The sequence below is a fragment of the Brevibacterium sp. 239c genome (genome assembly GCF_900169365.1).
GTDB lineage: Bacteria > Actinomycetota > Actinomycetes > Actinomycetales > Brevibacteriaceae > Brevibacterium.
Genome location: NZ_FXZH01000025.1, coordinates 1 through 53,670, shown reverse-complemented (window position 1 = coordinate 53,670; position 53,670 = coordinate 1). Strand labels below are relative to the sequence as shown.

The 53,670-nt window shown below is 60.2% G+C and carries 50 protein-coding genes and 3 tRNA genes; 45 read left to right on the top strand and 8 right to left on the bottom strand.

Translation table 11 applies throughout. The annotated features are described in order from the left end of the window. Positions 1-298 precede the first annotated feature (298 nt). Positions 299-372 (bottom strand) — tRNA-Pro (locus BSP239C_RS18125). Between the two features lie 178 nt (positions 373-550). Between BSP239C_RS18125 and BSP239C_RS18120 the strand changes: the two genes are divergently transcribed. From BSP239C_RS18120 to BSP239C_RS18090, 7 genes are all read left to right on the top strand, one after another. Next, positions 551-624, top strand: a tRNA-Gly gene (locus BSP239C_RS18120). 193 nt (positions 625-817) lie between these two features. Continuing rightward, a complete protein-coding gene (locus BSP239C_RS18115; protein WP_101574748.1) occupies positions 818-2,185 on the top strand; it encodes a hypothetical protein in 1,368 nt (455 codons plus the stop codon). Positions 2,186-2,365: 180 nt separating this feature from the next. Beyond that, positions 2,366-3,715, top strand: coding sequence for a trigger factor (gene tig, locus BSP239C_RS18110; RefSeq protein ID WP_101574747.1), 1,350 nt, complete (start codon positions 2,366-2,368; stop codon positions 3,713-3,715). 318 nt (positions 3,716-4,033) lie between these two features. Continuing rightward, on the top strand, positions 4,034-4,630 hold the full coding sequence (locus BSP239C_RS18105) for an ATP-dependent Clp protease proteolytic subunit (protein ID WP_101574746.1): 597 nt from the start codon (positions 4,034-4,036) through the stop codon (positions 4,628-4,630). 26 nt (positions 4,631-4,656) lie between these two features. Next, complete coding sequence (locus BSP239C_RS18100; protein ID WP_101574745.1) at positions 4,657-5,298, top strand: ATP-dependent Clp protease proteolytic subunit; 642 nt, start codon at positions 4,657-4,659, stop codon at positions 5,296-5,298. 251 nt (positions 5,299-5,549) lie between these two features. Continuing rightward, positions 5,550-6,836, top strand: a complete 1,287-nt coding sequence (gene clpX, locus BSP239C_RS18095; protein ID WP_101574744.1) for an ATP-dependent Clp protease ATP-binding subunit ClpX — start codon at positions 5,550-5,552, stop codon at positions 6,834-6,836. A 13-nt stretch (positions 6,837-6,849) separates the two neighbouring features. Further along, complete coding sequence (locus BSP239C_RS18090) at positions 6,850-8,139, top strand: MFS transporter (RefSeq protein WP_101574743.1); 1,290 nt, start codon at positions 6,850-6,852, stop codon at positions 8,137-8,139. A 91-nt stretch (positions 8,140-8,230) separates the two neighbouring features. On the opposite strand, the gene BSP239C_RS18085 is transcribed toward BSP239C_RS18090, so the two are convergent. Both BSP239C_RS18085 and valS read right to left on the bottom strand, forming a co-directional pair. Continuing rightward, positions 8,231-8,920: an AIM24 family protein gene (locus BSP239C_RS18085; RefSeq protein WP_101574742.1), complete on the bottom strand. Its 690-nt coding sequence runs from the start codon at positions 8,918-8,920 to the stop codon at positions 8,231-8,233. 141 nt (positions 8,921-9,061) lie between these two features. After that, positions 9,062-11,707, bottom strand: a complete 2,646-nt coding sequence (valS, locus tag BSP239C_RS18080) for a valine--tRNA ligase (protein ID WP_101574741.1) — start codon at positions 11,705-11,707, stop codon at positions 9,062-9,064. 160 nt (positions 11,708-11,867) lie between these two features. Between valS and BSP239C_RS18075 the strand changes: the two genes are divergently transcribed. From BSP239C_RS18075 to ndk, 6 genes are all read left to right on the top strand, one after another. Beyond that, the gene (locus BSP239C_RS18075; protein WP_226831282.1) at positions 11,868-13,046 is read left to right on the top strand and encodes an acyltransferase; all 1,179 of its coding nucleotides are present in this window, start codon (positions 11,868-11,870) and stop codon (positions 13,044-13,046) included. 192 nt (positions 13,047-13,238) lie between these two features. Then, the gene (locus BSP239C_RS18070; RefSeq protein ID WP_101574740.1) at positions 13,239-13,994 is read left to right on the top strand and encodes an SDR family oxidoreductase; all 756 of its coding nucleotides are present in this window, start codon (positions 13,239-13,241) and stop codon (positions 13,992-13,994) included. Between the two features lie 384 nt (positions 13,995-14,378). Then, positions 14,379-17,645, top strand: coding sequence for an isoleucine--tRNA ligase (gene ileS / locus BSP239C_RS18065; RefSeq protein WP_101574739.1), 3,267 nt, complete (start codon positions 14,379-14,381; stop codon positions 17,643-17,645). After that, positions 17,642-19,030 (top strand): folylpolyglutamate synthase/dihydrofolate synthase family protein, encoded by a 1,389-nt coding sequence (locus tag BSP239C_RS18060; RefSeq protein WP_101574738.1) that lies wholly within the window; start codon positions 17,642-17,644, stop codon positions 19,028-19,030. Before ileS ends, BSP239C_RS18060 begins: the two co-directional genes overlap by 4 nt. A 4-nt stretch (positions 19,031-19,034) precedes the next feature. Further along, on the top strand, positions 19,035-19,400 hold the full coding sequence (locus tag BSP239C_RS18055; protein WP_101574737.1) for a DUF4233 domain-containing protein: 366 nt from the start codon (positions 19,035-19,037) through the stop codon (positions 19,398-19,400). 82 nt (positions 19,401-19,482) lie between these two features. Further along, the gene (gene ndk, locus BSP239C_RS18050; RefSeq protein ID WP_101574736.1) at positions 19,483-19,896 is read left to right on the top strand and encodes a nucleoside-diphosphate kinase; all 414 of its coding nucleotides are present in this window, start codon (positions 19,483-19,485) and stop codon (positions 19,894-19,896) included. Between the two features lie 94 nt (positions 19,897-19,990). On the opposite strand, the gene BSP239C_RS18045 is transcribed toward ndk, so the two are convergent. Then, positions 19,991-20,641 (bottom strand): vitamin K epoxide reductase family protein, encoded by a 651-nt coding sequence (locus BSP239C_RS18045; protein WP_101574735.1) that lies wholly within the window; start codon positions 20,639-20,641, stop codon positions 19,991-19,993. 346 nt (positions 20,642-20,987) lie between these two features. Between BSP239C_RS18045 and BSP239C_RS18040 the strand changes: the two genes are divergently transcribed. Further along, a complete protein-coding gene (locus BSP239C_RS18040) occupies positions 20,988-24,107 on the top strand; it encodes an Rne/Rng family ribonuclease (protein WP_101574753.1) in 3,120 nt (1,039 codons plus the stop codon). An 87-nt stretch (positions 24,108-24,194) separates the two neighbouring features. Here the strand turns inward: BSP239C_RS18040 and BSP239C_RS18035 are convergent, their stop codons facing one another. Further along, positions 24,195-25,280, bottom strand: coding sequence for an SPFH domain-containing protein (locus BSP239C_RS18035; RefSeq protein ID WP_257930276.1), 1,086 nt, complete (start codon positions 25,278-25,280; stop codon positions 24,195-24,197). Between the two features lie 141 nt (positions 25,281-25,421). Between BSP239C_RS18035 and BSP239C_RS18030 the strand changes: the two genes are divergently transcribed. The 12 genes from BSP239C_RS18030 (at position 25,422) to BSP239C_RS17980 (ending at position 35,622) form a co-directional block, all read left to right on the top strand. Next, a complete protein-coding gene (locus BSP239C_RS18030) occupies positions 25,422-26,954 on the top strand; it encodes a sodium:alanine symporter family protein (protein ID WP_101574734.1) in 1,533 nt (510 codons plus the stop codon). 95 nt (positions 26,955-27,049) lie between these two features. Further along, positions 27,050-27,364 (top strand): chorismate mutase, encoded by a 315-nt coding sequence (locus tag BSP239C_RS18025; RefSeq protein WP_101574733.1) that lies wholly within the window; start codon positions 27,050-27,052, stop codon positions 27,362-27,364. Between the two features lie 176 nt (positions 27,365-27,540). Next, a complete protein-coding gene (gene rplU, locus BSP239C_RS18020; RefSeq protein ID WP_101574732.1) occupies positions 27,541-27,849 on the top strand; it encodes a 50S ribosomal protein L21 in 309 nt (102 codons plus the stop codon). Positions 27,850-27,862: 13 nt separating this feature from the next. Next, positions 27,863-28,114, top strand: a complete 252-nt coding sequence (gene rpmA, locus BSP239C_RS18015) for a 50S ribosomal protein L27 (RefSeq protein WP_009884168.1) — start codon at positions 27,863-27,865, stop codon at positions 28,112-28,114. A gap of 83 nt (positions 28,115-28,197) precedes the next feature. After that, entirely contained in the window at positions 28,198-29,760 is a 1,563-nt protein-coding gene (obgE, locus tag BSP239C_RS18010) for a GTPase ObgE (RefSeq protein ID WP_101574731.1), read from the top strand. After that, positions 29,757-30,923: a glutamate 5-kinase gene (proB, locus tag BSP239C_RS18005; protein WP_101574730.1), complete on the top strand. Its 1,167-nt coding sequence runs from the start codon at positions 29,757-29,759 to the stop codon at positions 30,921-30,923. Before obgE ends, proB begins: the two co-directional genes overlap by 4 nt. Before the next feature lie 3 nt (positions 30,924-30,926). After that, positions 30,927-32,216, top strand: a complete 1,290-nt coding sequence (locus BSP239C_RS18000) for a glutamate-5-semialdehyde dehydrogenase (protein ID WP_101574729.1) — start codon at positions 30,927-30,929, stop codon at positions 32,214-32,216. 151 nt (positions 32,217-32,367) lie between these two features. Next, a complete protein-coding gene (locus BSP239C_RS20830; RefSeq protein WP_167389343.1) occupies positions 32,368-32,532 on the top strand; it encodes a hypothetical protein in 165 nt (54 codons plus the stop codon). Position 32,533: 1 nt separating this feature from the next. After that, positions 32,534-33,139: a nicotinate-nucleotide adenylyltransferase gene (gene nadD / locus BSP239C_RS17995; RefSeq protein WP_101574728.1), complete on the top strand. Its 606-nt coding sequence runs from the start codon at positions 32,534-32,536 to the stop codon at positions 33,137-33,139. Continuing rightward, the gene (locus BSP239C_RS17990; RefSeq protein ID WP_101574727.1) at positions 33,132-34,622 is read left to right on the top strand and encodes a hypothetical protein; all 1,491 of its coding nucleotides are present in this window, start codon (positions 33,132-33,134) and stop codon (positions 34,620-34,622) included. The genes nadD and BSP239C_RS17990 overlap by 8 nt, the downstream gene beginning before the upstream one ends. A 44-nt stretch (positions 34,623-34,666) precedes the next feature. Beyond that, positions 34,667-35,029 (top strand): ribosome silencing factor, encoded by a 363-nt coding sequence (rsfS, locus tag BSP239C_RS17985; RefSeq protein ID WP_101574726.1) that lies wholly within the window; start codon positions 34,667-34,669, stop codon positions 35,027-35,029. Further along, entirely contained in the window at positions 35,026-35,622 is a 597-nt protein-coding gene (locus tag BSP239C_RS17980) for a histidine phosphatase family protein (RefSeq protein WP_101574725.1), read from the top strand. Before rsfS ends, BSP239C_RS17980 begins: the two co-directional genes overlap by 4 nt. A 59-nt stretch (positions 35,623-35,681) precedes the next feature. On the opposite strand, the gene BSP239C_RS17975 is transcribed toward BSP239C_RS17980, so the two are convergent. Beyond that, entirely contained in the window at positions 35,682-36,812 is a 1,131-nt protein-coding gene (locus BSP239C_RS17975; RefSeq protein WP_180959094.1) for a glycosyltransferase family 1 protein, read from the bottom strand. Between the two features lie 124 nt (positions 36,813-36,936). On the opposite strand from BSP239C_RS17975, the gene BSP239C_RS17970 reads away from it, so the two are divergent. Genes BSP239C_RS17970 through BSP239C_RS17945 form a run of 6 tightly spaced genes read left to right on the top strand, consistent with a single transcriptional unit; the run spans position 36,937 to position 42,901 of the window. Next, a complete protein-coding gene (locus BSP239C_RS17970) occupies positions 36,937-40,017 on the top strand; it encodes a DUF4040 family protein (protein ID WP_101574750.1) in 3,081 nt (1,026 codons plus the stop codon). After that, complete coding sequence (locus tag BSP239C_RS17965; protein WP_101574724.1) at positions 40,008-40,340, top strand: sodium:proton antiporter; 333 nt, start codon at positions 40,008-40,010, stop codon at positions 40,338-40,340. Before BSP239C_RS17970 ends, BSP239C_RS17965 begins: the two co-directional genes overlap by 10 nt. Continuing rightward, entirely contained in the window at positions 40,337-41,854 is a 1,518-nt protein-coding gene (locus tag BSP239C_RS17960) for a monovalent cation/H+ antiporter subunit D family protein (RefSeq protein WP_101574723.1), read from the top strand. The genes BSP239C_RS17965 and BSP239C_RS17960 overlap by 4 nt, the downstream gene beginning before the upstream one ends. Next, complete coding sequence (locus tag BSP239C_RS17955; protein WP_308298081.1) at positions 41,851-42,249, top strand: Na+/H+ antiporter subunit E; 399 nt, start codon at positions 41,851-41,853, stop codon at positions 42,247-42,249. Before BSP239C_RS17960 ends, BSP239C_RS17955 begins: the two co-directional genes overlap by 4 nt. Further along, positions 42,246-42,506 carry a monovalent cation/H+ antiporter complex subunit F gene (locus BSP239C_RS17950; protein WP_101574722.1) on the top strand — a complete coding sequence of 87 codons (261 nt, stop codon included), beginning with the start codon at positions 42,246-42,248 and terminating at the stop codon, positions 42,504-42,506. The genes BSP239C_RS17955 and BSP239C_RS17950 overlap by 4 nt, the downstream gene beginning before the upstream one ends. Then, complete coding sequence (locus BSP239C_RS17945; protein ID WP_101574721.1) at positions 42,506-42,901, top strand: monovalent cation/H(+) antiporter subunit G; 396 nt, start codon at positions 42,506-42,508, stop codon at positions 42,899-42,901. Before BSP239C_RS17950 ends, BSP239C_RS17945 begins: the two co-directional genes overlap by 1 nt. On the opposite strand, the gene BSP239C_RS17940 is transcribed toward BSP239C_RS17945, so the two are convergent. Both BSP239C_RS17940 and BSP239C_RS17935 read right to left on the bottom strand, forming a co-directional pair. Next, a complete protein-coding gene (locus BSP239C_RS17940) occupies positions 42,898-43,620 on the bottom strand; it encodes an alpha-ketoglutarate-dependent dioxygenase AlkB (protein WP_101574720.1) in 723 nt (240 codons plus the stop codon). The two genes, BSP239C_RS17945 and BSP239C_RS17940, sit on opposite strands and share 4 nt — an antisense overlap. 18 nt (positions 43,621-43,638) lie before the next feature. Further along, positions 43,639-44,847 carry an NAD(P)/FAD-dependent oxidoreductase gene (locus BSP239C_RS17935; protein ID WP_101574719.1) on the bottom strand — a complete coding sequence of 403 codons (1,209 nt, stop codon included), beginning with the start codon at positions 44,845-44,847 and terminating at the stop codon, positions 43,639-43,641. A gap of 133 nt (positions 44,848-44,980) precedes the next feature. Here BSP239C_RS17935 and BSP239C_RS17930 point away from each other — a divergent pair. The 13 genes from BSP239C_RS17930 to BSP239C_RS21415 all read left to right on the top strand — a co-directional run bounded on the left by BSP239C_RS17930 (position 44,981) and on the right by BSP239C_RS21415 (position 53,472). After that, positions 44,981-45,053 (top strand) — tRNA-Ala (locus BSP239C_RS17930). Between the two features lie 143 nt (positions 45,054-45,196). After that, positions 45,197-46,396 (top strand): site-specific integrase, encoded by a 1,200-nt coding sequence (locus BSP239C_RS17925; RefSeq protein ID WP_101574718.1) that lies wholly within the window; start codon positions 45,197-45,199, stop codon positions 46,394-46,396. Positions 46,397-47,223: 827 nt separating this feature from the next. Continuing rightward, positions 47,224-47,430 carry a helix-turn-helix domain-containing protein gene (locus tag BSP239C_RS17920; RefSeq protein WP_101574717.1) on the top strand — a complete coding sequence of 69 codons (207 nt, stop codon included), beginning with the start codon at positions 47,224-47,226 and terminating at the stop codon, positions 47,428-47,430. Positions 47,431-47,638: 208 nt separating this feature from the next. After that, positions 47,639-47,803 (top strand): hypothetical protein, encoded by a 165-nt coding sequence (locus BSP239C_RS20825; RefSeq protein WP_180959093.1) that lies wholly within the window; start codon positions 47,639-47,641, stop codon positions 47,801-47,803. Between the two features lie 113 nt (positions 47,804-47,916). Further along, on the top strand, positions 47,917-48,699 hold the full coding sequence (locus BSP239C_RS17915) for a hypothetical protein (RefSeq protein WP_101574716.1): 783 nt from the start codon (positions 47,917-47,919) through the stop codon (positions 48,697-48,699). A gap of 81 nt (positions 48,700-48,780) precedes the next feature. After that, complete coding sequence (locus tag BSP239C_RS17910; RefSeq protein WP_101574715.1) at positions 48,781-49,119, top strand: hypothetical protein; 339 nt, start codon at positions 48,781-48,783, stop codon at positions 49,117-49,119. Next, positions 49,116-49,397 carry a hypothetical protein gene (locus tag BSP239C_RS17905; protein WP_101574714.1) on the top strand — a complete coding sequence of 94 codons (282 nt, stop codon included), beginning with the start codon at positions 49,116-49,118 and terminating at the stop codon, positions 49,395-49,397. The genes BSP239C_RS17910 and BSP239C_RS17905 overlap by 4 nt, the downstream gene beginning before the upstream one ends. An 81-nt stretch (positions 49,398-49,478) precedes the next feature. Next, complete coding sequence (locus tag BSP239C_RS21425) at positions 49,479-49,787, top strand: WhiB family transcriptional regulator (RefSeq protein ID WP_101574713.1); 309 nt, start codon at positions 49,479-49,481, stop codon at positions 49,785-49,787. Then, the gene (locus tag BSP239C_RS21420) at positions 49,784-50,308 is read left to right on the top strand and encodes an HNH endonuclease (RefSeq protein WP_180959092.1); all 525 of its coding nucleotides are present in this window, start codon (positions 49,784-49,786) and stop codon (positions 50,306-50,308) included. The genes BSP239C_RS21425 and BSP239C_RS21420 overlap by 4 nt, the downstream gene beginning before the upstream one ends. A gap of 228 nt (positions 50,309-50,536) precedes the next feature. Further along, positions 50,537-50,683: a hypothetical protein gene (locus tag BSP239C_RS20820; protein WP_180959091.1), complete on the top strand. Its 147-nt coding sequence runs from the start codon at positions 50,537-50,539 to the stop codon at positions 50,681-50,683. Between the two features lie 204 nt (positions 50,684-50,887). Continuing rightward, positions 50,888-51,073 carry a hypothetical protein gene (locus tag BSP239C_RS17890; protein WP_101574711.1) on the top strand — a complete coding sequence of 62 codons (186 nt, stop codon included), beginning with the start codon at positions 50,888-50,890 and terminating at the stop codon, positions 51,071-51,073. 268 nt (positions 51,074-51,341) lie between these two features. Then, entirely contained in the window at positions 51,342-52,094 is a 753-nt protein-coding gene (locus BSP239C_RS17885; RefSeq protein WP_101574710.1) for a hypothetical protein, read from the top strand. Positions 52,095-52,965: 871 nt separating this feature from the next. Further along, entirely contained in the window at positions 52,966-53,472 is a 507-nt protein-coding gene (locus BSP239C_RS21415) for an HNH endonuclease (protein WP_145997494.1), read from the top strand. Positions 53,473-53,670 lie beyond the last annotated feature (198 nt).

Sequence of the window (53,670 nt, the reverse complement as noted above, 5' to 3'; positions counted from 1 at the left end):
CGGCTGCGTGGACCAGGAAACCTACTCGAAAAGTCACGAGACCAGATGCCGGCCGCCCGGAGACAACGTCTTTGTACGGGACCTCGTTCAGCGTCGAAGACGGTAACGGTATCCAGAAAGGTTGGGGTGGACGATCACGGTGAAACCATCAGGATTAGCCTGCCGAACACGCCCTACCCATACACACATTTTGGCCTATACCCCACATTTTGGCCTATACCCCAGATAAGGGGGTGCGGGCGAGCTGTGAATACGAAGAGAGCCGCCCGGACATTGAGTCCGAACGGCTTCGCTATCGTCGGGATGACAGGATTTGAACCTGCGACCCTCTGTTCCCAAAACAGATGCGCTACCAAGCTGCGCCACATCCCGCGACGTAGACAATCTAACCACAGGCAGGGGGCCAGATGCACATCGATTCGGCCGTTTGGTGCGAATGGGATGCAGGTCACATGCGAAGGGTTCGGTCGTTGCGAGCAGTGTGACTCAGCTCATCTTCGAACGATTTGGCGGCAGGCGCGAATGTCGACTATAGTCGTTAACGCAACACGGGGATGTAGCTCAATGGTAGAGCCTCAGTCTTCCAAACTGATGGTGCGAGTTCGATTCTCGTCATCCCCTCCATTTACCGGTCGGACCTGATGGTCCGGCCGGTTGTTTTGATTCTCGAACCGATTTGCTCCACTCCATCGCGGGCTCGGATAGAATTCAGTACCGCCCAGCATCTTGTGCTCGGCATTTCTCACCAACCCTGTGCGACCGAGGTGGCACCCTTCGCTGCTGAAGGTGACCCACGGCAGAAAGCCAGCCCCCAGATATGACCTCCGAACCTTCGCAGCCCCGACTGCACCTGCCACGGCCGAACCGTCGTCAGGTTCTGACCGGTGCATTGACCGGTGCCGGTCTGCTCGGGGCAGGGTTCGCGACATCGTCTGGCACCGACATCCTCGCCGAGGTGGGCCGAAGTGATCCTCTGCGCTCCGTCACCGTCGTCTTCACCTCGGGGGCCTCTCGCGAAGGTCTAGACATCGACATGGCGAAGCGGTTGGAGCCCCACTCACGTGTCCTGCCCGACGTCGACGATGCCGGCCCGGCATCCCGACAGCGGGAATTCCTCGACCGGTGTGCCCCGTGGATCACTCACCTGCCAGAGCATCGACGCGATCTTGCCACCTCGGCGCTGCTCGATCTGTGGGTTCTCACCGACTCGCTGCCGGCGACGGTGGCCAGCTGGGATCGGCCGTGGCGATACATCTGGCCGCGCGATGCGGCATTCGCTGCGGTTGCCTTGGCCCGGATCGGTTCGATCGACCTGGCGTGGAAACATCTTCTTCATCTGCAGTCGCTGCAGTTTGAAGACGGATCGTTTGCGGCACGATACATCCCGGGTACCGGGAAGGCCCCAGACGAGCGCCCGTCGCAGTTCGATGCGATCGGACTCCTGCTCTGGGCCGTCAGCGAGGTCCACGCTTCGGCGGTCAGCACAGAGGGAGAGCACGTTGAGATCGTGGCGCTTGAGGCCATGACTCCGATGCTGCGACGATCATCGCGGCGCCTCCTCCGCCTCACGAAGCAGGGCAGCGCTCTGCCACCGGTGTCCTCCGACTACTGGGAAGTCAGCGAATCCCAAGTCACTCTTGGTACTGCGGGGCCCACTCTGCTGGGTCTGCAGGCACTCGTCAGGCTGGCCGGGCACAGCAGCGGTATGTGGGGACACATCGATGGGGGAGTTGACGCCCTCGGAGAGAGCTGCGCGGCGTACGAAGCCACATTCTCTCGAACATTCATTGCCAATGGACTGCAGCGCTACCCGACCTCGGGAGGCCTCGATTCGGCGGTCGCTTATCTGCCCGCAGCTGGGGCGGGCCTGGGCCTGGACGAATCGACGCTCGATCATGTCTGGGACAGGCTGAGCCAGCCCGCAGGCGGGATCAAACCCGGCCACGGTTGGATCTTCGATCAGACGAGCTGGACGCCGTCTACGTCTCTGATGGGACTCGGGTTCGCCAGAATCGGGGCCAGGAAGCAGGCTGATGAAGTCCTCAACTGGTTGGGACGCCATCGGACGCAGGCCGGCTCCTTTCCCGAGAAGGTCAGCGCAGAAGGTGCTGCACTGTCCGTGGCTCCTCTGTCATGGACGGCATCCAATGTGATCATCACACTCGACGAGCTTCACTGCCCCTGATTGCGCTCCTCGCGAACTCGTGCCCTGCAGTGTCCTGCCTGTTTCGTGTTTTGTCCCGTGTTTCGCGTAATATGGGTGACTGCGTCTTGCGGACGTGCGCGATCTCATCGTGGACTTTCGCTCCCTCCAGGTCACCAGATGACCGAATTAGCATGACTGTCGAAATTGAAAGGTCGCACTGTGAAGAGCTCCGTCGAGCAACTCGACCCCACGCGGGTCAAGATCAGCGTGGATGTCCCATACGCCGAACTCAAGCCGAGCATCGACGAGGCATACAAGACCATCGGTGGCCAGGTGACTATCCCGGGCTTCCGCCAGGGCAAGGTCCCCGCGCGCATCATCGATCAGCGCGTCGGCCGACCCGCAGTGATCCAGGAGGCCGTGAACAACGGTCTTGACGGCTTCTACCGCGAGGCTGTCGAAGAAAACGATCTCAAGCCACTGGGTCAGCCAGAGGTTGAGATCTCTGAGGTCCCCGGCCTCGACGGCACCGAAGACGGCGACCTGACCTTCACGGTTGAGGTAGACGTGCGTCCGAGCATCGAACTGCCTGCCTATGACACCATCAGTGTTGAGGTCGACCCGATCGAGGTCACCGATGAAGACGTCGATGCCGAACTCGAGCAGCTGCGCACCCGCTTCGGAACCCTGAGCTCCGTTGACCGTCCTGCAGCCAAGGACGATTTCGTGACCCTCGATCTCGTTGCCACCATCGACGGTGAAGAGATCGACACCGCTTCCGACATCTCCTACCAAGTTGGTGCCGGAACCATGCTCGACGGCATGGACGAAGCTCTCGACGGCCTGTCGGCAGGCGAGACCACGACCTTCGAAACCACCTTCGCAGGCGGAGAGCACGCTGGCGAAACCGGTACCGTCTCCATCACGCTCAGCGCCGTCAAGGTTCGCGAACTGCCAGAGGCTGACGATGACTTCGCGCAGCTGGCCAGCGAATTCGACACGATCGATGAGCTGCGCACAGACCTGCGTGAGCAGGCCGCTAAGCAGAAGGAGACCGACCAGGGTGCGCAGGCACGCGACAAGGTCCTCGAATCTCTGATCGAAACCCTCAACGTGCCGGTTCCTGAGAAGGTCGTCACCGACGAGGTTGAGCGTCATCTCGAGTCCGAGAGCCGCGTGGACGACGATGAGCACCGCAAGGAGGTCACCGAGGAGACCGAGCGCAACCTCCGCACTCAGTTCATCCTCGACTCGATCGCCGAAGCCGAAGAGGTCGAGGTGACTCAGCCTGAGCTCATCGAGTACCTGATCTCTGCTTCACAGCAGTACGGCATGAACCCGAACGAATTCGCGCAGATGCTCGACAGCTCGGGACAGGTCAACGCCTTGGTCGGAGAGGTCTCGCGCCGCAAGGCCCTGGCCGCTGCACTGGCCGGTGCTGTCGTCAAGGACACTGCAGGCAACGTCATCGACATGGAGGAGTTCACCTCTCCTGCTGAGGAAGAGGCACCTGAAGGTGCCGAGGAATCAGACGCGACTGTCGTTGCTGAAGGCGACGACGAGAACTGATTTCGCACCGCCTCGGCGGTGACAGGGCCGACAACGGTGGGCACGGGAGATATTCCGTGCCCACCGTTTCGCTATTCTGTGACCACCCTTTCGCAAATGTGGACCGGTCGGCCCCAGTCGGCTGCACTCCGGCCTGTCCCGATTCGGCTGGCCACATTTCGGGCGGCAGGCGCGAGCTCAGACTTGGGCGAATTCTGTGCCCGATCACGCTGATGGCGAACACAGGCGCTCCGACGGACTAAATCCGACCGGTGAGCAGTTAGAGTCCATATCAAGCCAACCAAAGACCAACAGGAGTGAAACGTGAGCGCACATGAAATGACAGCGCCCGTCGGCCTCGACGCCGGTGGGGCAATGGGTCTCGATGACCATATTTTCAACCGCCTGCTCAAAGAGCGCATTATCTGGCTCGGTTCGGAAGTGCGTGACTCCAACGCCAACGCGATCTGTGCACAGATGATGCTGCTGGCTGCAGAGGATCCCGACGCGGACATCTCGCTGTACATCAACTCCCCGGGTGGCTCGGTCACCGCGGGAATGGCGATCTACGACACGATGCAGTACATCAAACCGGACGTGTCGACAGTGGCGATGGGCATGGCAGCTTCTATGGGACAGTTCCTGCTGTCCTCTGGTGCTCCGGGCAAGCGCTACGCCACACCTCATGCTCGTATTCTCATGCACCAGCCTCTGGGTGGCATCGGTGGTACAGCCACGGACATCAAGATCCAGGCTGAACTGATTCTGCACATGAAGAAGCAGATGGCCGAGCTGACCGCCGAGCAGACCGGCAAGTCGCTCGAGCAGATCCTCAAGGACAACGACCGCGACCACTGGTTCACCGCCGAAGAAGCCCTGGAATATGGCTTCATCGACAAGATGGTGGCCCGTTCGTCCGACGTCACCGACAACTGAGTGGGAGCCAAGGAAGAATGAATTCAATGAACTTTATGCCAGGGTCCACCGCCGGCAACATGCCGCAGTCCCGCTATGTCATGCCCCAGTTCGAAGAGCGGACTCCCTACGGTTTCAAACGCCAGGACCCCTACACGAAGCTCTTCGACGATCGCGTGATCTTCCTGGGAGTCCAGGTCGACGACACGAGCGCCGACGACGTGATGGCCCAGCTCCTGGTCCTCGAATCACAGGACCCTGACCGTGACATCACGCTGTACATCAACTCACCGGGCGGTTCGTTCACTGCGATGACCGCGATCTACGACACGATGCAGTACATCAAGCCGGAGATCCAGACGGTCTGCCTCGGTCAGGCCGCCTCGGCGGCTGCCGTTCTGCTCGCAGCTGGTACTCCGGGCAAGCGTTTGGCTCTGCCCAACGCTCGAGTCCTCATCCACCAGCCGGCGATGGAGGGTTCGGGCCAGGGCCAGGCCTCTGATATCGAGATCCAGGCCGCAGAGGTCTTCCGGATGCGGCAGTGGCTGGAGACGACCCTGTCGAGTCACTCCAACAAGTCACCGGAGCAGGTCTCCAACGACATCGAGCGTGACCTCTTCCTCACCGCCGAACAGGCGAAGGACTATGGACTCGTCGATCAGGTGCTTACCTCCCGCAAGGCGGTCTGAGGTACACCGACAACATCGGGCCCGGACAGTCGTCGACTGTCCGGGCCCGATGTTGTCGGTGCTGTGAAGTTGCCACAGGGTGAAGCGGCGAGTAGTTTGGGCCTTCTCGACAGCGTGGGTGCGTTCAACTTCTCCGACACACCGAATGGCGGTGCTGACGGCTCATGTCAGTCCCGTATGGGAAGCTATTGAGGTACAGGAAACACGAGCGGTAGAGTTGGGGCCAGGTGCCCCGGCGGAAGGTTGTGACAGTGGCTCGCAGTGCGGACGGAGCAGACCTGCTCAAATGTAACTTCTGTGGGAAATCCCAGAAGCAGGTTCGGAAACTCATCGCCGGACCTGGAGTCTACATCTGCGATGAATGCATCGGGCTGTGCAACGAGATCATCGAAGAGGAACTCAGCGAAGGCACCGCCGAACATACCGAGATCGAGTTGCCCAAACCGCGCGAGATCTTCGACTTCCTCCAGGAATACGTCGTCGGTCAGGAACCTGCGAAGAAGGCCCTGTCCGTTGCCGTCTACAACCATTACAAGCGGATCCGCTCCCTGCAGAGTGACGAAGACACGAAGACTCTGGGCTCAGACGACACCGAAGTCGAGATCGCGAAGTCCAACATCCTCCTCGTAGGCCCCACCGGATCCGGCAAAACCTATCTCGCACAGTCACTGGCGAAGAGACTCGATGTGCCCTTTGCAGTGGCAGACGCGACAGCACTGACCGAAGCAGGATACGTCGGCGAAGATGTCGAAAACATTCTGCTCAAGCTCATCCAGGCCGCGGACTTCGACATTCAGAAGGCCGAACACGGCATCATCTACATTGATGAGATCGACAAGATCGCTCGCAAATCGGAAAACCCCTCGATTACCCGCGATGTCTCCGGCGAAGGCGTCCAGCAGGCGCTGCTGAAGATTCTCGAGGGTACACAGGCCTCCGTGCCGCCACAGGGCGGACGCAAGCATCCGCACCAGGACTTCCTCCAGATCGACACCACGAACGTGCTCTTCATCGTTGCCGGCGCATTCGCAGGCATGGAGGAGATCGTTGCCGGCCGAAAGGGCAAACACGGCATCGGATTCGGCGCACTCCTGCAGTCGAAGAACGACGAAGAAGACCTCTACGCCGATATTCTGCCCGAGGATCTGCTGAAATTCGGGCTCATCCCCGAATTCATCGGGCGCCTGCCAGTGCTGGCCACCGTCTCCACACTTGATCGTGCCGCACTGATATCTATCCTCACAGAACCGAAGAATGCTCTGATCAAGCAGTACCAGCGCATGTTCGAGTTCGACAATGTCGAACTCCGCTTCGAGACCGACGCATTGGAAGCCATCTCCGACCTCGCGCTCCTGCGCGGCACTGGGGCACGTGGTCTGCGGTCTATCTTGGAAGAGGTTCTGCAGTCGGTCATGTTCGATGTGCCCTCCCGGGAGGACATCGCCGAGGTGGTCGTGACCAGAGACGTCGTGGAAAAGAATGCCGCCCCGACGCTGGTGCCTCGCGAGCAGCCTCGAACATCCAAAAAATCAGCCTGACCCGTCTCATTAGATGAGGCTGTTCGCTGACACCCGGCCTCTGAAATACGTCAACTTCCGTCGGCTGTGGTTGGCCAATATAGTCACCGTCATCGGTGCTCAGATGACGGTGGTTGCCATTCCCGCGCAGATCTATCACATCACCGGATCCTCCGCCTACGTGGGTCTCAGCGGCGTCTTCGGTCTGATTCCCCTCGTCGTCTTCGGGCTCTGGGGTGGTTCACTGGCCGACGTCATCGACCGTCGCAAACTGCTCATCATCTCCACTGTCGGGCTGATCATCGCCAGCTCATTGTTGGCTCTCATCGCCGTGACGCAGCTGGACAACGTGTGGCTGCTGCTGTGCGTGTTCTCCTTGCAACAGGCCTTCTTCGGCCTCAACCAGCCGGCTAAGGGTGCTCTCCTTCCGACGATCATTCCGCTTGAGCTTCTTCCTTCTGGCAACTCGCTCAATATGACTGTTATGACGCTGGGCGCCGTGGCCGGACCGATCATCGGTGGGGCACTGATTCCGGTCGTCGGCTACCAGATGCTCTATGTCGTCGACGCACTGTTCCTGGCGACGACTCTCTACGCGGTGATGCGTCTGCCTGCATTGGTGCCTTTGAAACAGCCCGACACCCGCTCCGGTTTCAAGGGAGTCATCGACGGCTTCCGCTACTTGGGAACGAACTCCGTGGTCATGGTCTCTCTGCTGGTCGACGTCATCGCCATGGTGTTCGGTATGCCCAGGGCACTGTTCCCACAGATCGCAACCGAGACCTTCAATGGTCCGCCCGCCGGAGGCATTGTGTTTTCGCTGCTGTTCGCATCCTTGGCGGCAGGCAGCGCACTGGCAGGAATCTTCTCCGGTTGGGTCTCCCGCATCGAACGGCAGGGCCTGGCGGTGATCACTTCGATCATCGTTTGGGGTGTCGCGATGTCGCTGTTCGGCCTGTCCTTGGAGTTCGCCTCCGAGTATTGGACGGCAGCCCTGATCGTGGCACTTCTCGGTCTGGCCGTCGGCGGCGGCGCCGACATCATCTCCTCTGCCTTCCGCTCCACGATGCTGCAGGAGGCTGCCAGTGATGATATGCGTGGACGCATGCAAGGTGTCTTCATCGTCGTGGTCGCAGGCGGGCCCCGCATTGCTGATGTGCTGCATGGGACGGTCGCTGAGTTCACGAACACGACGGTTGCCTCCGCCGGAGGAGGCCTCATGGTCATCGTGCTGGTCCTCGCCTGTGCGCTCTTCTTCCCGACGTTCCGCCGTTACCGGGTGGAACGTGGGGGAGAGCAGCAGTCGCGCACGTCGGTGACCTGAGGGGTCTAGTCGAGAAGACGTTTAGTCGAGACAGCGAACCCGAGGTGGCCCGGAAGTTGATCCGGGCCACCTCGGTCTCGTATGAGCCTGATCAGGCTTGAGGAGTGTACACAGCGTTCTCAGCGGGCTGGACGACGACGAATCCCGGGCCGTGGAAGGCAAGCTGGATCGATTCGCCCGAGCCACGACCGAAGAAGGTCCCCACGCTGACATCCGTCTTGATCTGCGGTGCCAAAGACGAGGACCAGCACACCGCGGCCTGCGGGTCGACGAACGTTGGCTGCTGGGAACAGTCGAGGACCATCGGTTCGCCTTTGCAGCAGATGGCGGCGGTGCCTGCGCCGCTGAGTTCGAGGTTGAACAGGCCTGAGCCGCTGGCCATGGCTCCTATTCCGCCCTTGATACGTTTGATCTCCCAATTGAGGACATCATCGAAGGCCAGCAGGTTCGCGGTATTGACCGTCAGTGCATCCTGCTGGCCTTCCAACGCCATCATGAAGATGTTCGAGGCCTCACGCGCGAAGAATACTTCGCCGTGGCCCTCGACCTTCATCACATTGCCGCCCTCACCTGTGGCGGCCTTCTTCATGAACTGTCCCACCGACTTCGAACCCTGGTGAGCGAAATGGACATCGCCCTGATACGCAACCATTGCGCCTTTCGTGGCGATCATGGGTGTATTGGGCGTGATGACTGTGCGCAGCATCTTGTTCGACTGCAGAGTCCAGCGTTCCTGGTTCTGGATCTCTGCATTTCGCTTGGAAAAGAGTTCACTTCTCATAGTTCAAGGGCCTTTCGTCCATGAAGAAGCCATGCACTCCTTCAACTATCGAATCCATCGTATGTGTCCGGACCCCATAGAGACCGGAGAACTCTGTGTTGATCTTGGAACAAACGCTGGTCGCGGGAAGGTCCGGAACACTCAGTCCTGATCGACGAAGTCGATCGCGGCAACCGTGATCTCCTCACCCTCTTCCTCAGTGACGAGATTCTGGATGCGTCCAGCGGCCATCAGATCGTTCTGTGCGCTGCCGATTGCGGAGACCACAGGTGCAGGCGCATGGATGGTCAGGCTGGCCACCTGAGTCTTCTGAGACACCTTCGCCTCGGTCTTCGTCCGCCGGATCTCTGTGAGCACGGAGGCGACAGAGACCAGCAGGTCCGGATCCACAGACGATTCCGGATGGGCCAGCTGTTCGTCTCCGGGCCACGGTGACCGGTGCACAGATCCCGTCCGCCACCATGACCAGACCTCTTCGGTCACGAAGGGCATGATCGGGGCGAACAGACGCAGAAGCACGTCGAGAGCGGTGGCGAGCGTGACGTGAGCGGAGAGCTGGTCGTCCTCGCCCGCGGCACCGTAGGACCGGTCCTTGACGAGCTCGACGTAGTCATCGGTGAACTCCCAGAAGAAGCTCTCCGCGGCACGCAGAGCGTGCGCGTAGTCGTAGGCCGCCATATGAGCCGAAGCGGTTTCGACCACATCGGCGAGCTTCTTGAGCAGCGCACGATCGAGATCGTGCGTCACACATCCGAGCTGGCCGACCAGCCCGGAGTGCACGCCCTGGGCCAAAGCGAACTTCGACGCGTTGAGCAGCTTCATCGCCAGTCGGCGCCCGATCTGCATCTGCGTCACGTCATAGGCGGTGTCAGAACCCAACTTGGCGCTGGCGGCCCAGTAGCGCACCGCGTCGGGACCGAATCCCGGCTTCGACTCGCCGAGTATGTCTGAGGGGACAACGACGTTGCCCTTCGACTTCGACATCTTCTTGCGGTCCGGATCGAGAATCCATCCGGACAGACCGGCATGCTTCCACGGAGCGGCATCATTGAGCGAGTTCGCCCGGACGACAGTCGAGAACAGCCAGGTGCGGATGATGTCGTGACCCTGGGGCCGCAGGTCGAAGGGGAATACCTTGGAGAAGAAGTCCTCGTCGCGGCTCCAACCGCCCAGCAGCTGCGGGGTCAGCGACGACGTCGCCCAGGTGTCGAGGACATCCGGGTCGGCGGTGAAGCCGCCGGGCACGTCACGCTGGTCGGCCGTGAAGCCGGCCGGCACCTCGGCGATGGGGTCGGTGGGCAGAGATTCGGGAATGATCGGATCCGAGTAATCGGGTTCCCCGGCCGAATCCAAGCGGTACCACAGCGGAATCGGAACGCCGAAGTAGCGTTGGCGAGAGACCAGCCAGTCACCGTTGAGATTTTCCACCCAGTTCTCGTAGCGCGAGCGCATGAACGCGGGATGCCACTCGATCTCGCGACCACGGGCAATGAGCGCATCGCGAAGTTCAGCCGAACGTCCGCCGTTGCGGATGTACCACTGGCGAGAGGTGACGACCTCGAGGGGTTTGTCGCCCTTCTCGTAGAACGGCACAGGATGGGTGATCGCTTCGATCTCACCGATGAGGTCACCGGATTCGGCGAGCATCCCGGCGATGTCCTTGCGGGCGGTGAAGGTGGTCTTACCCGCCAGCTTCTCGTAGTTGGCGACAGCATCTGACTTCGGTGATGCTGCGATCCATTCGGGGACCTCGAGGCTGAGTCGACCGCCACGGTTGATGACCGCACGTGTGGGCAGGTCGAGTTCACGCCACCAGGTGACGTCGGTGAGGTCACCGAAGGTACACACCATGGCGATGCCGGTGCCCTTGTCCGACTTGGCAAGTTCATGGGCGCGGACTTCGACGCTGACTCCGAAGAGCGGTGAGACGACCCGGGTGCCGAAGGACGAGGCGTAACGTTCGTCCTCGGGGTGGGCCACGAGCGCGACAACGGCAGGAATGAGCTCCGGACGGGAAGTGAGGATGACGATCGCTTCCGCCGAGGTGTCGGCAAGGCCGTCGCTGCCCTCAGGGTAGAAGTTGACTTTGTGGTAGGCGCCGTCCTTCTCCCGGTCTTCGAGCTCTGCCTGTGCAACGGCGGTGCCGAAGGTGACGTCCCACATGGTGGGGGCGTCCTGAGAGTAGGCATGGCCGTTCGCGAGATCGGCGAGGAAAGCCTTCTGGCTGACCGAACGCGAGGTGTCATCGATGGTGCGGTAGGTGTAGTTCCAGTCCACGGACAAGCCGGTGGAACGGAAGAGGTGTTCGAAGATCTGCTCGTCCTCGGCCGACAGAGTCTCGCAGAGTTCGATGAAGTTCTGACGGGAGATCTTGACGAAGTCACGAGAGTTCTTCGCCGGCTTCGCAGGTGGCTCGAAGCTCGGGTCGTAGCTTTGGGTAGGATCGCAGGTCACGCCGTAGTAGTTCTGGACGCGCCGTTCCGTCGGCAGACCGTTGTCATCCCAGCCCAAGGGGTAGAACACGTTCTTGCCCTGCATACGCTGATACCGAGCGATGATGTCGGTCTGAGTGTAGGAGAAGACGTGGCCGACGTGCAGAGACCCGGAGGCGGTGGGTGGGGGAGTGTCGATCGAATAGACCTGCTCGCGATCCGTATCGACGTCGAAGGCATAGACTCCGCTGTCGCTCCACGCGGCGTCCCATTTGTCCCGAAGTCCCTCAAGAGCCGGCTTATCCGGCAGGTTCACTGACTCGTGCGTCGAGTCCGAAAAGGCAGGTGTGTTCATAATTCTTGATTTTCTCACCCGGGAGGCCTGGGGCCAAACCGGTCAACCGGCGTGAGTGAACTTCAGCCATCCGATGCAGCGACCTAGTTCGTTTGGGACCGTGACACACACTGAACGGAGCGTGAGATGCTTCGGCGGCCGAAAATGAGATTATTGGACCATGGCGCCCTTGGACAGAATCGGATCAGAGAACCTGCCCCCTACCTCGACCGCGTGGATGAACCCCGCTCGCGCGATCGCGATCGTGGCAGTCGTCGCCATCCATTCGCTGGGAACCGTCGTTGAAGAGAACTACGCAGGAATGGGACCCGACTGGTGGGTCGCCAACGGTTTCGACTCCGCCGCCAGATGGTCAGTTCCCGTGTTCATCATGATCTCCGGCGCACTGGCTTTGGACCCGGCGCGGGGCAATAAACCGCGCCGATTCCTCAGCAAACGCGTCTGGAGAATCGGGATCCCCCTCGTGTTCTGGACTGCCGTCTACGTCCTCTTCAGGCGCTTCTATCTGCTCCCGACCGATGACGGTTGGAACCCGGGAATTGCCATCCTCACCGGTTCGCCGTTCGTACAGCTCTACTTCCTCTACGTACTCGCCGGGCTGACTCTGCTGACACCGTTCTTCCGGCTGCTCAGTGTCCACGGTTCGCGGCGACTGCAGTGGGGGACGGGACTCATCTTCCTCGGGATCGGGATGCTCGACCAGTGGGCGAGCATCATCTTCGATGTGGGTGAGGCCAATATCGCCACCCGGTTCCTGCCGATGGCCGGTTTCTACATCCTCGGCTGGGTGCTCCGGGACGTGGTGCTCCCCTTCCGCGGCGTCGTGCTGTCTTGGCTGGCGCTTGCCGGTTCGATCGCGATGACCATCGTCTGGGCCGGACTCGGCCCGGGCGAAAAACCGTGGGTATTCCCCTACGAGTACCTCTCACCGGGAGTCGTCATCGCCTCTTTGTCCGCCTACCTCCTGCTCCACCATCACATGAATCACGGATTCCGCCTTCTGCACTGGTTCTACCCGTACTCCTTCGGTGTGTTCCTGCTCCACCCGCTGGTGCTCTACCCGGTGCGCAACGAGATGGGTCTGCCGACGACCGTGTCTGGTGTTCTTATCCACGCGATCGCGATGCCGCTCGTCTACACGGTCATCTGTGCTGCCGTGACGTGGCTGGCGGTCAAGATTCCCGGCGTGCGCGCCGTATTCGGCGAAGGCGGTCCTCGCAATCCACATTCGAAGCCGACTCCACGCCCTGCTGGAACAAGCAAGATCAGTCCCAGGCAAGAACCGGAAGAGATACGGAAATCGGATCAGGTGAGTGATCCGGACGCCACCAGCGCTTAGCCCGTGACGTTCGGCTCTCAGCGTGTGACCTCCAGCGCTGTGTTTGTCGATCCGTCCGGCAGACTCGGATGGCACTCCGTAGACTGAACAATGGCCCCAACGTGCAGGGTCTCAAGCAGATGGTGGAAGCCCGCGGGAAGTTGCACACCTGGAACCACGAACAACGACGAAGAAGCATGGAGAAGCACAGCGATGGAAACACTCAGAGCAGTTGTGACAGGCGCGAGTTCGGGAATCGGTGCGGCGACGGTTCGCCAGCTGCGAGAGCAGGGCTGGGACGTCGTCGCCGTAGCCCGGAGAGAAGAGAAGCTGCAGGCACTGTGCGAAGAGACCGGTGCCAGCTATGTCGTGGCCGACCTGACCGACGATGCCGCAGTGGCAGCTCTTACCGCCGAGGTGCTGGCTGGGGGACCGGTGCACTCTCTGGTCGCCAACGCGGGAGCTGCCTACGGCACCGACACCGTCGCTGAATCCTCAGTCGAGGGTTGGCGTGACATGTTCGACGTCAACGTCCTCGGAGTGCTGCGAGTCGTCAAGGCATTCCTTCCCGCATTGATCGAATCCGGGCGCGGAGACATCGTCGTCATGTCCTCGACTGCCGGACACCAGGCATACGAAGGCGGGGGAGGGTACGTTGCCGCCAAGCACGGCACACACTCGATCGCAGCGACGCTGCGACTCGAGCTTGCCGGTGAACCAGTGCGCGTCATCGAAATCGCCCCCGGCATGGTCGCCACCGAAGAGTTCACTCTGAAACGAGTCGGTGGAAGCCAGGACAAAGCCGACAAAGTCTACGCAGGGGTGGAAAATCCACTCACCGCAGAAGACGTCGCCGATGCCGTGGTCTATTCCCTGACCCGACCACACCACTTCAACGTCGATCTGATGGTGATCAGACCGATCGCGCAGGCCGCACAACACAAAGTCGCACGCAATCAGGGCCTCTGAACACGGACAACCCGGGTCTCTGAACACGGATAATCAGGGTCATTGAACACGAGGGGTCAGAGACCTACACAGACTCGATCACGGACTACCCGGATACGGCGAATGGTCGACACCCCGGGCCAAGGTATACGATTGAGGGTGCATCGATCCGGCCATCACCGGGGAGCATCCGGAAGAACAGTACGTTCGACCCTCGCCGAAGACTTCGGCAGGTCAGTGCGCACCCAGTAGAACCGGGCGGTTGGACCCGTCATCACTCCGGCTATGAGCGATCTGCTGATCGTCTGTCTCACCCGACAGTCGTTGAAAGCGGATAAGCGAGGTGGTACCGCGGCAGACATGTCGTCCTCGTGACAGTGACCGCAGTGACTCAAAAGGACGCTCATGACGCAACCGTTGTATCCCAAGGTATCGACCTCGGCCTTCGGCCTCAGTGCCTCGCCGGATTTCCCCGCCATCGAAGAGGCAGTGCTCGCCTACTGGCAGCAGGACGACACATTCCAAGCCTCCATCGACCAGCGTGATGCCGGGCAGAATGGTGAGAACGAGTTCGTCTTCTATGATGGCCCTCCCTTCGCCAACGGACTGCCCCACTACGGTCACCTGCTGACCGGATACGTCAAGGACGTTGTCCCGCGCTTCCAGACCATGCGCGGTAAGAAGGTCGATCGCCGTTTCGGTTGGGACACCCATGGCCTCCCCGCAGAGCTTGAGGCCGAGCGTCAGTTGGGCATCACCGATAAGTCTGAGATCAGCGGAATGGGCCTGGCCGCATTCAATGACACCTGCCGTTCCTCTGTGCTGAAATACACGAAGGAATGGGAAGAGTACGTCACCCGCCAGGGCCGGTGGGTCGATTTTGAGAACGACTATAAGACGCTGAACGTCGAATACATGGAAAGCGTGATCTGGGCGTTCAAGCAGCTCTGGGACAAGGGTCTCGTCTACGAGGGCTACCGCGTCCTGCCCTACTGCTGGAAAGACCAGACTCCGCTGTCGAACCACGAGCTGCGGATGGACGACGATGTCTACAAGTCGCGCCAAGACCCTGCCGTAACCATCGGCTACAAGCTCAAAGAGTCCGACGAATGGGTCCTCATCTGGACCACGACGCCATGGACTGTTCCGTCCAACCAGGCTGTCGCGATCAATCCTGAGATCCCACTGGTCGCCGTCGTCGCTGGTGAGGACGGCGCTGCGGAACTGCAGGGTAAGACCCTGATTCTTGCCGAGGCCCGCCTCGGCACCTACCAGCGTGAGCTGGGGGAGAACCCCGAGGTGCTGCGCACATTCTCCGGCAGTGAACTCCTCGGACGCGAATACGAGCCGGCCTTCCCGTACTTCGAAGGCCGACAGGAAGAATTCGGCGAACGGATGCACACCATCCTCGAAGCCGACTTCGTCACGACCGACGAAGGCACCGGAATCGTCCACCAGTCTCCAGCCTTCGGCGAAGAGGACAAGGACCTCACCGACTCATACGGCATCACTGCGGCCCGTCCTGTCGATGACGCTGGCCGCTTCGACTCCACGGTGGCCGACTACGCAGGCCAGCAGGTCTTCGACGCCAACAAAGCCATCATCAAGGACCTGCGCAATTCCACTGGTCCGCTGGAGGGTCGCTCGGCGCTGCTCGTCCGTCACGAATCCTACGAACACTCCTACCCGCACTGCTGGCGCTGCCGCAATCCGCTGATCTACCGCGCCGTGTCCTCCTGGTTCGTCCGGGTGACCGAGTTCAAGGACCGCATGGTCGAACTCAACGAACAGATCAACTGGGTGCCCGACAACGTCAAGCACGGACAGTTCGGGAAATGGCTGGAGAACGCACGAGACTGGTCGATCTCGCGCAACCGCTTCTGGGGTTCACCGATCCCGGTCTGGACCTCCGACGACCCTTCGTATCCCCGCACCGATGTGTACGGATCACTGGCCGACATCGAAGCCGACTTCGGGCGCCTGCCGCTCAATGACCAGGGCGAAGTCGACCTGCACCGGCCCTGGGTCGACGACTTGGTCCGACCCAACCCTGACGATCCGACCGGTCAGTCGATGATGCGCCGTATCCCTGAGATCTTCGACGTCTGGTTCGATTCAGGATCCATGAGCTACGCCCAGGTCCACTACCCGTTTGAGAACTCGGAATGGTTCGACAACCATTTCCCGGCCGACTTCATCGTGGAGTACGTCGGACAGACGCGTGGCTGGTTCTATCTACTGCACGTGCTTTCGACAGCGATCTTCGATCGTCCTGCATTCACCAACTGCATTTCCCACGGCATCGTCTTGGGCTCCGATGGACAGAAGATGTCGAAGTCGCTGCGCAACTACCCTGACGTCAACGAGGTCTTCGACCGTGACGGCTCCGATGCGATGCGTTGGTTCCTCATGGCTTCATCCATCCTGCGCGGCGGCAACCTCGTCGTGACAGAGCAGGGTATCCGTGACGGAGTGCGACAGGTCGTTCTCCCGCTGTGGAACACCTGGCAGTTCTTCGCCACCTATTCCAACACCGCAGACGGAGCCGATGGCGAGAAGGCCGGGTACCAGGCCGAAGCCCGCTACTATTCGAGCCAGGTGCTCGACCGGTACCTGCTGGCGAAGACCCACGACCTGATCGCAGACTTCGCAGACGCAATGGAGGGCCTCGACATCTGGGCGGCCTGCGAGCTGGTTCGCAGCTACCTCGATATGCTCACCAACTGGTACGTGCGCCGCTCCCGCCGTCGTTTCTGGGACGGCACCGAGGAGACACATGAGTCCTTCGACGTCTTTTCCACCTGCCTCGAAGCCTTCTGCCGCGTGGCGGCCCCGCTGCTGCCGTTCACTGTCGAAGAGATCTATCGCGGACTGACCGGTGAGAGGTCGGTCCACCTGGCTGATTATCCGGATGCGAGCCTGTTCCCCGCTGATGCCGATCTCGTGTCCGCAATGGACCTGACGCGTGACATCTGCTCAACTGCCTCATCGGTGCGCAAAGCCAACCAGTTGCGGGTGCGCCTGCCGCTGGCCAAGCTCACCGTTGCCGATGACACCGACCTGGGCAGCGAGTTCACCGACATCATCTCCGATGAGCTCAACGTCCGTGAGGTCGAAGTCCTCGATGTCGCCGAGGCGGAAGCTGCCGGGTTCTCCCTGTCACAGAATCTTGTGGTCAATGCCCGCGCCGCCGGCCCCAGGTTGGGCAAGCAAGTGCAGCAGGTGATCAAAGCCTCGAAGACCGGCGATTGGTCGGTCGCCGACGACGGCACGGTCACCAGCGGCGGCATCGATCTGGTCGAGGGCGAATACTCTCTGGAATCCGTGGCAGAATCCGGCACGGAAGGGATGGAACTCGCCGCGCTCGACACCGGCTTCCTGGCACTCGACACACGAGTCACCCCCGAGCTCGAGGCCGAAGGCGTCGCTCGTGACACGGTTCGTGCCATCCAGGGAATCCGCAAGCAGCTGGACCTGCACATCTCCGATCGGATCACAGTCGTCATCGAGGCGGAGACGGACCTGGCAGCCGCGCTGAGAGCCCACCAGGCACTCATCGCCGGTGAGACACTGGCCGCCTCACTCGACTTCGCTGACGTCGACGGTGCGGGGCAGGTCTTCACCCCTGAGGAACTGCCCGCCGGTACACGTCTCGCTGTGAGCCGAGCATGAGCCCGGACGAGCGCGTCGAGACTCCAGATTCCCAGATCGTCCGCGTCTATGCAGCACTGCTGGCGCGGGCTGGGGAGACTCAGATCGAAGTCCGACTCGATGCGACCCGACGTGCCTGTGAGCTCCTCGGTGACATACACCAGGCGGCACCGGTCATCACCGTCACCGGCACGAACGGCAAAACCTCGACCGTTCGGATGATCGATTCGATCGTGTCCGCTCACGATCTGCGAGTGGGCCGGTTCACCAGCCCGCACCTGCATTCTGTGACCGAGCGGATCTCCGTTGACGGCGGTCCTGTCCCGGACGAGACCTTCGTCCGCATCTATGACGAGATCTCACCGGTGCTCGACCTCGTCGATGCGGAACTCGTTGCCGAAGAGCGCGGAAAGCTGACGTTCTTCGAGGCGCTGACGATCCTGGCTTTGTCCGTGTTCGCCGATGCCCCCGTCGACGTTGTGGTGACCGAAGTGGGCATGGGCGGCGAATGGGATTCGACGAACGTCGCCGATGCTCAGGTCTGCGTCTTCACAAAGGTCGGTCTTGATCATCAGGAGTTCCTCGGCGACACGCTCACCGAGATCGCCACCACCAAGGCCGGAATCCTCAACCGCAGTCTCGACCCCTCACCAGCACCGAATCCGGTCGCTGTCATCGGTGCACAGGCCGAAGAGGCACAGACTGCCTTGGACGCCGAGGTGGAGCGCCGAGGTATTCTCGCGCTGACTGAGGAACGTAATTTCCGTCTGCTCGACCGCACCCGCGCCGTCGACGGACAGCTCATCACAGTGCAGGGAATTCGTGATGTCTACACCGACATCTTCGTGCCGCTGCACGGCATCCATCAGGCACACAACGCCGCTGTGGCCGTGGTCGCGGCCGAGGCGTTCCTCAGCGATGAGGACAAGCCGCTGGTCCTTGACACAGTGGCCGAAGGTCTGTCTCATGTGACGTCTCCTGGACGTGCCGAGCTTGTTCGCACGGGCCCGGCCGTGGTCGTCGACGGGGCGCACAACCCCGACGCCGCCCACGTGCTGGCCGAAACCATCACCGAGGCGTTCGACTTCGACTACACCGTGATGGTCCTGGCCATGTTCGCCGACAAGGACATCCTCGGCGTACTTGAGGAGCTCCACCGCAGTGCCGATGTGTTCGTCGTCAGCCAAGCGTTGAATTCCCGGTCTATGGATGCCCATGATTTGGCCGAGTCCGTCCGCGAGTGGGTGGATGAGGACTCGGTGATCGAGACACCGGATCTCAATGCGGCGCTGATGAAGGCCATCGACCTGGCGAACAATTCAGGGGCGACGAGTCCAGGAATCGTGGTCACAGGGTCACTGCATACAGTGGCCGAGGCACGTCTGCTGCTGGGCAAGGAGGAATGAGCTGATGAAGTCGAAGTTTCCCGTCCTCTGCGGGTCAATCCTGATCTGTGAGCTCTTCATCGTCTACTTCGCAGTGCTCACCGCCTATGGGTTGGAAGTGAAGGCCGCAGGGTCTCTGAGCCTGGGCCAGCTCCTCCTCGGTGCCTCCGTGATCGCGGTTCTGGCGATCGTGGCGGTGGTGCTGCTGCCACGTCGGATCGGCCAGAAACGGCCTGGCGTGGCGCTGGGCTGGGTCGTGCAGATCCTTCTGCTGGCCTCGGGATTCCTCGTCACCTCGATGTTCTTCGTCGCAGCGATCTTCATCGCCATGTGGGCGGTGTCGGTGTACTGGTCGGCACGGATCGACAGAGAAGTGGCCGAACGGGCCTGAACCGCCTGGGCGGTTGACATCAATGACCTCAACGGCGGTTAAACTATGACCGCCGATCATCGCATAAACGAAAAGGACCGGAATGGAACGCACTCTCATCCTCATCAAGCCCGATGGTGTCGCGCGTGGACTCGTGGGACAGATCCTCGCTCGGATCGAAGCCAAGGGGTACGCCATCGACGCGCTGTCGCTGCGGACCGCGACCGCGGAGGAACTCTCCGCTCACTACGCGGAGCATGAGGGCAAACCCTTCTACCAGCCCCTCGTCGACTTCATGTCCGAAGGACCGATCGTTTCGATCATCGCCTCCGGCCAGGGCGTGATCCCCGGGTTCCGCTCACTGGCAGGTGCAACCGACCCCACGGCAGCAGCGCCCGGCACGATCCGCGGCGACCTGGGCCGCGACTGGGGCGAGAAGGTTCAGAAGAACCTCGTGCACGGATCCGATTCCGTTGAATCTGCCGAACGCGAGATCGGAATCTGGTACTCCGCCTGATCCCTCTGCGCACAGACGCGGGTGCCCTGCGGCAGAGCTTTCTCGGAAGAATCTGCGGCAGGACACCCGCGTCTTTTCAGTTCAGGACTTCGGTTCAGATCAGAGTCGAGAAGAAGTTCCAGAACTGGACGACGATGCTGGCCGCGATGACGAGCATCCACAGAACGAAGATCGCCACGTTCTCCTTGGCCAAGACCCTGGCGGTCGGATTCTGGGCGAGCCGAGCACCGAAATTGCCGGCCAGAACATTGTGGGACGTGACTGCGACGAACATCGGGATCGTCATCGTCCACACCACCATGCACCAGGGGCAGCCGACGCCGATCTTGAAGATCGAGATATAGAACAAGAACATGACGAGCGCGGTGCCGAGAGCGAGGCCGATGTTGAGCCCGACCATCACCCACCGCGGGATCTTCGCTCCGGCCAAAAGCAACACGCCGAGGAGCAGAGGGAATATGAAGGCTCCGATTCCCAGAAGCTGGTTGGGAAAGCCGAAGAGCTGACTCTCAGGAGCCTCCATCACCGATCCGCAGGAGAAGAACGGGTTGAGGTCACAGGAGAGCACCGCGTTGGGATCTTCCAACTTCTCGTACTTCTCGACGGCCAAAGCGAAGGACGCCAAGAAGCCGACGACGGAGGCCACAATGAGGAAGATGCCGAGACTCGTCGGTCGCAGCACCCAAGATCGGGTCTGCGGTACCACGTCGATGTCGTCGTCAGGAAGAGTGTCTGCGGTATTCACACTCTAAGAATGCCTCCCCAGGCACCGCTCGGCAAACGGTGGCTGCTGTGAAAAGTCGCAATCTCAGTGTGACGGAGACCATTTGCGGTCGACATCGGCGGAGGCACCCGGGCCGATCTGTGACATAATGATCGGACGGATACCTGCTCTCACACCGAGTAGGAGAAGTGCCTCCACCGAGTCGAGGGTATGACCTCGCAGGTCGACACCAAGAAGAGGCAGCACGGAAGGCCTACGCGCTGAGCGCGAGCTGGAAGTGCCATCCACAAGTTTCGGCCCGACTTGGGCCATGCAAGGATCCGAAGATCCGTGAGGTGTGGACGGAGTCTTCGGTCTGGGAGAAATAATGAATGACGCGTCGAACGACGGCAACGAAGGAACAGAGGGCATCCTCGCTGATCTCGCTAATCTGCAGCAGTCTGCGAACACCGCAGACTCCTCTCATGGGGATGTCGACGAAAGCATCAGGGAAAAGCTCGATACCATCGCCGAGGCTGCTGAATCTCTGCGTATTCCTGAATCGAATGCTGATGACTCGGACGAGGACGTCGATGACGTTCCCGCACAGAAGTCCGCTGCACCGAAGAAGGCACGCGACGCCGTAGCCAACCGAGGACTCGTATTCGAACAGTTCGTCCGTGAACCGGGCGGGGAAACGCAGAATGCGACGAACAATGACCGGGGGAGCGAAGCGTACGATTCCTCTGACGCTGACGCTGACGACGATTCCGCAGACGCCGCGACTGACGCTTCTCCAGCGCCGGCCCCAGCTCCTGCATTCGATCCCCGCAACCCATTCGCCGCACCATCGGCGGAGCCCGCACCAGCCCGCACCCCGCGCAGCGCACCCGCCGTGCCCCACGACGGCGGACTGATCTTCCAGGTGCCCAAGGCCGAACTGGCCCAGCCTGTTCAGGTCGAGGACGATAACTACGATTCTGATGACAGCGACGAGGACTACAACGATTCGGGCTACACCGAATCCGAATCATCTGGCAGCGAGAGCAACCGCGGCCAGAGTGACGACTCCGAGGACAACGACTCGAACGATTCCGGTGGCCGTCGTCGCCGCCGCGGCGGCCGGGGACGACGCTCCCGTGGACGCGATGACAACGGCAACGATTCCGACAACGACGACTCGGGGCAGTCCGCACACGATTCCGGCGACGATGATTCCGACTCTCACTCGAACAGTCGTGATTCTCGCTCCGGCAACCGTTCGGACAAGAAGAGTCAGCAGTCGGACTCGAACAAGTCGGACTCGAACAAGTCCACAGATAACAAAGCCTCTGACGACAAGAACTCCGGCCACCAGCCGGATAAGACCAACGACTCCGATGATGACGATAACGACGATGATGATGACAATGGTTCACGTCGCCGTCGTCGCCGCCGTTCACGCTCACGCAGCACCGACAATGACGAAGTGACCTCGTTGAAGGGCTCGACTCGCCTCGAGGCCAAGCGCCAGCGTCGTAAGGAAGGCCGCGAGGCAGGTCGTCGCCGCCCCGTCATCACCGAGGCTGAATTTCTGGCTCGTCGTGAGTCCGTCGACCGGACCATGCTCGTGCGGGAAAGCGGAGAGCAGACCCAGCTGGTCGTGGTCGAAGACGGAATCACCGTCGAGCACTACCTCAAAGAGAACCGCCAGCAGTCCTCTCTCATCGGCAATGTCTACCTGGGCAAGGTCCAGAACGTGCTTCCCAGCATGGAAGCCGCATTCATCGACATCGGCAAGGGCCGCAATGCTGTGCTCTACGCCGGTGAGGTCAATTGGGACGCTCTCGGCATGGACGGCAAGGCTCGTCGCATCGAGGTTGCTCTCAGCCCCGGCGACCCGGTCCTCGTCCAGGTCACCAAGGACCCGGTTGGCCACAAGGGTGCCCGACTGACCAGCCAGATCTCCTTGCCGGGACGCTTCCTCGTCTACGTGCCCGGCAACTCCATGACGGGCATCTCACGGAAGCTGCCCGACGTTGAGCGCAACCGACTGAAGAAGCTCCTCAAGGAACTCGTCGGTGACTCGAACGGAGTCATCGTGCGCACCGCGGCCGAAGGTGCCACGGACAAGGAGCTCAGCAGGGACGTCGAACGACTGGCGAATCGGTGGGAAACAATCGAGAAGAAGTCGAAGTCGACGAAGGTACTGGCCCCTCAGCTCCTCTACAGCGAGCCGGATATGATCGTGCGGATCATCCGCGATGTCTTCAACGAGGACTTCTCGTCTCTGGTCATCGACGGCGACAGCGCTTGGAACACCATCCACGAATATGTCGAGGCGGTGGCACCGGATCTGCTCGATCGCGTTCACCGCTACAGCGAGGACGAAGACATCTTCGACCACTACCGGGTCGAGGAGCAGGTGCAGAAGGCGCTGCAGCGTACTGTCAACCTTCCTTCCGGTGGTTCGCTGGTCATCGACCGGACCGAGGCCATGACGGTCGTCGACGTCAACACCGGTAAGTTCACCGGTTCAGGTGGAAACCTGGAAGAGACCGTGACCCGCAACAACCTGGAGGCGGCTGAAGAAGTCATCCGTCAGGTGCGTCTGCGTGACATCGGGGGCATCATCGTCGTCGACTTCATCGACATGGTCCTCGAATCGAACCGGGACCTCGTCGTGCGTCGACTCGTTGAGTGCCTGGGCCGGGACCGGACCAAGCATCAGGTCGCCGAGGTGACGTCTCTGGGTCTCGTGCAGATGACGCGTAAGCGCATCGGCACTGGACTCGCAGAGTCCCTGGTCAGCGCCGGGGCCGACCTTTCTGGTCGGGGGCTGTTGCTGCCGGGTTCAGAAGAGGACGGTTCGAAGGCCCACCACGGCAATCGGTCCGTATCCAACGACAACTCGAACAGCAAACGTGATCGCAAGCGCCGCGGTGACAACAAGCCGGCGGCGAAGTCCAGCGACTCCGATATCCAGACCGATACCGCGACCAACGACGCCTCGCGTTCGGCCGTTGCCGCCATCGCAAAGGCCACCCTGAAGAAGGATGAGTCGGAGTCAAAGGACAACGAGAACTCACAGGACATCTCGGCGTCGAAAGGCTCCCAGTCGTCCACGAACTCTGAGTCGTCCAAGGGTTCGCAGGACAATGATTCCGCCGATGCAAACGGCGGTGGCAAATCGGGTCGATCCCGGACACGCAATAACCGTAAACGCTCGAATGCGAAGTCAGAGGGATCATCAGAGCCGTCACTGAACAAGTTCTCACAGGACACGGGCGATCAGGGCGAACCCGCCCAGGAGAAGCCTGCTCGGACGAAGCCTGTCAAGACGCAGAAGCCTGATGTGCCTGCTGCAGAGCTTCCGCTGATGATCGGAGCCGATACCGCTACCAAGGTGGCTAAGGCCGAACCGGTCAAGGCAGCTCCCCGTCAGAAGCCGAAGGCCAAGACTCAGCCGACAGACGAGAAAGCTCAGCAGTCCTTGCCAGCCTCGTTCGTCATCATCGGCGAAGACTGAGCACCGTGTCCGCGCTCGTGTGACTGATTTGAGCCCGCGACCACGAGGCGTCCCGCCACTGATCACCATGATCAGTGGCGGGACGTTTCAGTTCTTGGCCTCTTGATTCCGCGTGGTGCTGATGGTCGGCTGGGCGGCCTGATCGCCGCAGAGAACGATCATCAGGTTCGACACGAGATCGCTGCGCTCGAGATGACCGAGCTTGACGATCCCACGGCCCTCGATCTGTTCGATGGCGGTCTCGACCATGCCGACGGCACCTTCGACGATGAGCTGACGTGCGGCAACGACCGCTGTGGCCTGCTGACGCTGGAGCATTGCACGCGCGATCTCTGCTGCATATGCCAGCTGCGTGATGCGAGATTCGATGACGGTCACGCCAGCGGCGGCAACTCGAGCTGCGACCTCGTTGGAGAGTTTCGACGTGATCTCCTCCGCGTTGTCCCGTAGAGACATTCGGTTCGGATTGGAGGAATCATAGGCATAGGAATTCGCGATATGGCGCACAGCAGTCTCCGCCTGGATGGCCACGAACTCTTCGAAGTCATCGACCTCGAAGAGTGCCTGAGCGGTGTCCTGGACCTGCCATACGACGACGGCACCGATTTCGATGGGATTGCCGTCGAGATCGTTGACCTTTAGCGTGGACGTCTCATGGTTGCGGATGCGCGTCGAGACCTGAATCTTCGAAAAGAAGGGATTGACGAAGCGCAGACCGGACAGTCGCACCGTGCCGACGTATTTCCCGTACAGCTGGAGGACGACAGCGTTGCCGGGAGCCACGGATGTGCAGCCCTTGAACAGGAACAACGCTGCTATGAACACGACGACGCCGAGCACGATGAGGATGATCCCAACCATGGTCTGTGCCACGGTCATGATCAGTCCGAACAGTGCCAGCAGAAGTGCCAGAATCAACAGGACGACGCCGCCGACGATGGCGAAGTAGCCGGATACACCACCTGCTGAGCTCTCCCTGACTCGTTCGCCCTCGGCGGAGGCTATTCGGGCAGGTCCGCGTCGCCGCTGGTCGGGTGGAACTCCAGGGGGTCCCTGAGGTCCGGACTGAGGGGGATGCTGTCGACGTCCGGGGCCTGGTTGGCGCGGAGGCATGGGCTGTGATCCGGGCGGCTGGTTCGGGGGAGGCGTATGCTGTTTAGGGTTCTGAGTCATGATTTCAGTCTAGGACACAATGTGAGACATACATCTCACAACTGCCTTTTTGTGTGACGTAGGTAACAGTTGGGTAACTGTATACCCGACCGGCGCGATAGTGCTTGATACCTCCCGAGGGGTACGGCAGGTTATTGCACCATGAACCCTTTGTTATGGGCAGCTGACGCCCCCAAGTCCCCAGTGGATGATGCAATCAACTCGTGGTTTGATCCGATCGCCACCTTCTTCGGTGGGATCATCTTCTTTCCTATTACGCTTGGCCCTTTGTCCTTCCCCTTTGTGGTGCTCTGGCTCATCGGCGCCGCCTTGATCTTCACCATCTATTTCGGCTTCATCCAAGCGCGAGGATTCAAAGTCTCTCTCGAAGTCATCCGTGGAAAATATTCGTCCAAGGATGATCCGGGTGAGATCACCCACTTCCAGGCACTGGCCTCGGCGCTGTCCGGCACTGTCGGCCTCGGCAATATCGCGGGTGTCGGTGTGGCTATTGCCCTCGGTGGTCCCGGTGCTACCTTCTGGATGATCGTGGCCGGTCTTCTCGGCATGTGCACGAAATTCGTCGAGTGCACACTCGGAGTCAAATACCGAGAAATCGACGAGAATGGCGTCGTCTATGGCGGGCCTTTCAAGTACCTGCCTATCGCATTTCGCAAGTTCTCCAAGCCCATAGCTGGTCTGCTGACCGGAATCTTCGCAGTGTCCATCCTCATCTTCGGTGTCGTGGGCGGCGGGATGTTCCAAGCCAACCAGACGTTTGTTCAGGTTCGCACCGCCACGGGCGGCGCAGACGGTTTCCTCGCCGGTTCTTTGGCGTCATTGATCTTCGGAATCATCTTCGCTGGCCTTGTCGGTCTCGTGATTCTCGGTGGAATCCGGTCGATTGCACACGTGACCGACAAGCTAGTTCCCGCAATGGGCATCTTTTACGTTCTTTCCTGCCTGCTGGTTCTGGTCATCAACTTCGGCCAGATTCCGACTGCCATCGGACAGATCTTCGAGGGAGCGTTCGCGCCGCAAGGAATTGCAGGCGGCATCGTCGGTGTCATGATCATCGGGTTCCAGCGTTCGGCCTTCTCCAATGAAGCCGGCATCGGTTCGGCCGCGATCGCACACTCGGCGGTCAAGACTCGTCGGCCCATCTCGGAAGGCTTCGTTGCACTTCTCGAGCCCTTCGTGGACACCGTGATCGTCTGCACCATGACCGCACTGACGATCATCGTTGCCAACCAGCCTTCGTACACCAACGACCTCGGTCAGGGGGAGATCGGCGGCGTGGCGCTGGCGTCGGATGCCTTCTCAACGGTTGCCAGCTGGTATCCGGTGCTGCTGGCGATCGCGGTGGCTCTCTTCGCCTTCTCAACACTTATCACGTGGGCCTACTATGGGGAACGAGCCTGGGCCTATCTGTTCGGCAAGTCGAAGGGCGCGGTCACGGTCTTCCGTCTCCTCGTCTGCGTGTTCGTGGTCATCGGCTGCATCGCCAGCTTCAGCAAGATCGTCGAATTCGCCGATGCCGCACTGTTCCTCTGTGCGTTCATCAACATCCTGGGCCTGTACATGCTGATGCCTGTGGTCAAGAAGGAGATGAAGAAGTACCTGGCCGATCGGAAGGCTGGCACTCTGATGGACCTCGACACGAAGGACGCTGTTCCAGTGGAGGAGACGGTCTGAACCTGATCGCGGTTGAACCGTCTCTGCACTTCGGTGCAGGGGCGGTTTTCGCGTGGCGGTCCCAGTTCCACTCCAGCCTCGTTAGACTGGTGGATGTGGATCAGATCAATGACAAAACACGTGCCCAAGAGCGACTGTTGGAACTGCGCGGGAGCATAGACAACATCGACGCAGCGCTCATCCATCTGCTCGCCGAGAGGTTCAAGCTCACGGAGACGGTCGGTGAGCTGAAGGCCGATCACGGGCTGCCTCCCGCGGATCCCGCGCGGGAAGGCCGACAGGTCGCTCACCTTCGCCAGCTGGCCGAAGATGCCCACCTGGACCCGGAGTTCGCAGAGAAGTTCCTGACCTTCATTGTCGCCGAGGTGATCCGTCATCATGAGCGGATCGCTGAGACCCGAGAGGCCTGAGTTCTTGAGGTCCAACGGTTTGCCCAACGGCGGTCGAATCCATTAGACTTGATCGTCGGTGCGTGCTGCGCACCACGGCTGGTGATTCCTCTCAATGGGACACCTGGGGAAATCCTTCCTCGGGAGCCAAGGGATACACCGCCGTTCGTTTGTGTATGAACAGAAAGGGTTCGACCATGGTCTATGCCATTGTCCGTGCCGGTGGCCATCAGGAAAAGGTCAGCGTCGGCGACATCATCACAGTCAACCGAATGAAGGCGAAGGCCGGTGAAGGCGTCGAACTCGATGCAGTCCTCCTCGTCGACGGCGAGACTGTCACGACCGACGCAGATGCCCTGTCGAAGGTTGCCGTCAGCGCTGAGGTCGTCAACGAGCTTCGCGGTCCCAAGATCATCATTCAGAAGTACAAGAACAAGACCGGTTACAAGAAGCGTCAGGGCCACCGCCAGGACCTCACCCGTCTGAAGATCACGAACATCAAGTAAGAGGAGACTTCACATGTCAAGCAAAAAGGGAGTCAGCTCGTCCCGTAACGGCCGCGACTCGAACCCGCAGTACCTCGGTGTGAAGCGCTTCGGTGGACAGGTTGTGAAAGCCGGAGAGATCATCGTTCGTCAGCGTGGAACCAAGTTCCACCCAGGCGCGAACGTCGGACGCGGCGGAGACGACACGCTCTTCGCACTGTCTGCAGGAGCCGTGGAATTCGGCAAACGCAACGGTCGCAAGATCGTCAACATCGTCGGCGCTTGATCGACTAGTTCTGTTTTTCCCCTGCATAGGGGTCCATGAAGGGTGAGTCTCGAGACTCACCCTTCATCTGATATAAGGACATTATGGCCACCGAGTTCATAGACCGTGTCACAGTCCATCTTTCCGCCGGAAGCGGCGGCAACGGCTGCGCTTCGATCAGGCGCGAGAAGTTCAAACCTCTTGGCGGCCCTGATGGCGCCAATGGAGGTCAGGGCGGTGACGTGAAGTTCGTCGTCGACTCTCAGACCACTACGCTGCTGCCGCTCCACCACCGTCCGCACCTGACTGCGAACGACGGCGGCATCGGCAAGGGCGACCTGCGCCACGGTGCAGACGGGGGAGACCTCGTCATCGCCGTCCCCGAAGGCACGGTTGTGAAGAACCGGGACGGCGAGATCGTCGCCGACCTCGTCGACTCCGGCACCGAATTCGTCGCTGCAGCCGGTGGCCGTGGCGGTCTCGGCAACGCAGCCTTGGCCTCGTCCAAGCGCAAGGCCCCGGGCTTCGCGCTGCTAGGCGAGCCGGGCGAATCGCTGAGCTTGGTACTGGAACTGAAGACGATCGCGGACATTGCGCTCGTCGGCTACCCTTCGGCTGGCAAGTCCAGTGTCATCGCCGCGATGTCAGAAGCCAAGCCGAAGATTGCGGACTATCCGTTCACCACCCTCGTTCCCAACCTCGGCGTGGTCCAGGCCGGCGATGTCCGATACACCATCGCCGATGTGCCAGGCCTCATCCCTGGAGCATCGGAAGGCAAAGGGCTCGGGCTTGAGTTCCTCAGGCATGTCGAACGCTGTGCCGCCCTCGTCCATGTCGTAGACATGGCCACATGGGAGCCGGGCCGTGATCCCGTGTCCGATCTGACCATCATCGAATCGGAGCTCGCCGCATATGCGGTCGACATCCACGACGGCAGCGGACTGCTACCTTTGTCTGAACGTCCGAAGCTCGTGGCCCTGAACAAGATCGATATCCCCGACGGCAGTGACCTGGCAGATATTGTTCGCCCCGATCTGGAGGCCGCCGGTTACCGTGTATTCGAGATCTCCGCAGTTAGCCATGCAGGTCTACGGGAACTGTCATTCGCGATGGCTGAGCTGGTGTCGGCCGAACGTGAGCGCAGGGCAGAGTTCGAAGCAACTCCGCAACGTGTCGTCCTCCGGCCGAGAGCCGTTGATGACCGTGGCTTCCAGGTTCAGGCCGAAAGCGACGAGGACGGTCCAGTCTTCCGCATCCGCGGCGTGAAACCGGAGCGTTGGGTTCGGCAGACGGACTTCGCCAACGATGAAGCTGTCGGCTATCTCGCAGATCGTCTCGATCGTCTCGGTGTCGAAGAGTCTCTGTTCAAGGCTGGAGCCAAACCTGGTGACACAATTGTGATCGGGGGAGACGACGGCGTTGTCTTCGACTGGGATCCGACAAGTGTCGGCGGTGCCGAGCTGCTGGGCAGCCGCGGAACCGACCTGCGTCTGGACGATGATTCGCGGTCCACTCGCAAGGAACGTAAGGCCGCATTCCATGACCGAATGGATGCGAAGGCCGCAGTTCGTGCCGAGTTTGAAGAGGAGCGCCTGGCTGAGAATACCGAGCGCAGGCGCGAAGGATCCGTTCGTGCCGCCTCCGATCCAGAATCCGGTCAGGAATGAGCGGGAGCCAGTCCACGGATTCTGGCAGTCTTTCGGCGCGAGCCGATGTCGCAACCGCCCGCCGCATCGTGATCAAGGTCGGCTCCTCGTCGCTGACCACCCTCGATGGGGGGTTGGACGAAGCGAAGCTGATCGCTCTCACCGATGTGGTCGGAGCTCATCGCGCCGCTGGGCATGAGGTCATCCTCGTGTCTTCCGGCGCGATCGCGGCAGGGCTCGAACCTATGGGCCTGAGCAAACGACCCCGTGACCTTGCCACACAGCAGGCCGCTGCCGGGGTGGGTCAGGGTCTGCTCATGGCCGCCTACACCCGAGCACTCGGTCGATACGACTTGGTGCCCGGTCAGGTGCTGCTCTCGGCCGACGACCTGATCCGACGCACTCGGTACAAGAACGCCCAACGTGCCATCGACAAACTCCTCGCCCTCGGCACATTGCCGATCGTGAATGAGAACGATGCTGTGGCGACCGAAGAGATTCGCTTCGGTGACAATGACCGTTTGGCCGCTCTTGTGGCACACCTTTCGCACGCAGACGCCCTCGTGCTGCTCTCCGATGTCGACGCCCTGTATTCGGGGCCGCCCAACGTTCCGGGCTCCGTGCATATTTCGCAGGTGTCTTCCATCGCCGATCTCGGTGACATCGCCATCGGCGGCACCGGGGACGCTGGTACCGGGACAGGTGGCATGGCGACGAAGGTCGAAGCCGCTCTCATGGTCGCGGACTCGGGAATTCCCGCAGTGCTGACCTCGGCGGAGAAGATCTCAGCAGTCTTGAGCGGCGAACCTGTGGGCACATGGTTCTCAGTGACACACAAACGTCGAGGGACCCGACTGCTCTGGCTGCGCCATCTGGCTCGCACCTTCGGCTCGGTGACCATCGACAACGGTGCAGAATCAGCTGTGCTCTCCCGAGGAACCTCTCTCCTGGCTGCCGGCGTGACCGACGTGACCGGGGACTTCGAAGCTGGAGACCCCATCGAAATCAGGAACCTCGGTGGTGAAGTCATCGCTCGGGGCATGACGAACTTCTCATCGCACGAACTACCCGGGATGTTCGGGCTGTCCACGGATGAACTTGGCACCCGACTAGGAAATGATTACCGTAAAGAGGTCATCCATCGCAATGATCTCGTACTCACTCACGTGAGCGGGGGGAGATAGTCCATGACCGCTGTATCCGAGATACATCCGAAGACCGTTCGGGGAGTCACCAGAGTCGTCAGGAACGCCAAGAGCGCCTCCGCGCACCTGGCGACCTCATCGACTGCAGAGAAAGACGCAGGGCTGCGCGCGATCGCCGAAGCCCTGCGCGCAAATTCCGAACGAATCGTCAAAGCCAATGAGCTCGACATCGCAACCGGCGTCGACAACGGGATGAACACGGGTCTCCTTGACCGCCTGCGCCTCGACCACGATCGCATCGAAGCAATCGCCGCTTCCGTGGGCACGATCATCGACCTCGACGATCCCGTGGGTAACGTCGTCGTGGGCCGTGTTCTGCCCAACGGCATCCGTCTGACCCAGAACCGCGTGCCGATGGGAGTGATCGGTGCGATCTACGAAGCTCGCCCCAACGTCACCGTCGACATCGCGATCCTCGCGCTCAAGGCCGGCAATGCCACCGTCCTGCGTGGCGGCTCAGCCGCCCAGAACACCAACACTGAAATCGTTTCCGTGTTGCGCAAAGCCGTGGAAACAGCCGGATTGCCAGCAGATTCGATCAATGGAATAGACCAATACGGACGCGATGGCGCCACAGTGCTCATGAACGCACGTGACTACGTTGATCTCCTCATTCCGCGCGGTGGTGCAGAACTCATCAACACGGTGGTGCAGGAATCTCTCGTTCCAGTCATCGAAACCGGGATCGGGAACGTCCACATGTTCATCGACTCTTCGGCCACCGTGAAGAATTCGGTCGACCTGGTGGTCAACTCCAAGACTCACCGGCCCAGTGTCTGCAACTCACTCGAAACACTGCTCGTTCATGAGAAGGCTGCCAAGCGCGTCCTTCCCAAGATCCTCGAGCGCCTCGACCAGGCAGGGGTCGTGCTGCACGCCGATTCCACGGTTGCGGCACTGGCGCCTGAATCGATGAAGGTCAAGCGTGTCTCTCGACGTGACTGGGCGAAAGAATATCTTGACCTTGAACTCGCGGTGAAGGTCGTGTCGGGAATCGACGAAGCCATCGAGCATATTCGTGCCTATTCCTCGGGACACACAGAAGTGATCGTGACCAAGGACATCGACAATGCAGAGACATTCGTCACAGCCATCGACGCTGCTGCGGTGGGAGTCAACGTGTCTACACGGTTCACCGACGGGGGAGAGCTCGGCTTCGGCGCAGAGGTGGGAATCTCGACCCAGAAGCTCCACGCCCGCGGGCCTATGGGAGTCGAGCAGCTGACGACGACGAAGTGGGTCATGATGGGCAATGGTCAGATCCGGGACTGACCCGGCCCTGGTCGCAGGGCACCAACGGTGAACTTGGACGCCACTCATACCCATGTCGATGCCCACTTGTCTCATAGTCCATGAGAAACTGAAGACATAAGCACTGCGACGCAGATACACCGCGTCATCATCACTGATTAGGAGAGAGCACGTGAATGCAGCCCTGTTGACCACCGTTGCCGAAGGCGCGGAGAAGGCAGCCCACCACACCGAATTGCCGATGGACCCGATCTTCTTCGGACTCATCACCCTCGCGATCTTCCTCTCGATGGCAGCAGTGAGCCGGTCGTGGAAGGGCATCTCCAACCGCCACTGATATGGCAAAACAACCACGCAGGGTCGGTGTCATGGGTGGCACCTTCGACCCCATTCACCACGGTCACCTGGTAGCAGCCAGTGAGGTACAGTCGACCTTCGATCTCGACGAAGTCGTCTTCGTGCCCACTGGCCGTCCCTATCAGAAGGACGCCGGAGAGGTCACCAGCGCCGAACATCGGTATCTGATGACCGTCGTCGCAACAGCGTCGAACCCGCGTTTCACCGTCTCTCGAACCGACGTCGATCGTCCAGGTCCCACCTACACCATCGACACGCTTCGGGATCTAGCCAAGAGCTACGGGTCAGACACAGAGATGTTCTTCATCACCGGCGCGGACGCTTTGGCTCAGATTCTGACGTGGAAGAATGTAGATGAGCTGTTTTCCTTGGCGCACTTCGTCGGAGTGAGCCGCCCGGGACACGAACTTCGCAGTGAAGGTCTTCCGGTGGACCGATTGAGCTTGGTGCAGATTCCTGCCCTGTCGATCTCGTCCACGGATTGCAGACTACGGGTGATGGATGGGGCGCCCGTCTGGTACCTCGTACCGGACGGGGTCGTTCAGTACATCGCGAAATACGAGTTGTACAGGAGTGAAAATGGCTGAGGAGCAGTTCACATCACGTCGTGCCCGGCGCGAAGCCGAGCGAATTGCTGCAGAGCAGGCGTTCGAAGCACGAGAGACGCCTGAGCAGCCAAGCGAGCCGTCGGCGACCGATCGAGCCGAACTGCTGAACCCGCAGCCGTCGTCCACTCAGACACCGGCATCGTCTGCTAAACCAACCGAAGCGCCTGCCCGGGCACCTGAGACGCTCGCCGATGCACCGGAAGCTCCTGCTCAAACGTCCGATTCGCCCACCGGTGTGCCCGTACCCCGAGTGAACAGTGACGAGTCCGAAGCGGCTGACACCAGCTCGCGCGTCGACGCGGAACCAACACCCCGCATCAGTCATGAGCGCGGTGCTTTGGCTACTGACTACCCGCAGGAATCCCGGCCACCAGTCAACGCCGAAGACCGTCTCGACCCGCAGCGCGCCCCATTGCCGCATTTTGATTCGCGCACGGCACGCAAGAATTATCTGCGCGAACACGGACTGTCTCTGGAAGGCGACGTCTCCACGGGCGCGATCCCAGTCATCGCGGGTCTCGAGGAGAACTCACCGGAGGGATCGGACGAAGACAACTCCGGCGAGAACGAATCCTTCGATACCGCAGGATTCGGCGGATCCGCCGACGAAGTCGCCGCCCGTGATTTCGAATCGCCCGTCACCGCCGATTCAGCTCCTCGCCCGACTGCCCTCGACGATGCTCCCCACGATGCGCTGTCCCAGCCGATCGAGGAACTGGACCCCAAAGCCGCTCCGGCAGGCCCCACCCCCGAATCCGCGGAGACTCCCGCGGACGACGATGCACTGGCGCCTGCTCCGGAGTTGCCCGGTGCCGCGCGGTCTTCTTCCGAGCCACACGCTGCCGAGTCAGCAGCACCGGCTCCCTCGGGTGCTGCCGAAGACGTTCCGAGCGATGAGACGCTGGGCAATGATGCGACAGACGAAGATGACTCGCTGAGCCGCTCGCGGCGCATGCCGATCGTTCAGCCTCCGAGCACCTCGGGGGTGCGGGTCGTCACCGCGGCCTCAGCCCAGATCCCTGAGGCCGACAGCCCTGAGACGAGCACTGATGTTCGGAGCAACCAGCATTCGGCGGACCGGAACGAGCCCGGCGGAGACACGAACGCAGCTGCGGCACCGACTCCTGACCCGTCTGCAGCCGATCTCGACCCGCGACAGAACCCGGACTCCGGCTATGAGGCTGGGACCGCATCCGACGATGCTGCTCGTGCTCTTGCAGCCAACCCGGAGACGCGTCCGATGGAGACAGTGCCCGAGGCATGGGCGCTTCCCAACCCTGACTATGAGGATGAAGAGACCGAAAATCCTCCAGGCACTCGCATTCGCGCCAGCGAGGTCACCGGTCACGATGGCCGGATCCTTGTTGGTGAAGAACCATCCAAAGTACCCTTTGTAGTGCTGGGTGTCGCTGCGCTCTTCGCAGTCGCACTCATCGTCATTGCACTGGTCATGTTGCTGTAATCATCTGAAAGGCTCTTGTGAGCGAGATCGTTGAAACAACCCAAATGCTGAGGACTGCCGCCCGCGCGGCGGACGAGAAGTTCGGCACCGATCAAGTGGCCCTCGACGTGAGTGCCACTCTGTACATCACCGATGCCTTCCTCATCATCTCGGCAGAGAACGATCGGCAGATTGCGTCGATCGTCGACGCTGTCGAAGAAGCTCTGCAGACGACCTATGGTCATACACCGTTGCGCCGAGAAGGCAGGGGGAGCGGCGACTGGGTTCTCCTGGACTTCGGTGACATCGTCGTCCACGTCTTCTCGCAGGAACAGCGCGAATACTACGCGCTCGAACGCCTGTGGAATGACTGCCCTGTCATCGATCTGCAGCTGCCTGCGCCCGCAGGCGCCGGCGACACTCAATGACCAGAACGGTCATCTTCTGGCGGCATGGCCAGACTGACTACAACCTCGAACGCCGGTTCCAAGGTCAGACCGACATCCCGCTCAACGAACTGGGGCGGAACCAGGCTGCGCAAGCAGCGAGCTACCTCAGCAAACTGCAGCCTGACCTCATCGTCTCCTCCGACTTATCGAGAGCCGCTGCTACCGCCGATGAGCTCGCGTCACTTCTGAACGTAGACGTCACACGTGACGAGCGTCTTCGTGAGACCGCCTTCGGCCAATGGGAAGGTCATACCCGCGCGGAGCTCAGCGAATCCTGGCCCGAGGAACTTGAACAATGGCTCAGCGGAGCTGATATGAACCCGCCAGGTGGCGAATCCCGCTCCGAATCGGGTCGGCGCGTCGCCTCGGCGATCACGGACATCATCGATGGCACAGAAGCCCAGACCATCGCCATCGTGGCGCATGGAGCGGTTCTGCGCGCCGCTGCAGAACTGCTGCTCGGCATGGACGGTTCGGGTCGTTTGGCTGTCCTGGGCAACTGCGGACACGGCGAATTCGGCTTCACCGGAACCAACTGGATCCTGCGCAGCTGGGGCACCGTCCCCTCCTAACCGTGGTATGCCCTGCTCGGAGCTCACGCGCCCTCGGTTCGCGCGCCGCCGGCTCGCAATCACTGTCGTGATGCGTGAACCGTGCGGATCATGTCCACCAGCGTCCGTGCAGACGAATCCCAATCGAAGGACTGCGCCTGGTGCTGCCCCGCCGCAGAGAGCTCTGACCACAGCTCGGGATCGGTGAGACGACTGATCGCGGAAGCCACGTCCTTGGCATCGGTGCAGTCGAAGTAGACGGCAGCGTCTCCAGCGATCTCATGGAAGATCGGAATGTCCGAGATCGCGACGGGCACTCCCTGCGCCATCGCCTCGATGACGGGAAGCCCGAATCCCTCTTCCTGAGAGGCCGTGACCAGAGCGGTCGCTCCCTCGAGCAGCTGGGCATACTCCTCATCGCTGACCCCTCGGTGGAAGACCACCTTCGCGTGGTCAGGGATGAGCGCGCGCAGCGCGGCTTCACGTCTGCCCTCGATCCGGCTCGCAATGTGCAGTGTCCAACCGGGCAGATGTGCCAGTGAGCGAATGAGAGTCTCGACGTTCTTGTACGGCAGAAACGCGCCCATGTAGACCAGGGACTTCTCATCATGGCGGCTCACGGTTCGCACACCGCTGACGGATAGCTCGGCTGCATTGGACACGACAGTGACCGGCTTCGATGACAGCTTGTGCTCGGCGATGAGACCCTTCGTAGTCCGGCTCACCGCTGCAATCGCATCGGCACGGCCCAGCAGGAGACGCTGTGGTGCGTAGCTGAGATGGTAGGCCCGCCACAGCAGCCGGATGGCTGAGGGCAGGTCGGCAGGGGGCAGCGGATGAGAATAGTAGATGAGATCGTGGACGGTCAGAATGAGACCGTATCTGCGTCCTGTCGACCCCATGACCTGCATCGTCGAGAAGACCACATCGGCACCGAGTCGATTGAGCTTGCGCGCAATGAAGAGTTCTGCAGGTGAGGTGGGGGAGTTGAGCTTGACCCACGCACAATCGGGAAGCAGATCAAGCTGAGCTTCGTCGTTGATGATCGCAGTGACCTCGATACCGGTTCCCCGCACGGCGGCGAGGAGTGCAGCCAACAGGCGCGATCCGTAGCGGGAGATGCCGTCGTGGTGGGTCGTTCGGGTGAAGCGGGCATCGAAGAATACGCGGATCGTTTCGGTCGTCAGAGGTTTGCTTGTGCTTTTGCTCATGGAACTCCGAGTAGATAGTCTGATCATTTGTAAGTCTGCGTTCATCCGAGATTGCGTTCATCGTGACGAAGGGTCAGTGAGTGAAGGAAGCATCACCCGCGTTCGGGGCCCTGAGGCCTCGGTCATGATCCTAACCGTTGTCGCACTCGCAGCGCTCATCATCGTCACGCCCATCATCACTCGCTGGCTCCGCCGAACCAGCGGATGGCTCCTGGCGGTCGCCTACCTCGCAATCGCCGCCCTTTTCACCCCCACCGCCGCCGAGGTGATGTCCGGGTCCACCCCGGAAGTGTCCTTCCAGTGGATCCCTGCGTTCGGGGTCGATCTGGCGCTTCGTGCCGATGGCATCGGGGTCATCTTCACCTTTATAGCCCTGATCATCGGCGCGATCGTCTTCGTCTATTCGACCGCCTACCTGTCCCCGGGGCGAAACACGAGTTTCTACTGGCTGATGGTGATCTTCACCTTCTCCATGGTGATGCTCGTCCTCAGCAACGACCTTCTGGTGCTGTTCGTCTGCTGGGAGCTGACATCCCTGGCATCTTTCTTCCTCATCGCCCGGTCAGGTTCGCCCGGTCAGGGTCCGTCGCTGCGGACCATGTTCATCACCTTCATCGGCGGACTCTCTCTGCTTATAGCCACCGGAACCATCATCGCGGTCACCGGGACCACGAACATCAACGAGGCGCTGAGTTCACCGGTCTGGTCGGGACAGGCACCGGTGACGACGCTGGTGGCCATCCTCATCGCGGTCGCGGCGATGACCAAATCGGCGCAGTTCCCCTTCCACTCCTGGCTGCCCGACGCGATGGCCGCGGCCACCCCGGTCTCTGCCTATCTGCATGCTGCCGCCGTGGTCAAGGCCGGCATCTTCTTGCTGCTGCGGTTCACGCCGGCCTTCCACGCCACTCCTGCTTGGAACACTCTGCTCATCGTCGCCGGCCTCATCACCGCCTGCATCGGCGGCTGGTTCGCCCTCCACCAGTACGACGTCAAGAAGCTGATGGCCTATTCCACGGTGTCGCAGCTGGGGCTGATCACCGCGGTGATCGGCATCGGCTCCGAGGCAGCGATCGCCGCGGCGATCCTGCACGTCATCGCTCACGCCCTGTTCAAATCCGGTCTGTTCATGATGGTCGGCGTCATCGACCACCTCACAGGAACCCGCGAATTGACCAGAATCCCACGACTGATGCGCGCGGCACCGGTCTCCTTCGCCGTCATGATCGTCGGCTGCGCCTCGATGGCGGGAATACCTCCGCTGCTCGGCTTCGTGTCGAAGGAGGCGCTCTTCACCGCATTCGGCGATACTCCGGGTTCGGCCTGGACCGCCTGGGCAGCACTGCTGGTGGCCGTGGGTGCTTCGGTGCTGACCTTCGCCTACTGTGCGAAGACCGTGTGGGGTGCCTTCATCGATGGAAAGCGCGTGGACCGGGCCCGCCTGGGACACGGCTCGCCCGTCATGCTCGTTTCCGCTGCTGTGCCGATTTTCGCGTCTATTCCGCTGAGCTTCGCCCTGTTCGTCTTCGACAACCCCATCAGCCAGGCTGTTCGTGCTTCCCTGTTCGAGTCAACGGGGCCTACAGACTTGGCACTGTGGCATGGGGTCAACGCAGAACTCATCGCCTCTGCGCTGATCATCGCGGTCGGCGTGATCATCATCTTCAACCGCTCCCGCGTCTTCGTCTTCTTCCACCGAGCCGCCCTCGGATTCGATGGCGCCGATGTCATGAGCGGCCTCACCTGGGTCCTGCGCCGAGCGGGTCGTGGACTGAGCATCTTCGCCAAGCCGATGAATTCCGGTCCCTACCTGGCAATGTCGCTGGGCGGTCTCGCTGTGCTCGCATTCTCTGCTGTGCCGATCATCTACCCGGATCTGCCACCGCTGCAGGATGGTCTGTGGCGACCCATCGACATTGTCCTCCTCGTCCTCATCACCATCGCCGTGCTCGTCGTCTGCACCTCCCACTCGCGTCTGACCACAGTTGTCGCGCTGTCGGGAGTCGGCATCCTCGCCACGGTTCAGATCTTGGCTCTTGGTGCCCCGGACGTCACCCTCACCCAGCTGCTCGTTGAGGCGATGACGATCATCGTCATCATGCTGGTGCTGCAGAAGCTTCCACGTTCCTTCTGGCGATACCCGAAGCGTCTGCAGGCCATCCGCGTGATCTTCGCCCTCGTCGTCGGTCTGGCCGCGACCGTGCTGACGCTGGCTCTCAACGGGCGTCGAGAACGGTCCGACCTCGGTCTCTACTACATCGACAACGCCCCGGACATCAGCGGCGGGCACAATATCGTCAACACGATCCTCGTGGAATTCCGTGCTCTGGACACGCTGGGGGAGCTCACGGTCCTCGGCATGGCCGGCATCGCGATCGTCGCGGTGATGTCGACGGTCAAGGACAAGTTCATCGACCCTCCGGCCGAGAACATCCCCGAACCACCTCGGCAGGCGTGGATCTCGATCCGCCCCCGCGGCACGACGGCCTATCGCGCGGTCCACGAGGCCTGGCCGAATGTGATTCCCCAGCAGCTGACGATCAGAGTGCTCGGCCCCCTGCTGGCGATCACCTCTCTGGTCGTCTTCTGGCGCGGTCACAACGAACCCGGTGGCGGCTTCATAGCCGCACTCATCGGATCCGCGGTCATCGGCCTGCTCTACATGTCCACGGCCAAGGACAGAGCCATCGGCCCGCCACGTGCCCCGCTCTACCTCATCGGCTCCGGCGTGGCCACCGCAGTCGTGACCGGACTCATCGGCCTCATCGCTGTCGGTTCGTTCCTCGAACCCCTGCACGCGGAGTTCCTGGGCCAACACTTCACCACCTCGATGCTCTTCGACCTCGGTGTCTACCTCGCGGTCCTCGGCCTCATCCTGGCCTCGTTCAACCTCCTCGGAGTCTCCGACTCTGCGGCCACGCCAGCCGGTGACGACGTGCTGACCAATGGCATCATCCGCCGCGATGTCGAACGCACTCGCGAACGTGCCGATGAGCTGCTCTACGGTGAGCTCAGCGGACCGTTGGACTCGATCAGAGGGGAGCGACCTTCCCGGGACCGACGGTCGAAGGACGCCGACCCGGATGCCAAGGTAAGAGCATCATCGACTCATATCCTCCACGGCGATGCTCCCGTCGAGAGGTCAAGCGGCGAAACAGCGGAGCAGTCGCCGACAGATGAGCAGGAGGCTGCGAAATGGTCCTAGCCATCACCATCGGTGTACTCACCGCAGGCGGCGTGTATCTGATGATGCAGCGGTCGATGGTCAGAGGAGTCTTCGGGCTCACGCTCGTCTCCCACGCCGCGAACTTCATCCTGCTCTCCGCAGGAGTCGGGGCCTGGCGCGTCGAACCTCTCAGCGATCGGGGTGATCAGAGCCTGGCCGCTGACCCGCTGCCGCAGGCCTTCGTCCTCACCGCCATCGTCATCACCTTGGCGGTGACGATCTTCATGCTTGCTCTGGCTGTGCTCGGCCATGACGACGATCAGAAACGGGCCCCGGAGACAGGGGAGGGTCGAGAATCATGAACTCAGCCTTCCTGCTCCTGCTCATCGGCATCCCGCTCCTGTTCTCGGCGCTGAGCGTACTCATCACTTCGCGCACATTCGACCGCGTCGTGCTGTTGGCTGCCCCGAGCTTCGTCGGTATCTCCGGCATCGTTCTGCTCTTCGTCCACCAACGCCAACCGGTGCTGGCCCATTCTGTCGGCGGCTACGTTCCTGGCCTGGCGATCCCCTTCGTCTCCGACACCTTCACCGCGCTGATGCTGGTCCTGACCTCCGTTGTCGCCATCGCCAGCTGCATCTTCCTCATCGCCACCGGTGAGGACCAGTACCGTTTCGTTCCCGCCCTGATCCTGATGATGCTCACCGGTGTCTACGGTGCGCTGCTGACCGGGGACCTGTTCAACTTCTTCGTCTTCATCGAAGTCATGGTGCTGCCGGCCTACGCACTCATCGCGGTGACCGGAACCTGGCGCCGCCTCGGCGTGGGTCGCATGTACGTGATGGTCAACCTGCTCACCTCGACGATCCTGCTCATCGGAGTCGGTTTCGTCTACGGCGCCAACGGCACCGTCAATATTGCGATCCTCGCCCAGATGGGGGCTCCGACCGGGCAGGGAGCATTGGCCATCGGCGTTGTGCTCTTCGCCCTGATCATCAAGGCCGGTGGGGCACCATTCCACGGCTGGCTCGTGCGCAGCTACCCGAACACCTCGGCGGGAATGATGTCCCTGTTCTCGGGACTGCACTCGAAGGTCGCTCTCTACGCGATCTACCGCGTCTACACCACCGTCTATGGTGAACCGGCCGCTTGGGTCAACGTCATCAGCGTCATCGCAATAGCCAGCATCCTCATCGGCTCATTGTCCGGATTCGGGCAGAACAGGGTCCGCAACGTCCTTGCCTTCCAGATGACGAGCGGGGTGGGGCACATCCTCCTCGGTGTGGTCCTTCTGACCTCGACGGCGCTGGGCGCCGGCGCCTTCTACATGGTCCACCACATGATCACGATGTCAGGTCTCCTCCTCATCATGGGAGCAGTCGAGCAGACCTATGGCAGCGGCTCATTCCGAAAGCTGACCGGAATGGCCAGCCGGGAACGATGGGCCACGATCCTGATGATCCTGGGTCTCTTCTCACTCATCGGTCTCCCGCCGACCTCGGGGCTGTGGGGCAAGGTCGGACTGATCACCGCAGCAATCGGCAGCGGGGACAGCCTGGGGTGGTGGCTGGTCGGCGCGATCGTCGTCGGCGCTCTCATCAGTCTGCTGGCGCTCCAGCGGCTGTGGCGCAACACCTTCTGGGGACCACCGATGCAGACCTACCGCCCCGATTCCGCCGATACCGGCCGGGCCCCGGCCGAACCCATCATGAGGAGCGTTCGGATTCCCGCTCGACTGCTGGTGCCGGGAACGATCATGATCGCAATGTCTGTGGCCATCTTCGCCTACCCCGAGCCGCTGCTCGAGGTCACGACCCGGGCCGCGGCCGGACTTCTTGACCACAGCGCCTACATCGAGGCGGTGACGACGCCATGATGCGCGTTATCCACGGCATCACCTATCTGGCCTATATCGGCTGGGCAATCGTGACCGGGTCGCTGACGATCGTCACCCGACTCTTCCGTCCCGGCCAATACGCGCATCCGATGATCGTCGAGGTACCGCTGCGGTGCGTGACCGACCTCGAGGTGACCCTATTCGCCTCATCGATCACCATCACCCCCGGAACCCTGGTTGCCGCCATCGCCGCCGGCACCTCCACACAGCCGCCGGTCTTCTTCGTCCATGCTCTCTTCGAGGATTCGGAAGAGGCCGCTTTGGAGGGCCTCTACGACATGGAGTCACGACTGCTTGCTATGACCAGGGGGCGGGCGCCATCGTCACCGGCGGCCCCCCTCGCCGAAGTCGAACAGGAGGAAGAACGCCCATGACCCTTGTCGTCAGCATCTGCATCGTCATCCTCGCCGCGGCCGTCATCCTCGGTCTCGTCAGGGTTCTCACCGCCAAGGACCTGGGGTCGCGAGCAATCGTCAGCGACCTCATGTACTTCTCCGCCATCGGTATGCTCACGATGTTCGGCATCCTCGTATCCTCGTCGATCGTCCTCGACGCAATCTTCCTCTCATCGATGGTCGGCATTCTGGCCACCGTCGCCCTGTCACGAATCCTGACAAGGGGGCTGCGTTGATGAGCGATGCTGTAGCGACCACCCTTGTCGGTGTCTTCGGGATCACCGGATCCCTCCTCATGCTGTTCTCCGCGCTTGCGATGTTCCGAGTCCGCGACGCACTGTCCCGAATCAACGTGTTCTCACCGGCCACAGGGTTGGGCATGCCTCTGATCGTGGCAGCGGTCTACGTCTACGACATCCACACTGAGGGCTTCAGCTGGAGTTCCCTGCTCATGGCCGCTGTTGCTGTGCTGTGTCTGATCATCGTGTCGTCGGTGGCCAGTAACACTCTGTCGCGTGCCAGTGTTCTCTCAGGGCAGCCTGTCTTTCGCAAGACCGCGCCGAATCGTTTAGCCCGCCCACCTGAGGGAGTCGTCGATGAGGACCCGGACTCGCTGGAGTCGTCCGCTTAGTCCTTGCCTGTGGTGCGCATCGTGATGTTGATCCTGCCCCCGCCGAGGTGATCCAGACGACCGCACTCGGGTGCGGTGGCCACCCGGATCGATGTCACCCCGTGATAGGCGAAGCGGGCAGGTCCGCCGAAGACGAAGGCGTCGCCGGAGGCCAGCCGAATGTCCTCAAAGGGTTTGTTCCGGTTGCGCGTGTTGCCGAACCGGAAGATGCACGTGTCACCAAGTGACAAGGACACGACCGGAGCAGGATCGAATTCGTCCTTGTCTTGGTGCATGCCCATCTTCGCCTGCGCATCGTAGTAGTTCACGAGCGCGACATCCGGGCGGTAGTCCTCGGGGACCAGACCCCACAGCTCGGGAGCCTGACTCGGGGAGCCAACGTCCTCAGCCACCACCTCGGCGGCCTGGGAGATGACCTGGCTGCCCAGGCGAGTCATCCAGTCAGGGAATGACAGCACCCGCTCCCCATTGACATCGCGGGCGTGGCGATCATAGCGGCCCGGCTGCCAATGCCAGCCGAGTCCGATTGTCTTCACACTCATCGGGTGCCCGGCGATCGATGTCGCATGTGCAGGCACAGGTCCGGACTGCCATATCGTGTACTGCCTGATGATCCAGGCTTGTGCCGCGTCGTCGAGGAAACCAGGCAACCAGACCGCCCCCGGTGCGATGACGCGGGGGCGGCGGTCGAAGGCCTCGTCGGCGAACAGTGACTCCATGACAGGGTGGACTCGAACTCAGAGTTCTGTGAGCTCGATCGACTCGTCCTGCAGGCGTGCAGCGGATACGCTCTTGCCGATGAGTGCGCGAAGCTCGTCGCCTACATCCCAGATGTTGACGTTCATAGCCGCTGTGACGGCGCCGCCGCGAGTCCAGAAGACAATGAACTCACCGCTGGACTTGTCGCCGCGGATGACGACGTCGTCGTCACTGGTGCCATGGCCGACGTATTCCATGCCGAGGTCGAACTGGTCGGTGTAGAAGTACGGCTGCCAGTCGTATTCCTTGTCCCCGCCGGTGATTGTCGATGCTGCGACCTCGGCCTGGCGAACAGCGTTGTCCCAGTGTTCGACGCGCAGACGCTGCTTCAGCAGTGTGTTCTGAGCTGCAGCGATATCGCCGATGGCGAAGATGTTGGGATCGCTGGAGCGCATGTGCTCATCGACGAGGACGCCGTTATCGATGTCTAAGCCTGCTGACGTGGCCAGTTCGATAGTGGGGTCGGCGCCGATCCCCACGACGACCAGGTCGGCAGGCAGGACACCGGCACTGGTCTGGACGGATTCGACGGCCTTCGATCCTGAGAAGCCGGTGGTCTCGGCCTCGGTGACGAACTCGATGCCGTTGGACCGGTGCAGCTCTTCGAAGTACTGACCGATCTCCGCGCCGAGGGCCGACTTCAGTGGGGGAGTCGACCGCAGGACGACCGTGATCTCACAGCCGGCGTTCTGTGCTGCTGCCGCGACTTCGAGTCCGACCCAGCCACCGCCGATGATGACGACCTTATTGCCCTGGCTGAATTGCGAGCGGATGGCCACAGCATCACCCGCATCGCGAAGAGTGTGGATGTTGGCCAGTTCTGCGCCCGGCACCTCCAGGGTTCGCGGGGTGGATCCGTTGGCCAGGATGACCTGCCCGTAGGTGAGACTTTCGCCGCTGTCGAGGGTGAGGGTCTGATTCTTCGCATCCAGTTCCGTGACAGCGGTGCCGAAGAACGTCGTCACATCGTGGGCGGGATACCAGTCTGCTCCGCGCAGTGCCGACTCTGCCGGGTCAGACCCTTCGAGCATGACCTTCTTGGACAGGTCCGGGCGGTAATAGGGTGCGGCCGGATCTGCACCGATGAGAGCGATGGACCCTGAGTAGCCGCGCTCGCGCAGAGCCTCGACCGCGGTTCCGCCGCCGATTCCGGCGCCGATGATGACAGTTCCGAATTCCTGAGCCATTGTTCGTCCTTCCACGAGGGGGATTTCTTCCACCCTGTACCGCCAGTCGCAGTGAGTCAACCGAACCTGGACCGTTGCCGGTGCGATGCCGTTTTGTGCAGGGCGGGACCTTCGGCGTAAAGTGAAGAACGAAGGGGCTTTAGCTCAGTTGGTAGAGCGTTTCGTTCGCAATGAAAAGGTCAGGGGTTCGATTCCCCTAAGCTCCACTTCAGGATAGCACAATCCGCATGAATCCGGGGTTTTCCCCTAGAATTCGGGGATGTAGCAACTAGTCCCAGTGATCTTGAGTAATCGTGAACCACCGTCATACAGCGTGAGACTAGTCCCAGAGTAGTCCTATACTTAGCCCATGGCGAAGACCGAGAAACTACCCCAGGGCATCAACAAAACCCCCAAAGGCCGCTACCGCGCCCGTGTCTACTACCAAGGCAAGCAACAGTCCATAGGACAGTTCGACACCCTCACAGACGCGAAGGCGGGACTGGTCAACGCGAAGTCAGACATAGCGCGGGGTGTGTTCGTGCCCATGTCCACCCGTAAGGCTCAAGAGCGCGAGCAGGTACAGGAGCAAGAGCGGTCCACGGTCACAGTTGACCATGTGGCTGAGAAGTACTTTGCATTCCTCGAAACGTCTGGCAAGGCACGGGGCACCATCTACACGTATGAATCTCGGTTCAGGTCACACGTCGCACCCACATTCGGCCACCGTCCCATAGCTGAAATCACCGTCAAAGACATTGAGGACTGGTTCACGAAGCTCACTGAGACTAAAGGGCGCGGTGTTGCCCGTTCCGTCTACCTGACAGCATCGGCGTTCTTCAATTACGCAGCAGGCGATGCACGGGGCCAATCATCGGCATTTGAGCCGTACATAGAAACCTCACCCTGCAAGGTATCCGGGGCCGCTAAACACCGTCCCGCACATAGGGATAGTGAGCCTGTAGCCACGGTGGAGCAGTTGACGTTCATTGCCGACCACGTGCCACCCCAGTACCGTCTCGCCATTCTGTTTTCGGGGTGGTGTGCTGTTCGCCTGGGTGAAGTCCTCGCCCTGAAACGCTCCGACCTCACAGACGTGAACGGGCAACTATGGTTGAACATCTCTAGGCAGGTCCAGGCACGCGGTAAAGGACTGTATGAGACCGAACCTAAGTCTGAGGCTGGTGTCCGCTCTGTGCCCATTCCTGGTGCCCTCAATGACGCAGTGAGTGACCATTTAGAGAATCATGTGGGGAAGGCTAAGACGGCTCTGCTGTTCCCGAGAGTGGGGGAGAAGTGGACGCACCCGAACTATCTGCGCAACCGTTTTAATGATGCGCGTGAAGCTTGGAACGCGGAGCATGAGAATGACCAGTTAGAGAATTTCACTTTCCACGGACTCAGGCACACGGCACTAACCCGCATTGGACAAGCCGGTGCAACTCTCGAAGAACTGAAACGATATGCGGGGCACTCGTCGGCAGAAGTCGTAGCAAAGTACCAGCACGCCACGAGAGACCGGCTCGCAATGCTGGCTGGCAGTCTGTCTAAATCCATAGACAACAACTGACATGAATAGTCATGAATTGACTTTGACGTTACTCTCATGTAGTCTCTGACATATTGACAATGATGTCAGCGCACGCGGGGTTCGCCCCCGGCGCAGGGATTCGCGCTAGTACTGGCGGTCCCAGCTCCTATGCAGGGAACACTCACTGCACGGGATGGGCACTAGAGCTTCGGCACTAGGTCCACTGAGCGGCCCAGGAAGCACGTCTGGACGTTCACCGCAGAATCTGGCTTAGCGTCGGAGTGCGGGTAGCTGTTGTGAACTCGGCTACGAAACCTAGGCTTATTTGTCATGCCCTGGAATCGTAGCCACAGATACACCAAATCCGTCGAGCGACGGTGTTCCGTTCAGTGGTTCGCCGCCGACGCAGATACAGTAATATTTGTAGTACCCAAAAGCAAGGCTCTCAGCATCACGCTGGGGGCCTTTTTCGTGCCCGAAATGCAATGAGCGGTCCTGATACGGTTCCACCACCGACACGCCGACAACGCTGTGGAGAAAGGAAATTCTTATGCGAAAACACCAGCTAACCGGCCAGCAATGTCGGGGGAGTCCCCGTTGTGCAGCCTGTGGACGGTCGAAGCAAATACGTTTCGACACTGGAACTCATGGGAGAATTGACCCTAAGCGAAAGAACACTCACGCTTACTCCCACACATTCTTGCCCAAGGCACTACTACGCCTGAACCCTAAAGAGAGGATTTGACTAATGGTGTAAACTACTCCCACGCGCCTAAAACGCGCTTGTAGCCCCGCTGACTGTCTGGTCACAGAAGCGGGGCTTAACTTATTCAAGTTTCCAAGCAAAACAGCAAAGGGGTAACACCTTGCCGAACACAAAGAACTCTACGCTCACCGAGTTCCCAACGCAAACCATCGCCACAGCAGCGAAGACAACGGGACTCTCAGAAATCACGATCCGTCGCCACATCGCAAACGGTGACCTTCCCGCCTACAAGATTGGCCGTCGCGTCAGGATCGCGGACAGTGACCTCCTGGCCCTGTATACGCCCATCCCGGCCTATGGGGGATGACCATGACTGAGAGGCAAGCAAAGCTACAGCGGTGCCGGGAACAGGCCGCACAGTACGCCGCACGACTCGAACGTGATCGGTGCATGGCAGCACACCCAGCCGGTAAAGGTGGCGCGAAACCAAACGCCGACACCATCGTCAAAGACCCGACCGGAGTACGCGCAGTACACGGTGTGGACTGCCTATCGACTGAGTGCAGGTGGTGCGCGTGACTGTCTATGACCCCGCTTGGTGGCCCGAAGGTTATCCCCGCGTCACCGCCGCACAGACAGCGGAACGCGAATGGTTACGGGCGAAAAACCAAGCCATATCGAAGCGGACCATCGGCATGGTCAACACTGCCGAAGCACGCAAGAAACACGGCATCAAGTAGCACCTGTCCATCTGTCATTTCCTGACATTTAGCGGCAGGACAGTCATATTCCCTGGTCAGACCCCCTAAATGGGGCATCTGTCCATCTGTCATCACATCTCATTGGAGACACTATGCAGTTGAGCAACAAAGCCTTTCAAGGCAACACCGAAATCCTGGTCAACCTCCTGCACAAGCAGGGGCACACAGAAGCAAGCAGGGAAGGCGTACTAGCCCACACGCTTGCATTCATCGGCAACTACGTCGGCAAAGACTCCTACGTCATGATCGGCGACGATAAACACCAGCCGGTCATTTGGCCCATCGTTGTCGGAGAGACAGCAGCGGGCAAGGGCACGTCATCCGGGGCAATCAGACGAGCCTTTAAAGCCTTTGATCCGATCTACATGAAGTCCAACCTCGTCGCCGGTCTCAGCTCGGGCGAAGGCATCATTGACCACCTCTCACCAGAGAAGGATATCGAGACGGGCAATGAGGTTTACCCAGACCCCCGCCTCATCGTCATCGAAGAAGAATTCACGTCGGTGCTGAGGAAGTCGAAGCGCGACAGCTCCATCCTTTCGCAGATTCTCCAATCAGCATGGGACGGCAAACCACTGGGAAGCCTCAACAGGAAGTCCAACAGCTATTCCGCCCATGAACATCATGTGACTGTCGTGGGTCACGTCACCCCACGTGGTCTGGAATCTGAACTCTCATCGGCAGACTTTCACAACGGGTTCGTCAACCGGCTCACCTTCATTCGCGTGAACGTGCAACCAGCCGTAGCCATTCCAAAAGGAATGACCGAGGACGAACTCAACCAGGTTACTGGCATCCTGCAAAGCATCTTCCGAACCGTCCACAAGGGCGAGTACCGGCTTACTGAAAGAGCGCAGGAAGCATGGGTTCAGTAAGGGCCAAGGTTCCGAGTATCAGGTGATAGCAAAGCATCAGAAGCACTGGGAAGGACTCGCCCCCAGATACTTCGCCTTGCATTGATCTACGCAATCATTGACGAATCCCATGTGATCGACGTTCGGCACATCAACGCAGCAGCCGCCGTCGTTAGCTATTCCATGTCCTCGGTCCATGAGTTGTTCGGGGATGTTGAGGCTCGACGAAACAAGAAGCTAGTTGAACGGCTCAGCAGCGAAGGCCCGATGACCGAGCGTGAAGTTCGACGTATCGGCTTCGGTGGCAAGTCGAGCGTTCCCGAGGCATACGACTGGTTCAAGTCACTTACGGATGCCGGGATCGTCGTTGAGGTGCCCTCTGAGCGTAAGACGGTGATCTGGGGACTCTCGGAAGCGATGACAGAAGGACAGGCGGCATGAATACGACACCTGACCAGCGCAAACACTCGTCCTCGGCGAAAATGACAGGAAATGACAGCATGACAGCAAAGGTGTTCCAAGAAAGCGAATTCCACTACGACAGAAACCGGCGACACGCAAAACAGTCCCGCGTAAGCCCAGCAGTATCCGCATCTGGTGGCCCTGCCGTAAACATCAAGCTCGGCTCAGTCTTCATGTTCCTCACGAACAGCGAAGTGAAACACCTCATCCGCCGACTCGAAAACGCAATTTCAATCTCAGAACAGGAAACCAAATGACACCGACCGATGCCGCGATGATTCTCGCAGCGTTTATATCCAATTTCTCGTGGCTCTACACACTCAAGGACCGGTGGTTCAATGTCTGACTATATTCGCGGCTCCACACGGCCCCACAAGGCTGCAGAAGACGAGGGAATATCCTTAGCAGGTTTCGGTGTGCCAAAGGAATCACTCGACGCTTGGATGCACCTCCAGAGCTTCTTCGCACGGGGTGAGGTCACGCCCTGCCATTCGCGACCCGAGTGGACGAGTAACCGCAAAGCCGACAAGGAGTTAGCAATCCGACTATGCGGCGACTGCCCAGCAAAGGCCGCTTGCAATGAGTTTGCTGAATCCATCGGAGAAACCACCGGAATCTGGGCAGGCATCGACAGGGACAAAAAGTGAAGACATGCAGCAAATGCAAGATTGAGAAACCGCTAGACGAATACCCGAAAAACAAGCCGAGTAAAGGTGGAAGGCTTTCATATTGCAAATCGTGCAAATCTGCCGTTGATAAGCGGTACCGCGAGGCGAACAGAGGAAAGACCTTAGGTCGGCATCGCCAGTACTACGAAGCTAACCGTGAACGTATCCGCGAGGACAGTCGCCGTATCCGGGCCGCGAACAGGGACAAGATAGCGGCTGAGAAGCGCGAATACTATCGCTTAAACCCGCAGGTCAAGTGGCAGTCAAAATATCGCGAACGAGCCAATAAATACGGCATCGAAGCAGTAATTTTTCCGTTCACCCGTGAGCACCTGATAGCGAAATGGGGAGACTCCTGCCATCACTGCGGCGGCGAATGGTCAGGCGTTGACCATTACCCAGTCCCTGTGGTTCACGGCGGGGAGCACAGCCTGGATAACTGCGTCCCGTCGTGCATGCCTTGCAACCAGAAATCATGGCGGGGCGGTGTCAGCCGGTGAAACAGCAACCACAGCACAGAAAACAACGCGACAACAAAAAAAAAAACAACTGGGAAGTACAACCCGCCGTAGCAGCTAACGGGAAAACACCACTCGTCGCAGTCCGACTAGGAAACGAAATAGAACTATTCATCCACAAAGGCTTCGCCGTCGCACTCGCTAACGCATTAGTCGATTGCGTCGAAGAAGACAAAACCACAACCATCCGACACAGACCCGGAGGAATCCATGAAAGACCTCACTGAGCAGTTGAAACAGCAGCAGAAAACACTCGCCGCCATCGCAGACCGCGCCACAAGGATTGAGAACAAACTCGACTACATGTCTTCCATCCTAGAACGCATTCGCACAGACCTGGAAAGCAGAACACTTTGAGACCAGTCCAAGAATACGACTGCCACCGCAAGTCCAACGCGAACGCCGAGGCACACATGAAATTTTTCCCCGCGATCCTCGCAGACGGTCGTGAAGGCGTGTCCCTCATGTTCGGCACCTACCGAATCTACCTATCCACGGCAGGGGCAATAACCCTAGCGACCGGAATTGTAAACGCACTTGACGAACACAAGGAGCACAAGCATGAATGACCGACCAGAACGTGAATTCGAAATTGCCCGTGGGGTACGCATCTCAGCAGACCCCGACACGCTCAGCAAAAGCGCTGTCATTGATGAACTATATGAACTCGGCAATTACGCTTCATCACTTCAAATCCAAATGAGAGCGCTCCGCAGCGTCCTGCAACACGCAATCAAGAAAGGTTGATCATGAGGCTTAGTGAAGCTGAGGAACGGGCGTTTCTGGCAGCCATGCGAGGTGAAACACCTAAACCTGCACCGGCCCCTCACGTATGGAAACCAGACGCCCCCGTCATTGACATGCAAGCCAACAACCCGACAGGCATGTCACACGCCGAATGGGAACGCTTGCAGAATATGGCGGCCACTCACGGCGGCGACCATAACGGCATTACCCGTGCAACACGATAACCGCAATACCAATAATCGCAACATCAACTAAGGAGAAACACATAATGCAAATCACCAACAATGCAGCCGAGAACAAGTCCACCGCCTCCAACATTAAGCGTGCACTTAAACGGCTCGAAATCACCATCCCGGAAATGAAGCCAACTAAGAAGTTCGTTGCAAAGGACCGGCCAGACCTTAACGAACTCACCGTTAAGGAAATCCGCGCCAACCGTGACCCCCTCAAAAATGAGGCCATTAAGACGGAACTGCTGCGCCGACTTCTCGACCAGTCCGTGAACTCACACATCAGCATGGACATTGCAGACTCCAAAGCCGTCCTGGAACACTACCGGTCCCACGGCGGCAAGGTTCTCAACGAGATGCAAACCCGGTTTGACGAAGCGGTGGAAGTCCTCCGCGCCAAGCACACACAGATCGGTGGCGGCGATCTCGACAGCAAGGGGGTAGATAAGCATCACGTCGCCCGTGCTGAAGCGACCATTGCGCTTGAGAAAACGAAAGCTGTACTCGACGCATGGAACGCCCTCGTCCCGTTCTTCACCGGCAAATCAGGTAGCACTATTCAGCCACATTTGAAGTTCGTGGATGTGTCCCTGGCTGAGCAGCGGCAGCATGTACTGCACCGTGGAAAGACTCACGACGGAGGCGACCTGAGCGTGTGGGATGCCCTCAACATGGGATTGACTGTCAGCCTCACACTCGACCCCACTGAGGTGAAGCGCCGCGCCCAGGGGCTTGAGGACGAGAAGGCCCGGGAACGCACCCAGGCCCACCGTGAAATGAGGCTCGGATGATACGTATCGCTACAGAGACAGGCCCGGTGGACCTCGACGCATCACCCGAGGGTGTCAGCATTGAGTCCACCCGATTAGTCGTACGCCGGGGGTCCACGACCATAGGGACCTTCCGCAAGTGGACCGGGTGGCACGAGATACCGGGGGCACCAGAGGCATAGGCCCACCCTCCACGGCCCGGGTGTAGGTAGCACTGCACCCGGGCCACCACGGGCCTATCCAGCCCATACCCCACCCGCGCACCAGCAGTGCCCACACAGCGGGGCGAGCACAGGCCACACAGTCTGCAAGAGCTACACGCACTGAACGGCAGTAAGCACAACACAACACGATGAGCAGCAACACAACAACTCAACAGTCGAGAGCGCAACAGTGTGAGTAGTTGAGTAGCTAACTCAGATGATTGGTCAACTCAATCGCAATCTCATTCTGATTTGCAAACTGATCTACTTCAACGTTCATCTTCATTATTCAAACAATGAAACATTCAAGCAATGAAACAAGCAAAGAAATGAATAACGAAGCGAACAACGAATACTTAACCATCGAACACAACGCATAAACACAACACGCGAAGACAAGCAGAACCAACATAAAAGCCAACAGAAGAAACACTAAAGCCAAGAACCGCCATCAAACATGACACACACGCACTAGAACATTAGCTAAGCGAACCAACGAACTGAAACACAACCAAACACGCAACCGCGACGAACAACACACCGCACGCGAACAACAATCCCCGGCAGACGCTGGCACTACCCGGTCGAAAGGTCTGCGCGCTCACCCCGGGCATAGAGACAATCACACACGGCAATATACCAGTTACAACCACAGGGCGGCTTGTGGGTATGAAGCATAGGAGAACGAGATGAAAGTCTGCAGGAAGTGCGGTGTTGAGAAGCCGCTGAATGAGTTTTGGAAGAAGAAGCAGGGCAAGGATGGCTATAACCCTCGGTGTCGTGTTTGCGCCCGTGGTGATGACTTGAAGTATCGGGAAGCTAACTTGGAGGCTTGCGCGAAGTATTACCGGGCCAACAAGGAGCGTTTACGGGAGTACCATGCCGGGCGGTATCGGGATAAGCGTGAAAGCATTAATGCGAGGGTGGCTGAGTATGCAGCCGCTAATCCTCATATGAAGTGGGAGTCGAGGTTCAGGGAGCGTGCGAAGCAGTGCGGGTTCGATCCTGTGGTGGTGTCATTTACTCGTGAAGAACTCGTTGCGCGACATGGCGACGCGTGCTTTCACTGTGGTGGTGTGTGGTCTGAGACTGACCATTACCCAGTGCCGATTGTTCGTGGTGGTGAGCACTCACTAGAGAACGTGGTCCCCAGCTGCCTGCCATGTAATCGACGGTCGTGGCGCGAGACTGCCTAGTCTCCCTCTCCGCGCGCCTACAAGCCTTCCTGGGTCGTTTACTAACCAATTACATACATTGGCCCCGAGTGTGAGGTTCCCCGCAAGTTGTGGACACTTGATCTGTCTCACGCGGCTTGCGCAGACACTTCCTCTTCACTGACCAGGTCGGTCAGTGAACGTGCTTCCTCGAACTCCACCGGCGTCACCTGACCCAGC

Coding starts and splice junctions, on each gene's coding strand:
- BSP239C_RS18115 (WP_101574748.1), top strand. CDS start 818: ATGACCTCCGAACCTTCGCAGCCCCGACTGCACCTGCCACGGCCGAAC.
- BSP239C_RS18105 (WP_101574746.1), top strand. CDS start 4,034: ATGACAGCGCCCGTCGGCCTCGACGCCGGTGGGGCAATGGGTCTCGAT.
- BSP239C_RS18100 (WP_101574745.1), top strand. CDS start 4,657: ATGAACTTTATGCCAGGGTCCACCGCCGGCAACATGCCGCAGTCCCGC.
- BSP239C_RS18090 (WP_101574743.1), top strand. CDS start 6,850: ATGAGGCTGTTCGCTGACACCCGGCCTCTGAAATACGTCAACTTCCGT.
- BSP239C_RS18085 (WP_101574742.1), bottom strand. CDS start 8,920: ATGAGAAGTGAACTCTTTTCCAAGCGAAATGCAGAGATCCAGAACCAG.
- valS (WP_101574741.1), bottom strand. CDS start 11,707: ATGAACACACCTGCCTTTTCGGACTCGACGCACGAGTCAGTGAACCTG.
- BSP239C_RS18075 (WP_226831282.1), top strand. CDS start 11,868: ATGGCGCCCTTGGACAGAATCGGATCAGAGAACCTGCCCCCTACCTCG.
- BSP239C_RS18070 (WP_101574740.1), top strand. CDS start 13,239: ATGGAAACACTCAGAGCAGTTGTGACAGGCGCGAGTTCGGGAATCGGT.
- ileS (WP_101574739.1), top strand. CDS start 14,379: ATGACGCAACCGTTGTATCCCAAGGTATCGACCTCGGCCTTCGGCCTC.
- BSP239C_RS18060 (WP_101574738.1), top strand. CDS start 17,642: ATGAGCCCGGACGAGCGCGTCGAGACTCCAGATTCCCAGATCGTCCGC.
- BSP239C_RS18055 (WP_101574737.1), top strand. CDS start 19,035: ATGAAGTCGAAGTTTCCCGTCCTCTGCGGGTCAATCCTGATCTGTGAG.
- ndk (WP_101574736.1), top strand. CDS start 19,483: ATGGAACGCACTCTCATCCTCATCAAGCCCGATGGTGTCGCGCGTGGA.
- BSP239C_RS18040 (WP_101574753.1), top strand. CDS start 20,988: ATGAATGACGCGTCGAACGACGGCAACGAAGGAACAGAGGGCATCCTC.
- BSP239C_RS18035 (WP_257930276.1), bottom strand. CDS start 25,280: ATGACTCAGAACCCTAAACAGCATACGCCTCCCCCGAACCAGCCGCCC.
- BSP239C_RS18030 (WP_101574734.1), top strand. CDS start 25,422: ATGAACCCTTTGTTATGGGCAGCTGACGCCCCCAAGTCCCCAGTGGAT.
- rplU (WP_101574732.1), top strand. CDS start 27,541: ATGGTCTATGCCATTGTCCGTGCCGGTGGCCATCAGGAAAAGGTCAGC.
- rpmA (WP_009884168.1), top strand. CDS start 27,863: ATGTCAAGCAAAAAGGGAGTCAGCTCGTCCCGTAACGGCCGCGACTCG.
- obgE (WP_101574731.1), top strand. CDS start 28,198: ATGGCCACCGAGTTCATAGACCGTGTCACAGTCCATCTTTCCGCCGGA.
- proB (WP_101574730.1), top strand. CDS start 29,757: ATGAGCGGGAGCCAGTCCACGGATTCTGGCAGTCTTTCGGCGCGAGCC.
- BSP239C_RS18000 (WP_101574729.1), top strand. CDS start 30,927: ATGACCGCTGTATCCGAGATACATCCGAAGACCGTTCGGGGAGTCACC.
- nadD (WP_101574728.1), top strand. CDS start 32,534: ATGGCAAAACAACCACGCAGGGTCGGTGTCATGGGTGGCACCTTCGAC.
- BSP239C_RS17990 (WP_101574727.1), top strand. CDS start 33,132: ATGGCTGAGGAGCAGTTCACATCACGTCGTGCCCGGCGCGAAGCCGAG.
- rsfS (WP_101574726.1), top strand. CDS start 34,667: ATGCTGAGGACTGCCGCCCGCGCGGCGGACGAGAAGTTCGGCACCGAT.
- BSP239C_RS17980 (WP_101574725.1), top strand. CDS start 35,026: ATGACCAGAACGGTCATCTTCTGGCGGCATGGCCAGACTGACTACAAC.
- BSP239C_RS17975 (WP_180959094.1), bottom strand. CDS start 36,812: ATGAGCAAAAGCACAAGCAAACCTCTGACGACCGAAACGATCCGCGTA.
- BSP239C_RS17970 (WP_101574750.1), top strand. CDS start 36,937: ATGATCCTAACCGTTGTCGCACTCGCAGCGCTCATCATCGTCACGCCC.
- BSP239C_RS17965 (WP_101574724.1), top strand. CDS start 40,008: ATGGTCCTAGCCATCACCATCGGTGTACTCACCGCAGGCGGCGTGTAT.
- BSP239C_RS17960 (WP_101574723.1), top strand. CDS start 40,337: ATGAACTCAGCCTTCCTGCTCCTGCTCATCGGCATCCCGCTCCTGTTC.
- BSP239C_RS17955 (WP_308298081.1), top strand. CDS start 41,851: ATGATGCGCGTTATCCACGGCATCACCTATCTGGCCTATATCGGCTGG.
- BSP239C_RS17950 (WP_101574722.1), top strand. CDS start 42,246: ATGACCCTTGTCGTCAGCATCTGCATCGTCATCCTCGCCGCGGCCGTC.
- BSP239C_RS17945 (WP_101574721.1), top strand. CDS start 42,506: ATGAGCGATGCTGTAGCGACCACCCTTGTCGGTGTCTTCGGGATCACC.
- BSP239C_RS17940 (WP_101574720.1), bottom strand. CDS start 43,620: ATGGAGTCACTGTTCGCCGACGAGGCCTTCGACCGCCGCCCCCGCGTC.
- BSP239C_RS17935 (WP_101574719.1), bottom strand. CDS start 44,847: ATGGCTCAGGAATTCGGAACTGTCATCATCGGCGCCGGAATCGGCGGC.
- BSP239C_RS17925 (WP_101574718.1), top strand. CDS start 45,197: ATGGCGAAGACCGAGAAACTACCCCAGGGCATCAACAAAACCCCCAAA.
- BSP239C_RS17915 (WP_101574716.1), top strand. CDS start 47,917: ATGCAGTTGAGCAACAAAGCCTTTCAAGGCAACACCGAAATCCTGGTC.
- BSP239C_RS17905 (WP_101574714.1), top strand. CDS start 49,116: ATGAATACGACACCTGACCAGCGCAAACACTCGTCCTCGGCGAAAATG.
- BSP239C_RS21425 (WP_101574713.1), top strand. CDS start 49,479: ATGTCTGACTATATTCGCGGCTCCACACGGCCCCACAAGGCTGCAGAA.
- BSP239C_RS20820 (WP_180959091.1), top strand. CDS start 50,537: ATGAAAGACCTCACTGAGCAGTTGAAACAGCAGCAGAAAACACTCGCC.
- BSP239C_RS17890 (WP_101574711.1), top strand. CDS start 50,888: ATGAATGACCGACCAGAACGTGAATTCGAAATTGCCCGTGGGGTACGC.
- BSP239C_RS17885 (WP_101574710.1), top strand. CDS start 51,342: ATGCAAATCACCAACAATGCAGCCGAGAACAAGTCCACCGCCTCCAAC.
- BSP239C_RS21415 (WP_145997494.1), top strand. CDS start 52,966: ATGAAAGTCTGCAGGAAGTGCGGTGTTGAGAAGCCGCTGAATGAGTTT.